Annotated in this window: 45 protein-coding genes and 1 riboswitch (1 of these 46 only partly in view); of the genes, 30 read left to right on the top strand and 15 right to left on the bottom strand. The window is 50.2% G+C overall.

Annotation, left to right across the window (positions count from 1 at the left end; all coding sequences use genetic code 11):
* The first annotated feature begins 297 nt into the window (after positions 1-297).
* A complete protein-coding gene (locus H1S01_RS09105) occupies positions 298-1,215 on the top strand; it encodes a MerR family transcriptional regulator (protein ID WP_188039859.1) in 918 nt (305 codons plus the stop codon).
* Positions 1,216-1,373: 158 nt separating this feature from the next.
* Here the strand turns inward: H1S01_RS09105 and H1S01_RS09100 are convergent, their stop codons facing one another.
* A complete protein-coding gene (locus H1S01_RS09100; RefSeq protein ID WP_188039857.1) occupies positions 1,374-2,018 on the bottom strand; it encodes a hypothetical protein in 645 nt (214 codons plus the stop codon).
* Between the two features lie 301 nt (positions 2,019-2,319).
* Here H1S01_RS09100 and H1S01_RS09095 point away from each other — a divergent pair, with 301 nt between their 5' ends.
* The 12 genes from H1S01_RS09095 (at position 2,320) to H1S01_RS09040 (ending at position 13,047) form a co-directional block, all read left to right on the top strand.
* Positions 2,320-3,435 (top strand): hydrogenase small subunit, encoded by a 1,116-nt coding sequence (locus H1S01_RS09095; protein ID WP_188039855.1) that lies wholly within the window; start codon positions 2,320-2,322, stop codon positions 3,433-3,435.
* A gap of 8 nt (positions 3,436-3,443) precedes the next feature.
* Positions 3,444-5,180, top strand: a complete 1,737-nt coding sequence (locus H1S01_RS09090) for a nickel-dependent hydrogenase large subunit (RefSeq protein WP_188039853.1) — start codon at positions 3,444-3,446, stop codon at positions 5,178-5,180.
* Between the two features lie 13 nt (positions 5,181-5,193).
* Positions 5,194-5,877, top strand: a complete 684-nt coding sequence (gene cybH, locus H1S01_RS09085) for a Ni/Fe-hydrogenase, b-type cytochrome subunit (RefSeq protein WP_188039851.1) — start codon at positions 5,194-5,196, stop codon at positions 5,875-5,877.
* 48 nt (positions 5,878-5,925) lie between these two features.
* The gene (locus H1S01_RS09080) at positions 5,926-6,411 is read left to right on the top strand and encodes a HyaD/HybD family hydrogenase maturation endopeptidase (protein ID WP_243237167.1); all 486 of its coding nucleotides are present in this window, start codon (positions 5,926-5,928) and stop codon (positions 6,409-6,411) included.
* Between the two features lie 108 nt (positions 6,412-6,519).
* Positions 6,520-6,867, top strand: a complete 348-nt coding sequence (gene hypA, locus H1S01_RS09075; protein ID WP_188039847.1) for a hydrogenase maturation nickel metallochaperone HypA — start codon at positions 6,520-6,522, stop codon at positions 6,865-6,867.
* Between the two features lie 2 nt (positions 6,868-6,869).
* Positions 6,870-7,529 carry a hydrogenase nickel incorporation protein HypB gene (gene hypB, locus H1S01_RS09070; protein WP_188039845.1) on the top strand — a complete coding sequence of 220 codons (660 nt, stop codon included), beginning with the start codon at positions 6,870-6,872 and terminating at the stop codon, positions 7,527-7,529.
* Between the two features lie 112 nt (positions 7,530-7,641).
* Positions 7,642-10,035 (top strand): carbamoyltransferase HypF, encoded by a 2,394-nt coding sequence (gene hypF, locus H1S01_RS09065; RefSeq protein WP_243237166.1) that lies wholly within the window; start codon positions 7,642-7,644, stop codon positions 10,033-10,035.
* 4 nt (positions 10,036-10,039) lie between these two features.
* On the top strand, positions 10,040-10,294 hold the full coding sequence (locus H1S01_RS09060; RefSeq protein ID WP_188039841.1) for a HypC/HybG/HupF family hydrogenase formation chaperone: 255 nt from the start codon (positions 10,040-10,042) through the stop codon (positions 10,292-10,294).
* On the top strand, positions 10,276-11,391 hold the full coding sequence (hypD, locus tag H1S01_RS09055) for a hydrogenase formation protein HypD (protein ID WP_188039839.1): 1,116 nt from the start codon (positions 10,276-10,278) through the stop codon (positions 11,389-11,391). The genes H1S01_RS09060 and hypD overlap by 19 nt, the downstream gene beginning before the upstream one ends.
* Before the next feature lie 13 nt (positions 11,392-11,404).
* Positions 11,405-12,424, top strand: coding sequence for a hydrogenase expression/formation protein HypE (gene hypE / locus H1S01_RS09050; RefSeq protein ID WP_279286974.1), 1,020 nt, complete (start codon positions 11,405-11,407; stop codon positions 12,422-12,424).
* A 74-nt stretch (positions 12,425-12,498) separates the two neighbouring features.
* The gene (locus H1S01_RS09045) at positions 12,499-12,777 is read left to right on the top strand and encodes a hypothetical protein (protein WP_188039837.1); all 279 of its coding nucleotides are present in this window, start codon (positions 12,499-12,501) and stop codon (positions 12,775-12,777) included.
* 54 nt (positions 12,778-12,831) lie between these two features.
* Positions 12,832-13,047: a hypothetical protein gene (locus H1S01_RS09040; protein ID WP_243237165.1), complete on the top strand. Its 216-nt coding sequence runs from the start codon at positions 12,832-12,834 to the stop codon at positions 13,045-13,047.
* A gap of 119 nt (positions 13,048-13,166) precedes the next feature.
* Here H1S01_RS09040 and H1S01_RS09035 read toward each other — a convergent pair whose 3' ends face one another.
* Positions 13,167-14,357: an acyltransferase gene (locus H1S01_RS09035; protein ID WP_188039835.1), complete on the bottom strand. Its 1,191-nt coding sequence runs from the start codon at positions 14,355-14,357 to the stop codon at positions 13,167-13,169.
* A 309-nt stretch (positions 14,358-14,666) separates the two neighbouring features.
* On the opposite strand from H1S01_RS09035, the gene H1S01_RS09030 reads away from it, so the two are divergent.
* Complete coding sequence (locus H1S01_RS09030; protein ID WP_188039833.1) at positions 14,667-16,532, top strand: hypothetical protein; 1,866 nt, start codon at positions 14,667-14,669, stop codon at positions 16,530-16,532.
* 136 nt (positions 16,533-16,668) lie between these two features.
* On the opposite strand, the gene H1S01_RS09025 is transcribed toward H1S01_RS09030, so the two are convergent.
* Complete coding sequence (locus tag H1S01_RS09025) at positions 16,669-18,156, bottom strand: copper amine oxidase N-terminal domain-containing protein (RefSeq protein ID WP_188039831.1); 1,488 nt, start codon at positions 18,154-18,156, stop codon at positions 16,669-16,671.
* A gap of 231 nt (positions 18,157-18,387) precedes the next feature.
* Here H1S01_RS09025 and H1S01_RS09020 point away from each other — a divergent pair, with 231 nt between their 5' ends.
* Positions 18,388-18,888 (top strand): nitroreductase family protein, encoded by a 501-nt coding sequence (locus H1S01_RS09020; protein WP_188039830.1) that lies wholly within the window; start codon positions 18,388-18,390, stop codon positions 18,886-18,888.
* Between the two features lie 147 nt (positions 18,889-19,035).
* Here H1S01_RS09020 and H1S01_RS09015 read toward each other — a convergent pair whose 3' ends face one another.
* Complete coding sequence (locus H1S01_RS09015) at positions 19,036-19,791, bottom strand: YdcF family protein (protein WP_188039829.1); 756 nt, start codon at positions 19,789-19,791, stop codon at positions 19,036-19,038.
* Positions 19,792-19,831: 40 nt separating this feature from the next.
* Between H1S01_RS09015 and H1S01_RS09010 the strand changes: the two genes are divergently transcribed.
* Both H1S01_RS09010 and H1S01_RS09005 read left to right on the top strand, forming a co-directional pair.
* Entirely contained in the window at positions 19,832-20,266 is a 435-nt protein-coding gene (locus H1S01_RS09010) for a hypothetical protein (protein WP_188039828.1), read from the top strand.
* A gap of 156 nt (positions 20,267-20,422) precedes the next feature.
* On the top strand, positions 20,423-20,794 hold the full coding sequence (locus tag H1S01_RS09005; protein ID WP_188039827.1) for a phage holin family protein: 372 nt from the start codon (positions 20,423-20,425) through the stop codon (positions 20,792-20,794).
* Between the two features lie 401 nt (positions 20,795-21,195).
* On the opposite strand, the gene H1S01_RS09000 is transcribed toward H1S01_RS09005, so the two are convergent.
* Entirely contained in the window at positions 21,196-21,603 is a 408-nt protein-coding gene (locus tag H1S01_RS09000; RefSeq protein WP_188039826.1) for a hypothetical protein, read from the bottom strand.
* Positions 21,604-21,872: 269 nt separating this feature from the next.
* Here H1S01_RS09000 and fliD point away from each other — a divergent pair, with 269 nt between their 5' ends.
* The 8 genes from fliD to H1S01_RS08960 all read left to right on the top strand — a co-directional run bounded on the left by fliD (position 21,873) and on the right by H1S01_RS08960 (position 31,165).
* A complete protein-coding gene (gene fliD / locus H1S01_RS08995) occupies positions 21,873-23,174 on the top strand; it encodes a flagellar filament capping protein FliD (RefSeq protein WP_188039825.1) in 1,302 nt (433 codons plus the stop codon).
* 240 nt (positions 23,175-23,414) lie between these two features.
* Positions 23,415-25,619: a Calx-beta domain-containing protein gene (locus H1S01_RS08990; RefSeq protein ID WP_188039822.1), complete on the top strand. Its 2,205-nt coding sequence runs from the start codon at positions 23,415-23,417 to the stop codon at positions 25,617-25,619.
* A gap of 168 nt (positions 25,620-25,787) precedes the next feature.
* Entirely contained in the window at positions 25,788-26,564 is a 777-nt protein-coding gene (locus H1S01_RS08985; protein ID WP_207732263.1) for an acyl-CoA dehydratase activase, read from the top strand.
* A gap of 71 nt (positions 26,565-26,635) precedes the next feature.
* Complete coding sequence (locus H1S01_RS08980; protein ID WP_188039820.1) at positions 26,636-27,805, top strand: double-cubane-cluster-containing anaerobic reductase; 1,170 nt, start codon at positions 26,636-26,638, stop codon at positions 27,803-27,805.
* A gap of 245 nt (positions 27,806-28,050) precedes the next feature.
* Positions 28,051-28,159, top strand: a riboswitch (SAM riboswitch).
* A gap of 108 nt (positions 28,160-28,267) precedes the next feature.
* Positions 28,268-29,296, top strand: a complete 1,029-nt coding sequence (locus tag H1S01_RS08975; protein WP_188039817.1) for a methionine ABC transporter ATP-binding protein — start codon at positions 28,268-28,270, stop codon at positions 29,294-29,296.
* Complete coding sequence (locus H1S01_RS08970) at positions 29,289-29,942, top strand: methionine ABC transporter permease (protein WP_188039815.1); 654 nt, start codon at positions 29,289-29,291, stop codon at positions 29,940-29,942. The genes H1S01_RS08975 and H1S01_RS08970 overlap by 8 nt, the downstream gene beginning before the upstream one ends.
* Positions 29,942-30,757: a MetQ/NlpA family ABC transporter substrate-binding protein gene (locus tag H1S01_RS08965; RefSeq protein WP_188039813.1), complete on the top strand. Its 816-nt coding sequence runs from the start codon at positions 29,942-29,944 to the stop codon at positions 30,755-30,757. Before H1S01_RS08970 ends, H1S01_RS08965 begins: the two co-directional genes overlap by 1 nt.
* Positions 30,758-31,006: 249 nt before the next feature.
* Positions 31,007-31,165: a hypothetical protein gene (locus H1S01_RS08960; RefSeq protein WP_188039810.1), complete on the top strand. Its 159-nt coding sequence runs from the start codon at positions 31,007-31,009 to the stop codon at positions 31,163-31,165.
* 72 nt (positions 31,166-31,237) lie between these two features.
* On the opposite strand, the gene H1S01_RS08955 is transcribed toward H1S01_RS08960, so the two are convergent.
* The 3 genes from H1S01_RS08955 to H1S01_RS08945 all read right to left on the bottom strand — a co-directional run bounded on the left by H1S01_RS08955 (position 31,238) and on the right by H1S01_RS08945 (position 34,233).
* The gene (locus H1S01_RS08955) at positions 31,238-31,867 is read right to left on the bottom strand and encodes a hypothetical protein (RefSeq protein ID WP_188039808.1); all 630 of its coding nucleotides are present in this window, start codon (positions 31,865-31,867) and stop codon (positions 31,238-31,240) included.
* A gap of 121 nt (positions 31,868-31,988) precedes the next feature.
* On the bottom strand, positions 31,989-33,383 hold the full coding sequence (locus H1S01_RS08950) for a sensor histidine kinase (RefSeq protein ID WP_188039806.1): 1,395 nt from the start codon (positions 33,381-33,383) through the stop codon (positions 31,989-31,991).
* A 16-nt stretch (positions 33,384-33,399) separates the two neighbouring features.
* The gene (locus H1S01_RS08945) at positions 33,400-34,233 is read right to left on the bottom strand and encodes a response regulator transcription factor (RefSeq protein ID WP_188039804.1); all 834 of its coding nucleotides are present in this window, start codon (positions 34,231-34,233) and stop codon (positions 33,400-33,402) included.
* A 477-nt stretch (positions 34,234-34,710) separates the two neighbouring features.
* Between H1S01_RS08945 and H1S01_RS08940 the strand changes: the two genes are divergently transcribed.
* The 3 genes from H1S01_RS08940 to yhbH all read left to right on the top strand — a co-directional run bounded on the left by H1S01_RS08940 (position 34,711) and on the right by yhbH (position 48,787).
* Positions 34,711-45,432, top strand: coding sequence for a tandem-95 repeat protein (locus tag H1S01_RS08940; RefSeq protein ID WP_188039803.1), 10,722 nt, complete (start codon positions 34,711-34,713; stop codon positions 45,430-45,432).
* A gap of 301 nt (positions 45,433-45,733) precedes the next feature.
* Positions 45,734-47,629 (top strand): PrkA family serine protein kinase, encoded by a 1,896-nt coding sequence (locus H1S01_RS08935; protein ID WP_188039802.1) that lies wholly within the window; start codon positions 45,734-45,736, stop codon positions 47,627-47,629.
* 12 nt (positions 47,630-47,641) lie between these two features.
* Positions 47,642-48,787 carry a sporulation protein YhbH gene (yhbH, locus tag H1S01_RS08930; protein ID WP_188039801.1) on the top strand — a complete coding sequence of 382 codons (1,146 nt, stop codon included), beginning with the start codon at positions 47,642-47,644 and terminating at the stop codon, positions 48,785-48,787.
* A gap of 97 nt (positions 48,788-48,884) precedes the next feature.
* On the opposite strand, the gene H1S01_RS08925 is transcribed toward yhbH, so the two are convergent.
* Positions 48,885-50,045 carry an ATP-grasp domain-containing protein gene (locus tag H1S01_RS08925; RefSeq protein WP_188039800.1) on the bottom strand — a complete coding sequence of 387 codons (1,161 nt, stop codon included), beginning with the start codon at positions 50,043-50,045 and terminating at the stop codon, positions 48,885-48,887.
* A 22-nt stretch (positions 50,046-50,067) separates the two neighbouring features.
* Positions 50,068-50,877: an MBL fold metallo-hydrolase gene (locus tag H1S01_RS08920; protein WP_243237164.1), complete on the bottom strand. Its 810-nt coding sequence runs from the start codon at positions 50,875-50,877 to the stop codon at positions 50,068-50,070.
* 382 nt (positions 50,878-51,259) lie between these two features.
* On the opposite strand from H1S01_RS08920, the gene H1S01_RS21925 reads away from it, so the two are divergent.
* On the top strand, positions 51,260-53,206 hold the full coding sequence (locus tag H1S01_RS21925) for a [Fe-Fe] hydrogenase large subunit C-terminal domain-containing protein (RefSeq protein WP_188039798.1): 1,947 nt from the start codon (positions 51,260-51,262) through the stop codon (positions 53,204-53,206).
* Positions 53,207-53,253: 47 nt separating this feature from the next.
* Here H1S01_RS21925 and H1S01_RS08910 read toward each other — a convergent pair whose 3' ends face one another.
* From H1S01_RS08910 to H1S01_RS08895, 4 genes are read right to left on the bottom strand one after another with little or no spacing between them, the layout of a single operon-like run.
* The gene (locus tag H1S01_RS08910; protein ID WP_188039797.1) at positions 53,254-54,114 is read right to left on the bottom strand and encodes an ABC transporter permease subunit; all 861 of its coding nucleotides are present in this window, start codon (positions 54,112-54,114) and stop codon (positions 53,254-53,256) included.
* 15 nt (positions 54,115-54,129) lie between these two features.
* Entirely contained in the window at positions 54,130-55,083 is a 954-nt protein-coding gene (locus H1S01_RS08905) for an ABC transporter ATP-binding protein (protein ID WP_423751919.1), read from the bottom strand.
* 13 nt (positions 55,084-55,096) lie between these two features.
* The gene (locus tag H1S01_RS08900) at positions 55,097-56,227 is read right to left on the bottom strand and encodes a DUF4367 domain-containing protein (RefSeq protein ID WP_188039793.1); all 1,131 of its coding nucleotides are present in this window, start codon (positions 56,225-56,227) and stop codon (positions 55,097-55,099) included.
* On the bottom strand, positions 56,224-56,766 hold the full coding sequence (locus tag H1S01_RS08895) for a sigma-70 family RNA polymerase sigma factor (RefSeq protein ID WP_188039791.1): 543 nt from the start codon (positions 56,764-56,766) through the stop codon (positions 56,224-56,226). The genes H1S01_RS08900 and H1S01_RS08895 overlap by 4 nt, the downstream gene beginning before the upstream one ends.
* Before the next feature lie 304 nt (positions 56,767-57,070).
* Between H1S01_RS08895 and H1S01_RS08890 the strand changes: the two genes are divergently transcribed.
* The gene (locus tag H1S01_RS08890) at positions 57,071-57,325 is read left to right on the top strand and encodes a MoaD-like domain-containing protein (RefSeq protein ID WP_188039789.1); all 255 of its coding nucleotides are present in this window, start codon (positions 57,071-57,073) and stop codon (positions 57,323-57,325) included.
* 76 nt (positions 57,326-57,401) lie between these two features.
* Here the strand turns inward: H1S01_RS08890 and H1S01_RS08885 are convergent, their stop codons facing one another.
* On the bottom strand, positions 57,402-57,671 hold the 3' end of the coding sequence (locus tag H1S01_RS08885; RefSeq protein ID WP_188039788.1) for a thioredoxin domain-containing protein. It continues 1,800 nt past the right edge of the window; only the last 270 of its 2,070 coding nucleotides appear in the window; the start codon falls outside the window, past its right edge — the gene reads right to left on this strand; its stop codon occupies positions 57,402-57,404.

The raw sequence follows: 57,671 nt of genomic DNA, 5'->3' as shown, positions 1-57,671 counted from the left end.
CACCTTTTCTATTATAAAAGAAGTGAAAATAAATAGAAAGGCAACAATGACAATATTCGCGGGCAGTTCGACTGATATGCGGGTAAGAGATCGGATTGGATTGAGACAAAATGTCACGCTAAACAGGGCATATTTCGAGACGTAATTATTGCCATCGCTATATTAGTGCTTGATACATTATTATCACCATAGTATGATCAAAGCATGGACTATGATCATTGTCATAGCAAATATGATGTTTCTACTTTACAATTTGGAATACAAGTCATAGAACGATTCGGTAAAGGAGTGCCGATTATGAGTACGAAGGATCACGGCTTCTATAACATTAAGGCTGTTGAAAAAATGACCGGTGTCGCTGCGGGCACGCTCAGAGTCTGGGAACACCGTTATCAAGTGATCAATCCGGATCGGAACAAAGCAGGCTACCGGGTTTATTCTCAGGAAGACGTACAGACGATTCAGTGGCTGGCGCAACAAGTGAAAAACGGTGTGACGATCGGTCAAGCCGTTAAAATGCTCCATCAGCGTGATGTACTTCGCCCGATCAGCCCCTTAGTCGATACAGGGAAAGATGCCTTGGGTGAATTACACCGCCGGATCGTATTAGCCCTGGATGATTATGATGAGCAAAAAGCCAGTGCCGCTATGGAAGAGGCCTTGAGTCTCTTCAGTATGGAACGGGTCGCTATCGAGCTGATCCTGCCCATCCTGCAGGAACTGGGTGAGCGATGGGCCCGCCGGGAAGTGTCCGTAGCACATGAACACTTTGCCTCGAACTTTTTCCGGGCTCGTCTGTCTGCGATGTTAAGCGCTCTGCCGGCAAACCGGGAGCTTCCTCTCGTCGTCGCCGCTTGCGTATCGGGAGAACACCACGACCTAGGGCTGCTCATCTTCTCCATCTACCTGCGCCGTCGCGGTTTCCGCGTCATCTATCTGGGGCAGGATCTGCCCACGGAAGACCTTTATGAAGTGGCCAAAGAGATGCGGCCTCGCCTAATCGCTCTATCCGTCGGTTCTCGACTGCTCGTACCGGAAGTATTGCTTATCCATGAGAACCTGACTGAACTCGCTAAAGCAGAAGGATTCCCGCTACGCACCTGTGTCGGTGGACGCGGCATCGACTATGACGGCGATGCCCAGAACCTGTTGGGGAATTCTTATATCAGTGGAACGATTGAGGCTTGGGATGAATGGTTGCGGAATTTGGATTAATCGGTAAGTTACTTTCCATTATTAGCGAAAGTTAATTCCGGTGAATAAGGAAGAAGGCTACCCTTTTTGAGGGTGGCCTTCATTTTTTGTACCGATTAATACAAGAATGCTTTCATTCGATGACAGCCCTTTAATTTTAATATGCCTACTTTTGTAGATTAATACTCAGCCCGCCAACCCTTGTCGGTCAAAACCAGGCGGAGTTGTACTTTTGCCTCGTCCCCAAAATAGTTGGGGACGATACCGGAGATGGTAATCGTCGTCGGGTTTGACTGAGAAGGATGATGTTCTGTCACTTGTACGTCCTTCGCTAGAAAAAGCATGGGTGGTCCTTCCGAGTAGAATCCCCAAGGTAAATTAGGCATCAACTCGGACCCTGATCTCCAGATATCCTCGATCATCCCCTCTGTCCAGTAAGGGGATAAAAGCTTTATCAAGTCATCTTTACTCTTGATCGTCACCGGCTTCAGCCCGTTCTCATGTAGCCATTGAGGGTTTTGAACAAAAAGGGCTATGGCCAGTTGTTTGTCGGCTTCCTTCGCTAAATGGACGAACTGATCGTCTGTTAAGATGTTGCTGACAGAAGGGTGGGGAGACTCTGCAGTGATGGTACTCCGATAAAGGGGAATTTCCGATGAAGTGATAGAGGAATTGATAGTTGAGGGAACAACCCTGTCCTGGGATATAGTGATTTCCGGTCTTGTCGCCCCATAAGCCTCCGTATTCGACAATGAGAGCGTCAGGAACGGAAGTAACGAGCAGAGCGGAAGATACCATAAGAGAACCTGCCGATGGTGTCTCATGCGTCTTCCTCCTTTTTCCATATCACTGGTATATATTCAACAAAATCAGTAAATATGCAGACCCCATACTATGAATAAAATGATTGCATTTATGACTGCAAACTTAGCAATGTGAATATATTTCTTTTCTTTAGTGGCAATAATTGCTTGCCAGCCGATTTTTTGCGAGGTAAGATAAACTCAATCGGAAAAGCGTATAAAGAGTACGGGTTTCCAGTGTGTAAAGCGGACAAGAGGTTTGAGACCTTTTGTTCGCTTTCCGCATTTTGTGAAGAATTAGAAAATTTAGGGGTGAGATTAGATGCCAACAGAGGATACCTTTTACGGACATCTGCAGCGCCGCGGTGTCAATCGGCGAGACTTTTTAAAATTTTGTACGGTGATGGCGGCATCCCTGGGACTAGGTGCTGGGGCGACGAGCCAGATTGCGGAAGCTTTGGAAACGAAGAAGCGCCTGCCTGTCATCTGGCGCCACTTACAAGAGTGCACCTGCTGCACCGAATCATTTATCCGTACGCAGCATCCGATCGCTGCAGACATCATTCTTAACATGATCTCACTCGACTACGATGAGACGCTCATGGCGGCAGCAGGCCATCATGCGGAAGCGGCCGCCCAAAAGGTCATGGAAGAGAACAAAGGCAACTACATACTGGCCATCGAAGGTTCCATCCCCACGAAGGACGACGGCATCTACTGCGTTTTGGCTGGACGGACAGCGGTGGACATTCTTAAAGAGGAAGCCAAAAACGCAAAAGCCATCATTGCCTGGGGATCTTGCGCTACCGTAGGCTGTGTCCAATCGGCCAACCCCAATCCGACGGGCGCGGTGGCCGTTCAAGACATCATTAAGGACAAACCGATCATCAATGTTCCCGGCTGCCCGCCCATTGCGGAAGTCATGGCCGGTGTGATCACTCACCTCCTCACCTTTGAACGCCTACCTGAACTGGATAGTCAAGGTCGGCCGAAAGCTTTCTACGGCCATCGCATTCATGACAAGTGTAACCGCCGAGCTTATTTCGATGCGGGCTTGTTTGTGGAATCCTTCGACGACCAAGGGGCGAAAGAAGGCTGGTGCCTCTACAAGGTCGGTTGTAAAGGGCCGAACACGTACAACTCTTGTTCCAATTTGGAATGGAACGGCGGACTGAGTTATCCCATCAAGTCCGGACACCCTTGTATCGGTTGTTCCGAAAAAGGCTTCTGGGACAATACGGGCGGTCAGTCTCTCTATACGCACCTGTCTGATGTGCCCGGCTTAAAAATCGGTATGAATGTGGACACCTTCGGTGCCGCTGCCGTGGGGGCCGCCGTCGCCGGTGCTGCCGTCCACGCCGGTTTTTCGGCGGTCACCAAGAAGGCCCATGATAAAGCCGAAGCAGAAAAACCCTGCAAAAACAGCATGGGAGGTTGAGATAATTAATGGCAGAACGAATTGTCGTTGATCCGGTTACCCGGATTGAAGGTCACCTACGGATTGAAGCGAAAGTAGAAGGCGGAAAAATCGTCGATGCCGCCAGCGCCGGTACCATGATTCGCGGCCTCGAAATCATCTTGCGCGATCGGGATCCTCGCGATGCTTGGGCTCTCGTTCAACGCATCTGTGGCGTATGTACCACGATCCATGCCCTCACCTCCGTACGATCCGTTGAAGATGCCCTGAAGATTACCATCCCCAAAAACGCAGAACTGATCCGCAACATCATGTTTACCGCCCTGTATGTTCACGACCATGTGGTTCACTTCTATCATCTCCATGCACCGGACTGGGTCGATATTCCCAATGCACTCAAAGCAGATCCGGCAGCGACGGCCCAACTGGCGCAGAGCCTTTCCCGCTGGCCCAAGTCAACGGCAGGCTATTTCCGAGACGTCCAGAACAAGCTGAAAACCTTTGTGGAAAGCGGTCAACTTGGCATCTTCGCTAACGCCTACTGGGGACACCCGGCCTACAAACTGCCGCCGGAAGCTAACCTGATGGCGGTGGCCCACTACCTGGAGGCGCTGAACTGGCAAAAAGAGATCGTTAAGATCCACACCATCTTTGGCGGTAAAAACCCTCACCCGAACTATCTTGTCGGTGGTATGGCCTCGGCGATCAACATCGACGGTGATAACGCTATCAATATCGAGAAGTTCAACCTGATTGGCAAGCTCATCGATGAAGCCATGGAGTTTGTCGAACAAGTCTACATCCCCGACCTCTTGGCTATCGCCTCCTTCTATAAGGATACGGCGGCCTACGGCGGCGGGCTCGGCAACTTCCTCTGTTTTGGCGATTTACCGACGACTCATATCAACGATCCCTCTGGGTTCCTCTTTCCCCGGGGCGCCATTCTCAACAAAAATCTATCAGAAGTGCTCGACGTGGATCCGCGCGATCCCCAACAAATCTTGGAGTATACAGATCACTCCTGGTACAATAACTCCAAGAGCGGACTCCATCCCTGGGAAGGGGAAACGCAAATCAAATACACCGGTCCTAAGCCTCCCTATGATACGCTCGATGAGTCCGGCGAATTCAACAAAGCTTATTCCTGGGTCAAGTCACCCCGCTGGAAAGACCACCCGATGGAAGTGGGTCCTCTGGCTCGGATGCTCGTGGCCTACGCCAAAAAAGACTGCCTGGCTCATGAGCTGGTCAAGGATGAAGTCGACAAGGTGCTCGCCGGCCTCGGTGTTGGTCCGGAAGCTCTCTTCTCCACGCTCGGTCGGACCGCTGCGCGGGGTATTGAGACGAAGCTCTCTGCCGTGTGGCTGAAGAAGTTCTTCCAAGAACTGGTCGCTAACGTCAAATCGGGTGATCAGAAGACCTTTAACAGTGAAAAATGGGAACCTTCGACCTGGGAAAAAGACTGCAAAGGCGTCGGCTTGACGGAAGCGCCTCGCGGCGCCTTGAGCCACTGGGTTCACATTAAAGACGGTAAAATTGCCAATTACCAATGTGTAGTACCGTCGACATGGAATGCTTCGCCGAAAGACCACAAAGGCCAAAAAGGCGCTTACGAATCGGCCTTGGTGGGAACACCGATGGCTAAGCAGGATCAGCCGTTGGAACTGCTCCGGACGATCCATTCCTTCGATCCCTGCCTCGCTTGTGCGGCCCACTTGGTCGATACGGAAACCCAGGAGACGACTAAAGTCGACATCCTGCGTTAAGGAGGGGATCGGCATGAAGGATATGAACAAGCTCACCTGTATGAAAACGGTCTATGTTTGGGAGCTTCCCGTCCGCGTCTATCACTGGATCAATGCCCTTTGCATCGTCCTGCTGATGGCGACCGGTTTGTATATCGGCAATCCCGTTCTGCGGCCGACCGTCGTCACCGGTGATGCGGCTACCGTCTTTTGGATGGGCCGGACTTTCATGTGGCATATGGCGGCAGGATACGTTTTCGTCGCCGTCTATCTGTTCCGGCTGTACTGGGCCTTCGTCGGCAACGAGTACGCCCGGAGCCACCATTGGCCCTGGCAAAGAGAGTTCTGGCTGGAGTTTTTCGATGTGCTGCTGAGCTACCTTTTCCTCAGGCACCATAAAGAGGAGCATCTCGGCCATAACCCCGTGGCGAACCTCGCCTATTTTGGCTTCATCATGGTCGGTTCTGTCTTTATGGCGATCAGCGGCTTTGCCATGTATGGTGAACTGCATCCAAACGGATTTTTCAACAGCTTCAGCTGGGTATTCAGCATCTTTGGGCCTAGTTTTACTGTTCACATGTTGCACCGGATGATGGCCTGGGGTATCGTGGCCTTTGTGGTGGTCCACCTGTACCTTTCTCTCCGGCACGATATGTTTGCCCGAAACGGTACCTTATCGTCCATGGTCAGCGGCTATAAATTCCACTGTGAAGAGTAATATGGCTAGGACCGGAAGCGAACAAACTACATGTTAGGACAGAAAAACATGAAGAAAATCATCGTCATGGGTCTAGGCAATCTCTTGTTCACTGACGAGGGCCTCGGGGTGCATACCATAGAGGCTCTCGAAAAAGCGTACAGCTTTCCGCCGGAGGTGGAATTGATCGACGGGGGAACATTGGGTCTGCTGCTCCTGGATACACTGGAATCGGCAGAGCGGTTCCTCTGCATTGACGCCGTCAACGTGGGTAAGGAACCGGGAACCCTTATTCGTCTAGAAGGCGACGAACTACCTCAGTATCTGGGTGTAAAGATGTCACAGCACCAGATGGGCTTTCAAGAAGTGTTGGCCCTAGCCAGTTTCCGGGGGCAACTGCCGCCGGAAATGGTCCTCATCGGTGTCCAACCGGACAACTTGGAGTGGGGTCTGCAACTATCTCCAACGGTACAGTCTGTTTTTCCGCAAGTCCTTGCGGCGGTGCGAGCGCAGCTTGAGCAGTGGGATATAGATGTAAAGCCCAAGATGGGGTAAAATATTCCTAACGAACACATAGAAATAGTATGTTAGGTCACGGAGTCATGCCGTGACCTTTCCTGCTCTTGTCCACCTTTGGTGGAAGATGTTACAGGAGGGAAACCCATGCATGAAATGGCTCTGATGGAGAGCCTTGTCGAGGTGCTCTCCGAGGAAGCGAAGAAGCACAATATTCGGCAGATCCATAAGGTAAAGCTCATCGTAGGGCAGCTTACCCATGCCTTGCCCGATGCCCTGCAATTTGCCTTTTCTGTGCTTCGCCAATATCCACCATTCTCTCCAGAGGCGGATTTGCAAATTGAGGAGCGGGAGACGCGAGGGCGCTGCCAAAGCTGCTCCGCAGAGTTTGCAGTGGAAGACAATTACCTGTTCATTTGTCCTCAATGCGGTGGCTTGGCTGTCGACATCATTCAAGGGCGGGAACTACAAATCGATTTTTTTGAAGGTGACTGACGATGCAAATCATCAAACTAGGTCACAACTTGCTCGGCACAAACCAAACCGTGGCTGAGGAAAACCGTGAAAAGCTCCGGCAGAAAGGTGTCTACTTCTTAAATTTGATGAGCTCGCCTGGTGCCGGGAAGACCACGTTGTTGGAAAAAACATTGGCCTTGGTGAAGGACCGCTTGAAGGTGGCTGTGATCGAAGGGGATGTGGCCACCACGAAAGATGCGGAACGAGTGGCCCGCCAGGGGATCCCTGTTGTTCAAATCAACACCCATGGCGCCTGTCACCTCGATGCCGCCATGGTTCGGGATGTGCTGGATAATTTTCCACTGGAGCAATTGGATCTGCTCATCGTCGAAAACGTGGGCAACCTCGTTTGCCCCGCCGAGTTTGACTTGGGGGAAACGGTAAAAGTCGTCGTTCTGTCGACGACGGAAGGCAACGATAAAGTACCGAAATATCCCCTCATGTTTCGAGAAGCAGGGGCAATGATCCTCAACAAGATCGACCTGCTGCCATTTACGGACTTCAATCTGGAAGAGTTAGCCGTGGATTTAGAACGGATCCATCCCGGGTTGCCTAGATTTGATCTATCGGCACGGACCGGCGAGGGGATGGAGCGTTGGATCGACTGGTTAGTGGCCCAGGTTCATTCAGAGAAGCAATAAAGGAATTGGTCTTTGAACAAGATCCTGTACGGATATAGATAGAGCACTTCGAAGTATGCGAAGTATATAGAGATGGTGGTAGAACGCTGTAAGGAGAATGGGGGGAAGTCTGTTGAAGGTTGCCAAGTTCATCAGGGTCACCGGAACAGTACAAGGCGTCGGCTTTCGTCCTTTCGTCTTTAAACTGGCCAAACAAGCAGGTTTATCGGGATGGGTCTTAAACGGGCCTGCCGGCGTCGAGATAACTGTGGAAGGGGAACCTGAACAGGTTGACAAACTTCTGCAGGCCCTTCCGGAGCAAGCTCCCCAGTTAAGCCGGGTCAGGGAGATTATCCTTTGTGATATCCCCGTGCAAGGGTTACAAGGCTTTACGATTGTTCAAAGTGAAGACAAAGCCCTTCGAACCGCCCGTATCCCGCCCGATGCTGCCCTTTGTGCGGCCTGCAGAGAGGAGATGGCCGATCCTCTTGATCGGCACTACCGCTATCCTTTCACCAACTGCACCCACTGTGGACCGCGCTTTACGATTGTGCGACAAGTGCCCTATGATCGTCCCTTGACGAGCATGCATGCCTTTCCCATGTGTCCCGACTGCGCCCGGGAATATGAGGACCCTCTAGACCGGCGTTTTCACGCCCAGCCGGTGGCCTGTCCGAACTGTGGGCCGCAGGTATGGATATGCGGCCAGGATGGAAAAAGAATGGAAGGACCCTGGGATGAGATCTTCCGCCGACTGATCCGCCAGGGAAGGATCATCGCTTTGAAAGGCCTCGGCGGCTTTCACCTCGTTTGTGATGGCCGGAACGCTGCGGCTGTAGCTGAACTGCGGCGTCGCAAGAACCGTCCGTACAAAGCACTGGCCCTCATGGCCCGGGATATGGATACGGTACGTTTGATCGCTTGGGCCAGTGCACAGGAGGAAAGGCTGCTTACCAGTTCTGCGGCGCCGATCGTCATCCTGGAACAAAGAAATGGCTGTAAGGATTTTCTCCTCGATGGTACCGATAAGGGTGTAATTCCTAGTAATATTGCACCGGGAACGAAAACAGTCGGCCTTATGCTTCCTTATACACCGATGCATCATATGCTTTTCGACGAACAGATCGATCTACTCGTGATGACGAGTGGTAACCCAAACGGGCTTCCGCTGGTGCGGGAGAATGAGGCGGCTTTAGACCAACTGGTGAGCATCGCCGATGCCTTTGTCCTCCATGACCGGAATATCATCAGCCGTTGTGACGACTCTGTCGTCCGAGTGATCGATGGGGAAGTGCAGTTTTACCGTCGATCTCGTGGATATGTTCCGGGAGGCATCGCGATACCTTGGCCAGAGAGAAAGCTAAAGCATACTCTTCTGGCCGCCGGACCGGAGACGAAAAATACCTTTGCCCTTTTGGGGCGAGGGGAAGCTTATTTTAGCCAATATATCGGAAACGTCGATACCCGGGAAGGCCGGCAGAACTATTTAGAAAGCCTACAAAACCTGCAGACGTTGCTCGATATTAGGCCAAAGCAAGTCCTGCGGGATCTCCATCCCCAATATCGTATTTCGGCCTTAGCTGCAGAACTGGCGCAAGAAATGGATTTGGCGATGAAGGATGTACAGCATCACCACGCCCATCTAGCGGCTGTACTTGCCGATAATGGTGTGACCGGTCGGGCCATCGGCGTAATTCTCGACGGAACTGGATTCGGTGAAGACGGAACCATCTGGGGATTCGAGATTCTGACAGGAGACTTACGAACATACGAGCGCTGGTTTCACCTTCGCCCCGTCCTTCTTCCCGGCGGAGAAGCCGCCGTCCGCCGACCCTGGCTGACAGCCTGTGCCTTTCTTGGCGAAGCGCTTGGTTCGCGAGGATGGGAACAGGGGAAAACACTTTTTCCAGAACAGCAACCAGTGATCGAACAAGCTCGAATGATGGTCGAAAAAAAACTGAATAGCCCTCAAGTCTCCAGCGCAGGCCGCTTTTTTGATGCCCTTTCAGCAATCATAGGGGTCTGTTTGGAAAATACCTATGACGGTCAGGCGCCTTTAGAGCTGGGGGAACAGGTTCGTTTTCGACTGGGCGTTACTGATCATTCACAGCAGTCGAAAGCCGGTTTAGATGAGAACAAATTATGTACGGAAGATTGGGTCGATAAGGCCCTTGCCTTTGGTCACTACCCTTTTGCGATTCAAAAGGATCTAATCGATTTTGCGTCGGTGTTTGAAGAGTTGCTTCAGGATAAAGCCCAGGGAGTGACGATCGAGACACTGGCAAGCCGCGTTCACAATACGGTTGCCCGGATGGTCGAAGTGTCCGTCCAGCGTACCCGTGATCAGACGGGCCTACAGCGTGTCGCTTTGGGCGGTGGTGTCTTTCAAAATCCCTATCTATTGACGATGGTTCGCCACCTTTTGTCTCGGCAAGGATTCCAAGTATTCATTCCCCGGCGGGTGCCGGCGAACGATGGCGGGTTAGCTTTAGGCCAAGGGGTTATCGGCTTGTGGAGGGAGGAATAAGGAAATGTGTCTTGCTGCACCGTCGCGGATTACGGTCATCTTCGAGGGCGGTTTTTTAGCTGAAGTAGAGAGTTTCGGTAACAAACGGAAGGTAGGGCTAGCCATGGTCCCTGAGGCCAAAGTGGGCGATTATGTGCTGGTTCACGCCGGGTATGCCATGGAAATTCTCGATGAAGAAGCCGCCCGGGAGAGCCTCAAAACGTGGGAGGAAATATTGGCTATCACAGGGGAGGCAAAGTCTTGCACGGACAAGTCCTAAAACAATTTCGTGATCCCGATTTAGGACGGCGGATGGCCGAATCGACACGTCAACGGTTACAGCGCCTGGCTGATAAATTGGGCCGCCGGCCCCGGTTCATGGAGTTTTGCGGCACCCATACGGCAGCCATCTCCCGGACAGGAGTGCGCGGGGTGCTCAAATCAGAGGTCGATCTCTTGAGCGGCCCCGGTTGTCCCGTTTGTGTCAGTGATTACAGCGATATTGATCGGGCTATCGCCTTCAGCACCGTGCCTGGTGCCATTGTGGCTACCTTCGGAGATATGATGAAGGTCCCCGGCAGCCGAACCACACTTCAGGAGGAAAAAGCCCGAGGCGCTGATGTGCGTGTCGTCTATTCTTCCCTTGATGCGCTGCAGTTAGCCCGGGAAAATCCCGATCGTCCCGTCATCTTCCTGGGCGTCGGCTTTGAAACGACAGCGCCCACTGCGGTGATGACGCTAGAACAGGCTGTCCGGGAAGATATCCGTAACTTTTATCTCTACTCCATGCACAAGACGACACCGCCACCGACCCGGACACTGCTGCCCGATCCGGAACTACTGATCGATGGTATTATCTTGCCCGGCCATGTGAGCATGATCTTAGGCCGCAAAGCCTGGGACTTTCTCCCGGAGAAACTGCAACGACCGGGCGTGGTGGCAGGGTTTGAGCCTGTCGAATTGCTCGCCGCGATCGATACTTTGACCGATATTCTTTTGACAGGAAATTTGTCTGTTGTCAACCAGTATGGCCGTGCCGTCCGGGAAGAGGGAAACCTGGTAGCTCAGCAGGCGATGGACAAGTACTACCGTTTGGTCGATGGCCCCTGGAGAGGGCTGGGAACGGTGGCCGGCAGTGTGCTAAAGCTTAAGCAGGGATATGCTCCGTGGGATGCGGAAGCTTGCTTTGACGTCAACGTACCGCCAACTCAGATCCCGAAAGGGTGTATTTGTGGCGAGATCGTGAAAGGGAAGCAAAGTCCCTTCGACTGTGCTCTCTTTGGCAAGGGCTGTGACCCCATCCGCCCCGTGGGTCCTTGTATGGTCTCTTCAGAGGGTACCTGTGCCACCTATTATAAATATGAACGAAAGCTGTGAAAGAGGGAGGATCATGGCCGATAAACGGATTATGCTGGCTCATGGCGATGGCGGCGCCTTAACCCATCGCTTAGTACAAGAACTTTTTTTACGCCATTTTCCTCATCCCACCTTGCATGGTCTCACCGATGGCGCTCTACTTCCTCAGCCGAATGGTCCGATGGTCATGTCGACAGATTCCTTTGTCGTCAATCCCATCTTCTTTCCCGGCGGCGATATCGGTAAACTGGCCGTGGCCGGCACAGTGAACGACTTAGCTGTATCGGGTGCTCGTCCTCTCTATCTGAGTGTCGGCTTTATATTGGAAGAGGGCCTGCCTATCAACGAATTAGAACAAGTCGTCCATTCCTTGGCGCAGGCGGCAGAAGCAGCTGGCGTAGCAGTTGTGGCTGGAGACACGAAAGTGGTGGAAAAAGGCCATGGTGACGGGATCTATATCAATAGCACCGGTATCGGTGTCCTGCCTGTGGGCCGGGACTTCGGTTATCATCGCATCGCTCCCGGCGATATCATTCTGATTAACGGTTTTGTAGGCGATCATGGCTTAGCCATCTTGTCTAAACGAGCAGGCCTGACATTTGATACCCCTGTACAGAGCGACTGTGCCCCACTAAACGGGCTTATTGAAACCCTGCTGGAGCGTGTTCCTAAAGTGCCCAGCGCCGTCAAATTCATGCGCGATCCGACTCGGGGCGGCGTGGCAACAACCCTTAAGGAGATTGCCCTGTCTACAGGTCGTGACATCTATCTCGATGAGTCGTCGCTACCGCTGCGCGAAGGGGTACAAGGAGCTGCAGAACTGCTTGGACTTGATCCGCTCTATCTGGCCAACGAAGGCAAAGTACTGGTTGTGGTGGCACCGGAAGCGGCAGAGGCCGTCCTGGCGATCATGGGCGAACACCCGCTTGGACGCGATGGAGCTATCATCGGACGTGTCAGCGAAGGGACTGGGCAGGTCTATTTACGGACTCCTCTAGGAGGACACCGGATCCTCGATATGCTGGCTGGTGATCCGTTGCCGCGAATCTGCTGATCTAACGTAGCCTGTGTCTAACGAGGATGTTCGATATCCGACCTTGAGAATCATAAATACAAGGAGGAAGGAACATGTGTACACCGGGAACCTTTTTGAACGAAATTCAACTCATCATTCGGCAGTTAAAAGGCCGGAATCATCGCCTTTTCCATGACAGTCAGGACGTGGCGAACTATCTGCGGGAGTATCGCCAGGATAAGAATGTGGCCGATCTGCTCGACGAGATGACCTTGATGTTGAAAGAAGCGGAAAAGTTAGCAGCTAAAGCGCTGGAAGCAGTGGAACAACAACGGGCCGAAGCGGAACAGCGAACAATGCCGACAGCCACCTTGTTTAATCCAGTCAAATAGAGGTTCACGAAGAAAGCCCTGTTCTATCACAGTGATCGATGGAACAGGGCCTTTGTGGGCAACCAGTACGCCCGCAGCCACTACTGGCCTTGGCAGAAAGCCTTCTGGGCCGAATTTTTTGATGTATCGCTCAGCTATCTCTTTCTCAAGCACCATAAAGATAAGTACTTAGGCCCCAGCTTCAAAGTGCACATGCTGCACCGGATGATGGCTTGGGGATCAGTGGATATAAATTTCACTGTGAAGAGTAATTGGATGTTCTTTTTTTAGGCCGGCGAAAAGAGGAATGCGGTTTTTGACGATGCAAGATAAAAAATGACCCTGTTCTACCGCCGATGGATAGAACAGGGTTTTTCTTTGTATAGAACGCTTTTGAACGATAACACAAACTACATCGATTGGGTCGAACGAGGAAGATCTGAACCGGAAACGAATTTTTTTCGTTTTGCTCCCGAACCGACGATGTAGGCAGCCAAAGGAGTCCGATTGATGATGACGGAGAAATAGTAGGCGCAGATCACGCATCCGGCGAGGATGATGACGATCTTTGGGGCGATAGCGAGGGGCTGCATGAACTTATAAACCACTCGAGCCGTATATTCCAAGGTGAGGGCATGGACTAAATAGGCGCCGAAGGAATGTTTCCCTAATCGATCCAGATACGCTGTAACTCTGTTACTCTCTCGGGTGAAGCGCAGCGTCAAGCCGTAGAGAAAGATGATCGCGCTGACGGAGAAAAGAGCCATAGACGGTTTTAATGATGTCGACACATTAAAATTGACCACATATCCAGCGGGGCTTGGATAGGATTGAATCCACATTTCATAGGTCACCAGTATGAAAAGCAACAGGCAGAGGAGGCTGTTCGCCAGAAAGGTTTTCTCCACCCAGGCTCGCCACTGGGTCACAGCAAGGCCGGCAAGGCCGCCGAGGATGAAATAGAAGAACCAGAAAATGAAGGTACGGTCGCGGTACTCGGAAAAGAACGACCAGAGCTTTGGCAACCCACTAAGGTTATCCAGGTGAGGGATGACGGAAGAGGAGAGCCAGGTCAGCCCCAAATATACCGCTCCGAGGGATGCCATAAGCAGGATGAGGGATTTTTCGCTACGCAGGCGCGGTTCTAACTGTTTGGCGGCACTTCGAAAAAAGGGATAGACTATGTAAAACTGATAGATCATGACGATAAACCATAAGTGATAGTAAGTGGAACCGGTCAGTATTTTTTGGGACACATCTCTGATAAAAAACAGGAAGTCTTGTGGAAAAGGAACTCCGTGGAATACATAGATGAGTGACCAGACAAGGTAAGGGATGATGACCTCTTTCGTTCGCCGCACGATAAAACTGGGATACTCTAACGTGTCATAGTAATTATAAAAAATAACCATCCCCGTCATAAAGACGAACAGGGGCACTGCAAATTTGGCGAGATTGAAAAGTATAGTGAGTAGGATAGCGTCCGATTGACCTAACCCCTGTTGATTCATAAAGGGCCCCAACGTATGCTGAAAGGCCACCCCGATAAAGGCGAGCCCCCGCAGGATTTGGACTTCCCCTAGATATGTTTTTGTTTTCAACGCGGCTCTCCCCTGAATACCTATTATCGTGCGGCAAATGTTCGATAAATAGGCTTTTGATTTTCAAGTATATCACATCAAGGGAACTGCTTTATACTTCCTTTTTGAGTTCTCCTTTCGATTCGTCGAAGGGAGATTTTTTTGGAACCGTTTTAAATACATAAACGTCTATATTTGGATAGATGTTTTCTGCTAAATGAGGAAACTCATCTAGTTCTTTTCTGTATGTAGGTAGTGATTTTGCTCATCCATTTGAACAGGAAGCCCATCGGACTCGAAATAAGTAAAAACAAGTAAGGAGAATGACCAATGAAGTTACCACTGTCTCTGTTGTCTGCCAAGTCTTTCCGTATGCTTACCGTTGGAGTGTTCATGGCGGGGTTACTGACTACTGCCGCCTACGGTAACACACCGGCAGGCGCTGAAGTCAAATCGGCTTTGGCCGTGCAAAGCCAAATGGGAGCGTCCACAGGCAGTGAATCCAGCACTGTAGTTTCCCAAAGGGAAGATCAGATACCGGAAAAGGAGACACCTCCGGAGCCAGTTCAAAAGAAAATGGATGATTTTATCGCGAAGATCTCTCAGTTCTATCCAGAACTTAAACAGATGAAATTACTATACCTACAACATGAAACGAACTATCAGGAAGAGAGCGGTCAACCGGCAAAAGTATGGTATGTTCACTACATAGATCCAAAAGCGACTGAAAAAGAACGCGCCGTCGCATACCAAGTATCTTTTAGCTTTGACGATGAAGACGGCAGCCCCCGATCTTTCCACCTGCAAAACCCGGCTTGGGCCAATTTAGAAGATCCAAGCCCTTCCCTGGCAAAGGAAAAAGCGACGGAGTTTTTTGAAAATGTGTTCGGAATCCAAATGAAAGACTACGAGGTGGGCGATTCTTTCGGCGGGGGCGCCTCTAGTGTCAGCTATGAAGGAAAACAGATCCTGTGGAGATATACTCGTGTTGCTGTTGAACGACGCGTCCATGGAATCCCCTTTCAAAACAGTGGATCTTGGAGCATCGACGTGGATGGAGCGGGACATATCGTCGGTATGAACCTTTCCAAAGAAACGGCCATTGATTCGGCGCGTTTCCCTGACCCTTCGTCTGCTGTTTCCCCGGAATTGGCGAAAAAAGCGTTCGCTGACCGGATGAAAATGGAACTTGTCTATATGCCGCAAGAGAATCTGAACAAGCCTGGAAATGGGTTCGAAGTGGTCTTTGGACGACAGCCAATGCGCTTAGTCTATCAACCGGATGGATTCATCTCTCCCATAGATGCCTTTACGGGAAAACCGGATTCTATGCTGTACAATTTTACGATAACTGACTTGCCGCAAAAAAAGGTCCAGGTCAAAGGAGAAGGAAAGGCCATTTATTGTGCCTCCGTCGATGAAGTGAGGAAAAAGGTCAAAGCAGAATTTGGTTTACCTTTGAACGAACTTGATTACATCACCGATGAGCTACATGAAAAACCGGGACCGGTGAACGTAAACATTCCTAAGATTCATACTTACAATTTTATTGAGAAGAGGGAGCCCTCCAGAAATAAAGAAGAAGTGTCAGAAATGCCTCGCTACGCTGCCGTCGAAGTAGAATCTGACACGGGACGCCTCATCGGTATCCGTTATCAAAAGGGGGGTAAAAATAATAAAACTCAGCCCATATCGATCGATAGGGCGCGAGAAGAGGCGGTTCAGCTTATCCAGACTTATTTGCCCAAGGAAACGGTAAGCTTACGCGTAACAGACCTTGCCCCATTAACGACTCCCGAATATCCTGAATGGGTCGATAAAACAAAAATTCCGAAGAATGATGTCACGGAAGATAGAATGTCATTCCTTATAAATCCTTTATATAACGGCATTCCTATTGAAGGGATGGTTGGATTTGTTTCCGTCGACAAGTATACAGGAAATATGGTTACTTACCGTGCGTTTCCGATCGACTTTAAAAAACTACCTTTCGATACACCAGGTATCACGTTAGAGAAAGCCAAAGAAACATATCTTCAGAAGTTAGCTTTTGAAAAGAAGTATATCTGGCCCGAAATGTTTGACCAAAAAGCACCTAAGCCGAGTCTCGTCTATGTTCCCGACTTTACTGCGGCCGGCGGTGTCATCGATGCCTACACAGGTGAATTAATCCCTTACATGCAGTACAAAAAATAAGGGGCAGTAGACGAAATATAGAATAAAAGGGAAAGCCGACCCCTACGACAAGAAGTCTAAGGGGTCGGCTTTTTTGATAGAGCCATCTTTAAGGTTGTGTTTTAGGAGCAGAGTATTCGGTATGTCTGTTTATAAGCTATTGGTTGGTTGATTCAGTGGATTCGTCGATGGTGACCACTTGACTTTCTGGGTCGAAACTAACGTCTTTCTTCAGTGTCTCGCTGATAAAGCGCAGTGGAACGAAGGTGCGGTTGTTGACGACTTTTCCAGGGACGTCAATCGTCACTTTTTCGCCGTTGATCAGCGCTTCGTTAGAACCCAGAGTGAGGATGATCTCTTTGTTGTCCTGGGTGATGGTCACTTTTTGTTCTCCGGCATTCCACTGGACCGTAGCTCCGAGGGCTTCTGTAATCGCTCGAACCGGTACCAATGTACGCCCATTTTCGATGACTGGCTGTACACCATCAAAATTCGGCTTTTGACCTTTTACGTATACTTTGATGCCTGCTTTGTTCGCCGATTTCCAGGCGGCCTTCAATTCGGCCATGGTGGCTTTATCTTTAGAATCAATTTTAACGGCTTGTTCCAGGGCATTGACGGCGGCCATAGGATCTCCTGATTTTTGCATGAATTTAGCCACGTTCTTCAACACTTTGGCTTGGTTGGCTGGTTTTATTGTGGGGACCGATTTCAACGTAGCTGAAGCTACTGCTTGCAGCTCTGTTTTCACTTCAGCGTCCTGGGATACGGCAGCGATTGCCACTGGGTCTTCGGCGATGGTGGAGAGCTGGTCTGCCACGGTTTCCGGATTCGTAACCGGAGTAGTGGTTTGGCTGGTTTCATCGCCGCTGGTAGAGCTGCCAGTGGAAGTATCTGTACCGCTGCCGGTCGTACCGCCGGTGGAGGAATCGGAACCGCTGTCAGTAGTAGTGCCTGAAGAAGTTTCTGTACCACTGCTGGTAGAGTCACTAGTGGAGGTGCCAGCACCGCTGTCCGTTGAGCCACCCGTGGAGGTGCCAGTACCGCTGTCCGTTGAGCCACCCGTAGAGTTTCCGGTACCACTATCCGTTGTACCGCCAGTAGAAGGTTCCGTACCTGTGCCAGAAGTACCACCGGTGGAAGTATCGGTGCCACTGCCGGTAGAGCCACCGGTAGAAGTATCGGTGCCACTGTCGGTAGTACCGCCAGTAGATGTATCGGTGCCGCTATCGGTAGTACCCCCGGTGGAGGTGTCAGTATTGCCGCCAGTAGTGTTGTCTGTATCGTCAGGAACCGGAACGGTGCCGCCACGGCTCTCGATCAACTGTTTCAGTACTTCGATCGCACGGGGGCTTGCTCCATTTTGAGAAGCGTTAAGGTAGGCACGGGTCAATCCTCTGAGACTGGGATGAGTGGTACCTTTGCCTGTCTTTGTCGCATTTTTGGTCTGTTTATTTATCGTGGACTTCGAATCTGTAGAAGAATTGGAACTTGGTTTTACGGGGTTCGATTGGCTTTGGCTTTTTCCAGAGGAACTGTTCCCTCCGCCGTGATTACCACCATTTTTGGCCATAGCCATGGTGGTTTGTACTGTGAGAAGGCTAAAAACAGTAAGGACGACGACGAAGCCTTTACGAATGTTCATCCCGATACCTCCTTGTATTTACTGGAGAGTTAGCACAGTAAAAATTCAATTTTTTCTTGCTTATGGGTAAAAGTATATCATTCATTGTTTTATCGAGAAATAGACCAGAGTCCTAGGAATCGATGGACGATTGCAGGATATTTCCCGTAGTGATGGAAACTATAGTTCATGGGATAGTTCCAAGAATCACTTAGCATGTCAAAAAATATCTAAACATAAGGAGATGGGTACATGGACGCCATTCTTTCTCGCCGAAGTGTCCGGAAGTACACGGACCAACCCGTATCTGATGAATTGGTCAAAGAACTGTTGGAAGCGGCGATGAGTGCGCCTTCCGCCGGCAATGAACAACCATGGCACTTCATTGTGATCAAAGACCGGCAACTTCTCGATGAAATCCCCAAGTTCCATCCCTATGCGGGGATGGTTAAGCAATCTCCAGTAGCTATTGTAGTCTGCGGAGACGAGACGTTAGAAAAGTATAAAGGCTTCTGGGTGCAAGACTGTTCCGCAGCCACACAAAACATCCTGGTCGCAGCCCAAGCCAAAGGGATTGGAGCGGTTTGGGTCGGCCTTTATCCGGAGAAAGGTCGGGTCAAGGCACTTCGAGATCTCCTCGGTATACCGGAACAGGTGATTCCCCTTGCACTCATCCCCGTAGGATATCCAGCGGAGCAATTACCTCCCGCGAACCGCTTTAACCCCGAGCGCATCCATAACAACCGCTGGTAAGCGTAGAAGGGCGTTTATCAGCCATTTTCAATGACCAATGGTGAACACATCGAACCAAAAATAGGATATACTAAATATGTACAAAAAATGAAGCAGTCCGATGGGTTCAGCCCGGGGAATGCTTCATTTTTTTGGGGTGAAAAGGTGCTAGAGTCCCAGGTTTAACGCGAATATCCCTAGGTATTCTTTGCTCGCGAGGCTCACATTTAACAAGGTATCTGCCGACGGAGCCAGCTTATTGAGGTAAAAGGTGCTTCCTGTATTTGTTTTATAGTCGGTCGGGTAAGGCTGTACAGATATGCCGACCTTTTCGAAGTTAAGCACAGACCGCTCCATGTGGAAAGCGGATGTGACGAGCAAGGGTCGAGAAAAGCCTTTTTCATCGAGCAGGCTCTTCGTAAAACGAGCATTTTCCTCAGTGTTTCGGCTGTTCCCCTCGACGATGAGCTTATCTTCCGGAATGCCTAAACTGATCAACTGTCGCCGGGCAATCAGTGATTCGTTGCCGGTATCATTGTAAACCTGACCAGCCGATAAAATGATAGGAAGACCCGTCTGCCGATGCAGTCGGGCAGCCGTTAGCATACGATTCGCGCTAGAACCTGTTAACTGGCCCGTCCCGTCGACATCAGGCGTATCAGACGTGGCGCCACCGCCGAGCAGCACAATCACATCCCCATTCACGGAAGTTGGCGGTGTAAAGCGACTTTCTAAGGAACGGATAAAGAGATCGCCTATGATGGGCACCGAGAGGGCGTAGATCAGAAAAGCCAGCCATATGGATATATAGGCCGAACTTTTTTTTCGGCGGTAAAAATCCCAGGCTGAAACAAACACTAGGATGACCACAAAAAGTCCTGGCGGCAGCAAAAAGCTATATAGAAATTTAATCAAGAACAGCATAGTAGGAGCTCCTTTACGATGATTGAAGGAAGGTGGTCTTTTGAAGTCTCTGCTGATGGAGTTTTCCGGCATCATCAATACTATTCATGACACGATTCTAGGGTACCACGGAGTCGGAAAACATCTAAGCGACAAAGAATTGCATTTTTGGATTATTGGCATAGCGGGAATCTGTATATTTTTGGTCGTCAATAGCCTCTTTAAATACCTCGCCCAATGGGGATTATCGACGGTTTCCTTCTTTTTTACCACCTTTTTCGTCATCGTCATGGCCGTCGCTATAGAGGTAGAGCAGAAGATCACCGGTCGTGGAAATATGGAAACGACAGACGTAATCGCCGGTATCGCCGGTTATCTCGTACTCTTTGCCGTATATATGGCGCTTGTGGTCGTTTTTCGAACGATCATCGGATTGATTCGAAAAAGAGATAAACGAGAAAAAGACAGAAAGAACGATCAAGGGAAATATGTATAAAAGTGTAATCGTACCCATGTTGATTAGGTGACGTGGGTACTGTTATTTTATACCACGATTATCACAAAAAGCAAAACATCTCTATATATATAATAGCCCGAATCGGATAAGGCGGGAGAGGGATGATCTCGAGAGGAAAAGAAAGGAGTTGAACGCTTGAACGTCGATTTGTTGCTGATCGGATTGTATGTGATCGTCTTCGGGGTGATCGTCGTCACCACCTATCTTACCCGGAATTTCGGTCCAGCCGCGATGGATTACATGAGAACGGTCACCACTGAACAGGAACGACAAACAGTGGGGAATTTGGCTCTGTCGGCGGTCGTTTATGCACGGAACCGCTATGGACACCTTTCCGGTGATGAGCAGTTCGAAATGGCACTGAAGCATCTGGGGAAGACCCTCGAGAATAAGGAAATTGTACGGACCATAGAAGAAATGAAAAGCGCCATCGAATTTGCCTACGAGGAAGCGAAAAAGAAGGGACTGATCGCTTCCTTGAAAGAGTCGGTGCAAAAAACATCCTAGACTTGTGCAGATGAAGTTCACTTCACCTTTTATTCTACATTTTCTGCACAACACACTTGCAAAGGTTCAACAAATCTGTTAAGGTTAAAAATAGGTAGACAAATAGATATTTAATGCTTTGCGTAAGCCTGTAGAGCAACAAAGCAACTGCCTGCTGTATCGGTGTCAGGGCGAAAGCCCCCGTTGAGGAAGAAAGAGGGATTCACCATGGATTCATTGTGGCTGTTGAACTTGTTGCTTTGCTTTTGGATGTTGTTCCTGAAGCTCGTCAGCGACCCCCATGCGATAGAGGACTTTGAGGACTAACTAAACTCACATGATGGGATCATGGATTGTCGCTTTTCACGAAATGAAATAATAAACCCCGGCCTTTTGTAACGTGCCGGGGTTTTTTGTTTTGCTCACTTGGAGGTTGTTTTATTTTGAAGTTGGTTATAGGCGTAAATCTTGGCTCTAGATTGCTCGTTGTTATTGAGTGAAGCAGTGGCATGGTGAAGTCCATGAATCAGCTCTCGTTGACAGGAAGAACAGTGAGACCCTCGCTCAATCGTTATACCACAACGACTGCACCTCAAAAGGGAGTTTTCGAAACAGATATACCCAATTTTTACGAGCTCCAAGATTTCTTTTTCATCAATGCCGGTCTCATCAATCACTTCCTGTACGGATGCACCTGGATGATCGTAAAGGTAATCGCGAACCTTTTCCAAGGCGGCGTCCTGTTTCTTGATACATTCTGGACAAAGCTTGCCGCTGATGCCGATAAAAACCCGCTCGCATCGGGAACAGTTGTGAAGTCGCAAGGCCATCCACTCCTCCATTAGATTCCCTTAGGATATTAATAACATAATCACACAGGAAATTAAAGGTTTTTATTCTTTTTGAATGATGATTCAAAAATTTATCGTAAGAATAAGATGTACGAAAAGGGAACGCGACGATTGACGAATTTACTCTTAAGGGAAAAGGTGAGATAATCGATATAGAAGATAGAAGGATATCCCATCCAACTGTTTCAGCCATCGGATACAAGCGCTAACGTCTCTTCGACTCTCCCGTCCTCAAGGAGGTGTCCCATATGATTCGAACAGTCGGTTATTTCGGTGGAATAAATTCAATCAGGAAACCCCCATCGATCTACGCCCCCACGGGTTCTACGGCGCGATTCAATCCGTACAATTATTACGATCCTTATTCCAGTCTAGACTCGTTGAAGAATAAAGTGACAAGTGCATTGAGGGATACACGTGATCGTTTTATTGAACTCGGAAGTAAGGCTGATCAGCTGACCTTCAATAAAGCCGGTAACGTCTTCGACAAGCGGGTGGTTGATACAGGAGGTTCAACGGCTTTCACGGGTACGGCTGTCGATAAGACGACGGCATCGACCTACAAAGTGGGTGTGACGCAAGTCGCCGTAGCCCAGCAAAACCAAGGTGCACAAATGCAGTCTTCGACGATGGCTGCAACTGCCGGCTTTGCTATCCAAAAGAATGTTTTTGCTTTGAATATCAACGGAAAGACCCATACGCTGACGGCCGATATAGGCAATAGTGATACCATTAAGACGGCCCTCCAAAAAATGGCTACGTCGATCAATGAAGCCAATACAGGAATCACCGCAAAAGTGGTCGACACCACTTCGGTTGGTGTGACTAAGAGCCAAATCGTATTGACTGCCAACAAAACCGGAACGGATAACACCTTCACCATAAACGACGTTCAAGGTAACCTTGTTGCCAACAGCGGAGCCCACATCAAAACGACCTCCGCCCAGGACGCAAAGTACACCGTAAACGGAACTCCCATAACGAGTCAAGGTAATACAGTCTCCCTTAACGGAGGCAAGATATCCCTGACGTTGAAAGCGGTCACCAATCAGGACGTCACTGTGAAGGTGGGACAGGATACAGCAGCTATCAAAAGCGCCATTAACGATCTAGTCACGGTATATAACAAAACGGTGAATACGTTGAAAGACAACCAAGATGTAGTCAAGGGCAGTTTTCTCCAAAATATGGCCAGTGCTGTCAAAGAGAACCGCTTAAACCTTGAAGATATAGGAATCGATGTGCGAACAGACGGTTCCCTGGCCGTGGATGCCGCTAAACTTTCTGATGCACTGACTGATCATCCTGATCGTGTGAAGCGTACCATCGGTGATTACGGTGGATTCGCCTATAAAGAAGGGCAACTGGCCAAAGGAATTTCCTCCATGCCATTGACGTCGTTCACAAATGCCGCAACGCTGCGCTCCGATTCGGGAACACAGAACTGGATGATTCAACAACAGTTGAACAGCTATCAGATGAATGCAAATCCCCTCTTGTATTACTCCCTAACGAACAGTTCCGGAATGTTTTATAACGGATATTTCTAAATCGCTGTTGGGAGTAGTAGTCTCGACGGTCTACCTGAGCTTCTGTTGAAACAAGACTCGATCTCTTCGTGAAGAGGTTGGGTCTTTTTTATTCTCAAAAACATACAAGACGTATCTTCGTTCGTTAATAACGAAAATCTTTGTAAAAAGATTTAGAATTTTACAGAAGGAATATTTTTAATTAAAGAGAATAAATACCAAAAAATAATAGATATATTGCGCAAAAGGTGGTTTGAAAGCGTGTTCAAAGGAGTCTTTTTTGGCATGGCGAGAACGGTGCTTTTGCTTCCCATCCTGCTTCTAGCCGGTCCCTTAAGTGCCTACGCTCTAACTCCGTCTACTCCGGTTGACGAGTTATATAGGGCAACTGTGACGATTGAAGATGATGACTTAGATCCGGCGACAAACCCGCCGGTGACGGTGACAGCTGTTGACCCCGACGCCTCGGAACAGGCGTTGGATAGAGGTAAATTTCAAGTAAGCCTAAACAAGGCAGTGGCTTCTGCAGATGTAAAGGTCAAGTACACCGTCGGAGGCACCGCGACCGCTGGCGGAGACTATAGTAAGCTTTCCGGGGTAGTTGTAATTCCGAAAGGAAAATCGTCTGCCGATATCGACGTAATTCCCGTCGACGATAAAGAGACGGAAGCACCGGAAACGGTAGTAATCACACTCGCTGAGGGAACCGGCTACAGCATCGGCAACTCGTCAAGTGCGAAGGTAATCATCAGCGATAACGAAGTCTCCACCAAAGCAACCTTGAAAATAGCTTCCGTCGATCCATACGCCTCTGAACAAGGTCTAGTTCATGGAAAAATGCAAATCTCCCTGACAAGTGGAGTTACCGACAAGGACCTACCGGTTACATATAAGGTCGGTGGGACGGCGACTGCCGAATCAGATTATAAAAAATTAACGGGAAAAGCGGTCATCCCGAAGGGTAAAGCTTGGGTGGACATTGATGTAACGCCTATGGATAACAAAGAAACAGAGGGTCCCGAAACGGTAGTCGTTACTTTAGCCCCCGAACAAAATTACTCCGTCAGCCAGGCATCCAGCGCAACAGTGACAATCTTAGACAATGACACTGCCAAAAGACCGGCCCTAGAAGTGACAGCTGTCGACTCGGGAGCATCGGAGCGTAAATTGGATAAAGGCAGGTTCCAAATATCCTTACTTAGCGGAGTCACTGCGGATAACCTAGCCATCGCTTATTCCGTCAATGGTTCAGCCACAGCTGGTTCCGATTACGAAAAACTCACCGGAACTGGCATGATCCCCAAAGGGAAATCATCTGTAAATATCGACATCGTTCCTATCGATGACAAGACCGTAGAGGGACCGGAGACGGTGGTGTTAAAGCTAGAAAACAGCAGCGCCTATTCGGTAAGTTTGTTGTCGAGTGCTACGGTAACGATCGATGATGACGAATCATCGTCTTTGCCCACAGTAAAGGTAACAACTGTTACACCGGAGATTTCGGAACGAGGAACCGATAAAGGTCTCTTTCGGATAGAATTAAGCAGCGGCACAGCCAGTTCCGATCTGGCAGTAAAATATACCGTTAGCGGCGATGGGACACCGGGAAAAGATTATGCAGCTTTACCGGGAAAGGCAGTAATCCCCAAAGGAAAATCGTCTGTCGACATCAATGTGGCAGCTGTCGATGATCAAGAAGTTGAAGCATCAGAAAAAGTAATCCTTACCTTGACGGACGGAGACAGCTATAGAGCCAGTTCCAACGCTACTGTGAACATCATGGATAACGATATTGCTTCCGATCCCTCGGTAAACATTGTTGCTATCGATCCCTATGCTGCTGAGCAAGGGAAAGACAAGGGTAAGTTTCGCATACTGCTGCGCAGCGGAGTGACTGCTGATGACCTGGTCGTCAACTATGCCGTCTCTGGAACGGCGACAGCAGACTTGGATTACAGTCCGTTATCTGGAACGGCAACGATTCCGAAAGGGACATCGTCCGTCGATATCGATGTAACCCCCTTAGAAGACTCAGAAGTAGAATCGCTAGAGACGGTCATCGTGACATTGACCCAGAGCGCCGCTTATAAAATAGGTTCCCAACCTAGCGCTACCGTCAACATCGCCGACAATGACTTCATCGAACGGCCATTGGTCAAAGTGACGGCAGTAGACCCCCGGGCGTCGGAAAAAGGCCTGGACAAGGGGAGATTTGAAATCTCTTTGGCCAACGGAGTGGTTCGAACGAACCTTGCCGTACACTATAAGGTAAGCGGTACAGCAACACCGGGCAAGGACTATACAGCCCTGACAAGTGTGGCGAATATTCCTGCCGGCAAATTTTCTACAAACGTTGATGTGCAGCCGATAAATGATAGAGAAGTGGAAGGACCGGAAACGGTGATCCTTACCCTCGTTGAAGGGATGGGCTATGGCGTAGCCGCGCCACCGAGTATAACAGAATAAAGAATCATAGCTTACATCCCCGATCTCCCCGATGAGGTCGGGGATTTTTGCGCACCGCGAAAGAAGATAATCTTTGCAAACGGTGAAAATGCACAAAAGGAATGCGCGTTTTTTGGTCGAACTATTTAAATCATCGGATGGAGTACGTTAAGGTGGTATCAGGTAGTTTTGCGAAATATTGTGGCTGGTATCGATGCGGGTTCCACGGCCGTAAAGCTGGTTTTCTTTGATGGTCAACAGATGGGCTTCTGGCAGCGACCCACCGGATGGAGTCCGGCAGAAGTGACCCTGCAAATGCTGGGGCAGGCTTTGAGGGAGTGGAACATCTCCCGGGAAGACCTGAGGCATATCTGCGGCACAGGCTATGGGCGAGTGAACCTGCCATTTTTGAATACGACGGTTACTGAGATTGCCTGCCATTGCCGTGGCGCAGCCTGCTTGCGGCCCGGTGTGGAACTGGTGATTGATATCGGCGGACAAGATGCCAAAGGAATTCAGGTTGGTCCCAAAGGAAGAGTCCTTGACTTTGTGATGAACGACAAGTGTGCTGCCGGGACCGGGAGGTTTTTAAGTGTCATGGCCCATGCGCTGGGGTTGGACGTGTCCGAACTCGGTACCTATGCCGGCGGGGATGCGGTGCCGCCCCAACCGATCAACGCCATGTGCACCGTTTTTGCTGAATCAGAGGTCATCGGCCTGATTCACCGGGGTGTTGACCGAAAAGCGATCGTATCCGGGTTGCACCATTCGGTAGCAAGGCGAGTGGCAGCGATGGTTGCCCGCTTTGATGGAGATGGTCCCCTGTTGTTTACAGGCGGCGTTTCCCGAAACGAAGCGATCCGGTTGGCCTTGGAGAAGGAGTTGAAACGCCCGGTAGAGGTGAATGAACATTCTCCCTATGCCGGTGCTATAGGGGCGGCTTTGATCGCCTGGGAAAAAGTATAGTCAAACTCCTTTACATAGCGATAATTGCCGCCGGGACTTATTTTCAATTTAATCATCAGGAGGGGTTATACATGTCTCGAATTGCCGAAGAACGTCCCTTTACCATGTCCTTTTTTGATGTAGCGATCCCTCGGGCTGCCGGAACCATCCAGGAAGCGAAAAACCAAGGGAAAAAGGTGGTTGGGCACTATTGTGTCTTTGCTCCTCAGGAACTGATCGTTGCCGCCGGCGGGGTGCCTGTGGCCCTCTGTGCGACGAAAGAGGAGCCTATCGCTGACGGGGAAAAAGTCCTTCCCCGGAACTTTTGTCCTTTGATCAAGTCGTCCTATGGCTTTGCGATCACCGATAAATGTCCTTTCTTCCTGCATTCAGACCTGGTTCTCGGTGAGACGACTTGTGATGGCAAGAAGAAGATGTTTGAACTGATGGGTAAATTTAAGCCCTTGATGGTGATGAATTTACCGCCCAGCAATAAGGATGAGGCCAGCCAGACTTACTGGCTATCTGAAGTGGCTCGGCTTAAAGCTTATCTGGAGGACTACTTCCAGGTGGCCATCACGGAAGAAGCCATGACCGCCGCCATCGAAGAATTGAATCAAGAGCGCCGTCTCATGCAGCGCTTGGCCGGTTATCTGACACATGATCCCGTTCCCTTCTCTGGGCAGGACCTGCTGAAAGTACTCTGGTCCCGAAACTTCGTCTTTGATCGGGCGGCCTTTGCCGAACAGGTGGAGGAACTGATGAAAGAATTGGATGAACGGATCGCCGAAGGCGTTGGTGCTACGGCCAAGGGGGCCAAGCGCATTATCGTGACTGGCGTGCCCACAGGTGTCGGTACGGAGAAAGTGATTCGCATCCTCGAAGAATCGGGCGCTGCCGTCGTCTTTTTGGAAAACTGCGCCGGCATGAAACAGTTCATCCGCCTGGTCGATGAGACCAAGGCGCCTCTCGAAGCCATCGCCGAAAAGTATCTCGCCACCCCATGCTCTTGCATGAGCCCCAATCCAGACCGGATGGAACTGCTCGCCCGGTTAGTCGACGAGTACAAAGCCGACGGCGTCGTCGATATCACCTGGCAAGGATGTCACACCTATAACGTGGAAGCCCGGGTACTCCGCGACTATTTGAAAGAACACCGGGGTACACCGGTGTTGCATATCGAGACGGATTACTCTGAAGGGGACAGCCAGCAGATCAAGACCCGGGTGCAGGCGTTTCTCGAGATGTTAGAGGCGATGTAATCAGTCATTGGTTTGCTGTATTAGCAAAATACTTGCAAAATAACTACCTTTCTTGTTAGAAATTCTGAGTGTAAATGGCCCCAGTGTTCAATAAGCATCGAATACTGGGGCTTTTTCATTCGAGTGTAAGTTTCCATTTCTGATTGATTCAATAATATGAATTGACGGAAAAGCAAGATTTTGTGCATGTGTTGACAATCATGAAGTTCACTTGGTATACTCTCTTTCGTAAACTGCATACGGAGCTCTTATCACGAGATGGCTGAGGGACTGGCCCTATGAAGCCCGGCAACCGGTTTTTCTAAACACGGTGCCAAATCCTGCGGGATGCGTACGTGTCCTGAGAGATAAGAGGAGGGTATTTTCCTGCGCGCAAACCTCTTCTTATTTTAGAAGGGGTTTTTTATTTTTTTGCGATGGTATACACAGAAATGGTTCATGCAAGGAGGTACTTAGTAACGAATGATCGAGATAAAGAGCTTGAGGAAAACCTACCAGGGACCGAGCGGACCGCTGCATGCCCTGGACGGCATCACATTGACGATTCCCAAAGGGAAGATCTACGGCATCATCGGCCCCAGCGGCGCCGGCAAAAGCACGCTCATCCGCACGATCAATATGCTGGAACGGCCGACAGAGGGGAACGTCATCATCGATGGGGAGGACATCACTCGATACAGTGAAAGCCGACTGCGTGCCCTTCGCCAGCAAGTCGGCATGATTTTTCAGCATTTTAACTTGCTCACTTCCCGAACAGTCGCTGAAAATATCGCCTTTCCCTTAGAAATCTGCGGCGTTCCGAAAGAACAAATCCGAGCCCGGGTCGCCGAACTGCTGCCGCTGGTGGGTTTAGAAGACAAAGCTGATACATACGTATCCAATCTGAGCGGCGGTCAGAAACAGCGGGTCGGGATCGCTCGGGCCCTGGCCAATCACCCGAAAATCCTCCTTTGCGATGAGGCCACCTCGGCCCTGGATCCGCAGACGACCCAATCGATTCTTCGGTTGATCAGCGACATCAACAAGAAATTGGACCTGACGGTCGTGCTCATCACCCATGAGATGAATGTCATCCGGGAGATTTGCGACTACGTCGCGTTCATTGAACAAGGTAAGATCATTGAGGCCGACTCGGTGCGCCAGATCTTCACCAATCCTCGCTCATCAGTCGTGAAAGAGTTTGTCCAGGGTGCTTTGGAAGGGGACAAGCTCCAGCACCTCTTAGAAGAGGGATTGTTTCATCAGTCTCCTCGGGGAGTGCTCATCCGGGTGAGCTTTGTCGGCGAAGGAGTTAATGAACCGCTCATTTCAACGGTGATTCGCCGCTTTGATGTAGATGCCAATATCCTCTTCGGCAACGTAGATAGTCTTGGCGACACAGCTTTTGGTACGTTGCTGATTGAACTGACTGGCGAAGAGACAAATATCGTGCAAGCCATCGAGTATATCCGGTTGACCCATGTCCGCTTGGAGGTGATCCGCCATGGTTGAAACATACCTGCAGTCCGCCTGGGAGACCTTCTACATGGTCCTCATCTCTTCGACCGTAGCGACCGTCCTTGGGATCCCGCTCGGCATCCTTCTGGTGGTAACGGAGAAGGGCAGTATCGGACCGAACCGTCTTTTGAATAACACACTCGGTTTCCTCATCAACGTCTTTCGCTCGATTCCTTTTATCATCTTGCTGGTGGCGATTCTACCGCTGACGAAGTTCCTCGTCGGAAGCCGCATCGGTACGACGGCGGCAATCGTTCCCTTAACGATCGCAGCCATCCCTTTCGTGGCTCGGTTGATCGAATCATCGCTGAAGGAGATCAATAAAGGCATTATCGAGGCCGCCCGGGCCATGGGGGCAACGCCGTGGCAGATTATCCGTATGGTCCTGCTGCCGGAAGCTCTGCCGGGAATTCTTTTGGGCATTATCATAACCTTTGTCACTCTGATCGGTTACTCGGCCATGGCCGGTGCTGTGGGAGGAGGTGGATTGGGCGACCTAGCGATTCGCGAAGGCTACATGCGCAACAATAATGAAGTGACCTGGGTGACCGTGGTCATCCTCGTCGTCATGGTTCAAGTGTTTCAAAGTATGGGAGATTTCCTGACAAGCAAAATTCGAAAAAACAGGGGGTTACTATAATGAAAAGATTCATCAAAGTTACCGGATTGCTGCTGGCACTCATCATCACCGCTTTCGGTCTCGCCGGCTGCGGAGCCAAAGACACCGGCAGCCAGGCCAAAACCATTAAACTTGGGGTATCCCCAGTGCCTCACGCCGAAATCGCGAAGATAGCCAAAGACATTCTCGCGAAAGACGGTATCGACTTGGAGATCGTAGAGTTCAACGACTATGTTCAGCCAAACCTGGCTGTCGCCGATGGTGAATTGACGGCCAACTTCTTTCAACATACACCGTACCTGAAGAGTTTCGCCAAAGAACACAACCTCAGTCTGACTTCTGTCGGCGGCGTTCATATCGAGCCCATGGGCATCTACTCCCAAAAAGTAAAAGCCTTAACTGAATTGAAAGAGGGAGCGAAAGTCGCTATCCCCAACGATCCGACCAACGGAGGCCGTGCCCTGTTACTGCTGCAAGCCCAAGGCCTGATCAAACTGGAACCGAATGCAGGAACAGAAGCGACGAAAAAGCAGATTATCAACAATCCCAAGAAACTGCAAATCACAGAACTGGAAGCGGCTATGCTGCCTAAGGTTCTCGATGATACGGACATTGCCGTCATCAACACCAACTTTGCTCTCGGTGCCGGTCTGAACCCGGTGAAGGATGCCATCGCCATGGAAGGGAAGGACTCTCCCTACGTGAATATCGTTGTCGTCAAGACCGGCAATGAGAATAATGAAGCCGTTCAGAAGCTGATGAAGGCGCTAACCAGCCCCGAAGTGAAGAAATTTATCGATGAAAAGTACAAAGGTGCTGTCGTATCGGCTTTTTGATCGAACATAGCTAGGCCCCGTAGCCAAAAGTCATCCCCGAAGCGTACCTGCTTCGGGGATAACTTTTTTGTTCGGGAATCGATCCGGCCATTTAGAATTACGGGAACGGAAAAAAGGACCGCCGAGTAGGAAAGCGTAGGGAAGGGCCACTTTTCTGTGGGGCATACTGATACCGTAACGAAGAGGTGGGGACTAACGTCAACAGATTTTTATAGGGAACTACATTTTTTTATGGGAGGTCGATAAATTTTGACGACAGGAAAAGAGACTCCCCAAGGTAACCAGTCGATTCGCAACATCGCAGCCCAGGATCCGGAAAATATCACTGCTGTCGCTGCAACGGAATTTTCTGATCGATCGGAAAAAGCGATCATTCGCAACGTGAAGGCAGGAAAAGGACGGATTTAAACAGCGAAGCAAAAATCCAGCCCGATGATGGGCTGGATTTTTGCTTCGCTGTTGTTCAATAAGGAACGTCTATTATTGTTGGTTTGCCGCAGCCGATTGAACTGGGGCTGGTTGCACTGCGCCAGTCAAGATATCGTGAATCGTTCCTTTTACGGTGAGAAGTTGGTTTCCTTTATCGAGGATTTGTTGTTCCAAATTGATGAGTTGGTCCAGTGCCGCTTGCGCTGCAGTCAGGTCGCGGGCGCTTCGGGCCGCTTTTAGTGCTTCTGCCGCTTGTTTCCGTTGGACCTGTAAATTTTTCAACTCTTCATGGAGGGCTTTCCGTTGTTCTACACTCGGTTGAAGTGATGTTTTCAGGGCCTGCTTTTGTTCTTTGGACAGAGAGCCTTTCAAGGATTGGCGGGTATCTTTGTTCAATTGGGTTTCCGCTTTGAGTTTAGCCCGAAGGTCTTTGACTTGTTGCCGCAGGGATTTCAATTCTTCCTGCTTCGGTGCCAGTGCCGTTTTCCAGGCTTGCCGTTCTGCCGCAGACATTTTGCCGGAATCGGCAGAGGTACTTACCGGATCGGTCTGGGAACTGTCGTCCGTCGTGATGACGGGAGTGAGAACCGGGTCGGTCGTAGTTGTGGCATCAGCGGCAAAAGCAGCAGGAGCCATGAGCAGGCTTGAGCCTAAGACGATCGTAGTCAGCCATCGTTTCATACGAGATTCCTCCTTTTTCGTGCGAAAGCGTTTAGGTAGTTCGAATGTCTTTCGACAGTTTTTATTTTACTTACCGCTTATGGCATAAAAATGAGGGATTTGTGTAATTTCTGTGTGATTTTCATGCTTGGGGACCAAAAGTCAGTGTAAATTCGGCGCCGACAGAGGGGCGATTCGAGAGGTCGATACGGCCGCCATGTTTTTCGACGATCGCCAGTGCAATGGACAATCCCAAGCCGGTGTCGCCGCGAGTTCCTTTATAGAACCGTTGAAACAGTTTCGGGATTTCCTCGGGTGCAATACCGTCCCCATCATCGCGGACCCGGATCAAATCATCGCCGGCGACGATCTCAACGTGAGACCTGGCATGGCGAAGGGCGTTGCTCAACAGATTGATCACCGCTTGAATCAGTTTGTCCCGGTCACCGGAGAAAGTCGGTGACGAATGGATCTTCCTTTCGTCGATAAATCGGATTTCTTTTTGCAGTTCCAAGGCGAATCCGCGCATTTTTTCAGCCGCTTCATAGGCAATTTGTCCAGCCGTGACCGGCTGGAACTGGTAGATGCCGTCGAGAGACTCTAGTTTCGATAAAAGGATCATTTCGTCTACGATGCCTTTTAAACGCCGGCTCTCACTGATGATGATGTCTAAGCTTTTATCGGCATCAGCCCCTTCGAAAACACCGTCTTTGATGCCCTCAGCATAACCTTGGATAGACATAAGCGGTGTTTTCAGTTCGTGAGAAGCCGTCTGCAAAAAAGAGCGCTGCGTTTCGTCGTAGGCTCTGATCTGGTCTCGCATGATACGAAAGGAGCGGGCCACTTCGCCGAGTTCATCGGTCCCTTCGACCGGTAGTTCCACATCATACTTGCGATCGGCTAGAGCCAGAGCAGCTGATTTTAGTTTGTTTGCAGGGTTGACGATGGAACGAGACATGAAAACTCCGATGAACAGCGCTATCACGCTCGAAATGAATAAGCCTTTAAGGATTTGCCGGTTGATCTGCCGGGACATACTATCGATATTTTCCAGCGCAGAAAAGAGAATCACCCCGCCAGCGATAGAGCCGTCTTTTTCGGATAGGGGTATCCCGACACCGACCATATCTTCGCTGCCATTACTCCACAGCTTGTCTGTCGTCTCTCCGGCCAGTACCTTAGGCAGATCGGGATAGACAAACTTTTCGCCTACCAGGTAGCGGCGGGGACGGTTTGAATTGATGATGATTCCGTTCGTATCGACGACAACCGTATTCGCTTCGAGAGTGTTGAGCAGGATCCGGTTCACCCGCAATTCCGCTAAGGGATTTAAGGTGGCTTTTTTATTCATGGAGACGATAATGTTTCCCTGCTCCAGCAGACCGGCTTTTGTCTCCTTAATAAGGTATTGCCGGGTGAGCGTGGTAAAAGATATATCGGCGATGATAAAAGCGATGACCAGAAGGATTAAATAGCTGACGATGATCCGTCTCCCGAAAGAGAGTGTGGGAGTTGCGCGAAAATAGGTTTTCGCCATCATTTCCATCTCATTTCTAGTCTTCGATTATATATCCGTAGCCCCAAACGGTCTTAATCTCCAAGCATGAGCCACTTTGGACTAGTTTTTTTCGAAGTCGTTTGATCAGGTCATCGATGGTACGGGGGCTGCCGGTATAGGTATATCCCCAGACCTGGTTCAACAACTGGTCGCGAGTGTAAGCCTTTTTTCGGTTGGTGATGAGGAAAAAAAGCAGTTCATACTCTTTAGCCGTCAGATCTAAGTCCCCCTTAGGGCTGGAAACTTTCCGAGCTTCCGGCCAGACCTGAAGGTCATGACAAAGGACGTGGGGGAGTGGATCTGCGTCAGAGGAGCGGGAAGAAGTCTTTTGACTTACCTCTTGCTGGCCATAAGCATCAGCGGTAGCGCTAGATTGAATATGTAGAGGTTGTTCAAATGTTGGCTGTACAGACCTTGTTTGTACAGCTATGGGTGTTGTCACACTTGCCGAGGCGTGTTCTGAGTTCGAGGTGACGCGACGGAGGATGTTTTTTACTCGAACCACCAGTTCTCGAGGACTGAAAGGCTTAGAGAGATAATCGTCGCTGCCGAGTTCCAGCCCGACGATACGGTCAATTTCGTCATCTTTCGCCGATACGATGATAATGGGGATATCACTTTCCCGGCGTATGATTTTACAGATCTCCAGCCCATCGACGCCAGGCATCATGATGTCAAGGATGATCAGGTCAGGCTTTCGTTGCCGGTAAGCATCTAAGATATCCCTTCCGTTCGTATAGGCTTGAACATGGAAACCGTCTTTTAACAGGTAGCGGCTGATTAGATCCAAGATAGGCGGTTCATCATCAGCAACATAGATAAGAGCCATGAGAGAAAACCTCCTTCGTGGCTAGAGGTGAATTTATCTTATTGTTTGTTTGCCACGTCGCAGAAGTCAACCCCAATTTGTTTTTTGAAAAATCTGAATCGGTAACTTTATCATGAAGTTGAAGTAGGAGTTCCCATGGACAGATTATCTACAAAAATAACTGAGAATCGATGTCGACTTTTTTCACCTTATTTCGACAAAATGACGGGTTTGATTGCGAAATAGTTAAAAAATGCGTGAAATACAGAGATAACTTAATCAGAAGGCGATTTCTCAACTTTTCATAAAGGCAGTTGTAAGAGTATTGTCAGAGGAGAATGATAGGATTTTTAAAAAGTGTCGGAATCTCATTTCTATTGTTCATGAGTAATCCCTTTTGGCGGTTGTACAAAAATTAGGGTCTTTGGAATCTGTCTCTAACATTGAACTTAATGGTAAAAGTATACGAAAAGATAATGAACGGAAGTGGTTGTAAACATGGTAGTAAACGTGGGAAGGCGAGGTAAGGGGAGCAAGAAGTATTTTTCGTTCTTGCTTGTGATCTTCCTTATTGTGCAAATCACTTTGGGTCCCTGCAAGACGATTACGGGAGCAAACGCCAGCGAACCTGTCAGCGTCGATGAGGTTGTACAGACGAATCCTGTCGTGAGTCCTACTACCAGTGAAAGTGGACAAACTAGCAGCGGTACCCCTGAAGAAAGTCCGCCAAAGGAAACTGTAACCGAGGCGGTCTACCAATCTGAGGGAAGCGGGACGGTACAAGCCTCCCCTTCAGTTCAGCCGACACAACCAGCGACAAGTGGAACAGGTAATTCGGTACCCGAGATCAATGATGGTGATCAGAAGAACATCACCATAGATGAGGATCATTCAATCAACTTCACAGTAACAGCGAACTATACGGGGACGGACGACCTAACTTGGACGACCACGAAAGCCAGTCATGGAAACGCCGCGATCACTGGCAGCGGAAACAGTGCGACCGTAACGTACAGCCCGAATGGGAATTACAACGGAACCGATAGTTTTACCGTTCAGGTCAGCAATACCTCTGGAGAAACCGATACCTTATCGGTGAACCTAACTATCAATCCCATCAACGATCCACCCGTAAATACAGCCGAGCCAACCATCTCGGGTGAGCCGAAGGTTGGACAGACACTCTCGGTAAATAACGGAACATGGAACGACGATTTGGACATAAATCCGGGCCAAATCAGTTACACCTATCAATGGCAACGAGCGGCTAATGCCGATGGAAGCGACGCGATAGATATCGCAGGCGCTACAGGCGCAAGCTACAGTCCGGATACCGCTGACTCGAATAGATACATACGGGTCAAGGTAACTGCTGAGGATAATGGAGAAGGTACTCCGGCAACTGAGAAAACTACGGTGTGCTCCGAGTGGTTGGGGATAAAGGGAAACCATCCCCCGGTGATCCAAGAAAAATCAGCTTCGATGAACCTAGTCGAAGACGGAAATGCAGCAGAGTTAGTCATACATGCAGCTGATGCCGATGAGGACACCCTGCTATGGAGCATCAGCAAGCAAGCCAAACTCGGCACAGCCGCAGTGACAAATGGCGCCGTGAGCTTCAGCCCAAAGAAGGATGAAAACGGAGCCGATAGCTTTGATGTTCAAGTTAGCGATGGAAACGGCGGCTTGGACACGATCACCGTCAATGTGACCATTCAATCGGTTAATGATCCTCCTTCCTTTTTAAAAGGATCGGACCAATCGATTCTTGAGGACGATGGACCCCAAACGATCGCTGGTTGGGCGACGGCTATATCGAGTGGTCCGGCTAACGAATCCGATCAAACTCTTTCCTTTACGGTTACAAACAATAACAACGCCCTCTTCAGTGCCCCACCAGCCATCTCTCCGAACGGAACTCTCTCCTATACACCGGCTCCGAATGCGAACGGTACCGCGACGGTAACGGTCATCTTGAATGACAACGGGGGGGCCGGTAACGGCGGGGTGGATACGTCGGCGTCCCAGTCCTTTACGATTACGGTGAACGCCGTTAACGACGGGCCTTCCTTTATCAAGGGATCCGATGAAAACGTCTTGGAAGACTCGGGAGCACACACCGTAAACAACTGGGCGACGGGTATATCGAAAGGACCCGCCGATGAAAACGGGCAGACGCTGTCCTTCGACGTTACCAACGATAACAAGGCATTATTTACGGTGCAACCAGCTATCGCCTTGAACGGAATCCTTACATACACCCTCGCACCCGACCAAAATGGTCTTGCTCATGTAACCGTTAAATTAACCGATAACGGCGGTACGGCGAACGGCGGAGTAGACTCTACCGAACAAACTTTCATGATTACCGTAAATGCTGTCAATGACGCCCCTTCCTTTATCAAGGGGACAAATCAAGAAGTGGTCGAAGATGCAGGAGCGCAGACCATCCCCGGCTGGGCCACAGGCATCTCAGCCGGACCGGCTGATGAAGCGGCACAAAAGATGTCCTTTCTGGTAACCAACGATAGCAATGACTTGTTCAGTGTGCAGCCTCAGATTTCTCCAGAGGGAACCCTTACCTACACACCGAAGGCCGACGCAAACGGCATAGCCCTTGTGAAAGTACAGATCACCGATGATGGCGGGTTAGATAACGGTGGGGTAAACAGCTCGGAGGAACAATCTTTCCTGATTTCCATTACACCGGTAAACGATCCGCCCACCCTTAGCGAGATCGGCGACCAAAGGGTCAATGAAGACACGGAAGAAATCCAAGTGACTTTTACCGTCGATGATGTCGACAATAATACATCCCTGCTCAGTATCACCGCCCAATCGACCAATCAGGATTTACTTCCCAATACAGGGCTTGTCATCGGCGGAGCCGGAAAAACGAGAACATTGTTGATGCATCCCGTTGCCGATAAATACGGCACCGCCCAAATAACCGTCACTGTAAGTGATGAACAGAAAACGGTATCTAAGACGTTTACGGTGACAGTGGATTCCGTGAACGACGAGCCGACCATCACCTCCATATTGAATCAGACTGTCGACGAAGATGGAGCAACAGGAACCATTCCCTTTGCCGTATATGACAAGGAGACGGCCCTCGACAAGTTAAAAGTTACGGCAGTTGTCGACAACGCGACTCTTTTTCCCGAGAGTAATATCAGCCTCGGCGGCAGTGAAGGGAACAGAACCATCTCCCTGCGTCCGGCCGCGGATCAATCGGGCAGCGCTAATGTCACCGTCACTGTCGAAGATGAAGACGGCGGCAAAAAAACGACTGCTTTTACAGTTACCGTCCGTGCCGTAAACGATCCACCAGTGCTGATTATACCGGGTAGTCTGAGTATCGCCGAAGACACGATCATCGGACCGCTTCCCATAAGCATCGACGATACGGAGACGTCACCTAGTGAACTCGTTGTTACCGCCGAATCGAGCAATCCTTATTTGGTACCGAAGGAAAACATCGAACTGGGTGGCAGCGAAAAAGCCAGGACTATCAAAATCACTCCGCTGGCCGACCAAAACGGCAGCACCCAGATTACCGTCGCTGTGGACGATGGAACAACGAAGACCGTAAAAGCCTTTACCGTTACCGTCAACCCCGTCAACGATGCTCCGCAAATCGGGAGCCTAGAGACGAAACATGTCGCTGAAGACAGCACGTCCGATCTTTTCACCTTCACCATCGGCGATATCGATAACAACCCGGCAGAACTTCAGGTTACAGCCCTATCGGATAATCCCGGGCTTATCCCCAATGAAAATATTATCTTAGGCGGTTCTGGGGGAAACAGGACGATCCAAGTGACTCCTTTACCCAACCAGAACGGTATGGCTCACATCACATTGACCGTCAGTGATCGAGCTTTAACGAACCAAACCGTGTTTGATGTCGTCGTTGATAACGTGAACGATGCTCCAGAGATCGGCGTAATCGGCAACCAGGAAATCGGACAAGGCACATCGACAGCGGAGATACCCTTCAATGTTTGGGATATCGACAACGATGCTAACAGCCTCGAATTATCCTCTACGATTTCAGGTGTGGATGGTGTAACCGTCGTCTTTGGCGGAGCCGGAAAAGATAGAACGGTAAAAGTAACAGCGCCTGCGGACCAGATGGGTATAGCAGTTATCACAGTGAAAGTCAGCGACGGCTCCCTTTCGGACGAAGAAACTTTTACTGTAACAGTAGATCCGAACGGTGTAGGAACTTCACCCATCAGCCACATCATGGACCAAGAGATATTTGAAGATACAGATACGGGTCTGATTTATTTCACTGTCAACAGCGCCTATGCGGATAACGTATCTGTTACATCGGATAATCAGGATATCGTGCCTGATAGGATGATCCAACAGGATGTGGTCGGAGGCGACAAAACGAAGCGAGCCGTAAAGGTAGTCCCTGCTCCAGACAAAAACGGCCCAGTAAACATCACGGTGACGGCAACAACGGAACCGAACGGGACGGAAACTGCAAGTAGATCTTTCCGTGTTACCGTGTTGCCTGTCAACGATGAACCAGTGATCAACGGACCAAAAGCCATTCACATTGCCGAGGACCCAGACAAAGCATCTGACGAAACGATCACCGTGACCGATGCCGATACGAAAGATACCACCAACCCCGATAGGCTTACTGTATCCGCCTATTCCAGCAACCAGGTGCTGATTCCCGACGAGAACATCACAGTGAATAAAGATGAAAACGATCCGACTATTATCGCCTTGGCGCTCACCCCTGTCCCTGATAGAAACGGAGTCGCTGTGATCACCGTATCCGCCAATGACGGACATGTGACGGTGACCAAAAACTTCACGATCACCGTCGATCCCGTCAATGACCCACCGACCATCGGGCCGATTGAAGATCAGGTGATCGATGAAGATCATTCCACAGGACCTATAGCGGTGAATGTGGACGATGTAGAACTTGATGCGGGCAGCCTGACCGTAATGGCAACATCTAGTAACCAAGCGATCGTGCCCGATGCAAACCTACTGGTGAGCGGAAAAGGAAAAGCTAGGACCCTTACCATAACACCAGCAGCAAATCAAAGCGGGACAGTTACGATAACCGTTGGGGTCAACGACGGCGTTGAAACTACCGAAAAAAGCTTCACCCTCACCATAAATCCCGTCAATGACGCTCCCTACATCAGCTACATTCCGAACCAGTCGACAGAGGAAGACAAGCCCACCTCCGCGATTCCCTTCACCATTGGCGATATCGATAGTTCTGTAGATAGTTTGGTCGTCAATGCCACTTCTGACAACCCGGATTTGATACCGAACAGTGCAGCAGGAATTCAGGTAAATACAAATGGGACCAACGGAAAGATCACTCTGACGCCTGCAACCAATCAAAGCGGTACAGCTAAAATCACCGTTACCGTGTCCGATGGTTTTTTGACGGCTACCCGTAGCTTTACCGTCGTAGTAACCCCCGTCAACGACCCGCCGACGATCACCGATATCCCTGTGACGACGATCGACGAAGACAGTGCCACCGGTCCTATTCTCTTTATGATAGGTGACGAGGAAACACCGGTGGAAAATCTAACCTTATCGATTACATCAGGCAATCAGATGTTACTGCCCAACAGCAACATTGTGAGAACAGACAACGGTGCCGAGAAAAGCATCACACTGACACCGGCAGCCAACCAAAACGGAAGTACACTAGTGACGATCAAGGTCAGTGACGGAGAAAAGACGACAGTCAAGACGTTTTCCTTCATCGTACGCCCCGTCAACGACCCACCGACGATCAGCCCCGTCGACGACCAAACGATTTTAGAGGACAAGGCGACACCGACGATCGTCGGCTTTACCGTGGGAGATCTGGAAAAAGACGCAGGCAGCCTGGTGATCACAGCTACATCGAGCAATCCTGCCGTAATCCCGGCATCGCGACTGCTTTTTGGCGGAACCGGTGCTTTTCGAACGGTTAGATTCACACCGTTGCCCGATCAGAACGGTGAAACCCTGATCACCTTATCGGTAAATGACGGTATCGATACCACGACCGAAACGTTCAAAGTGTACGTAACACCTGTCAATGATAAGCCTTCTTTCGTCAAAGGTCCGAATCAGACCGTGAACGAAGATGCCGGAACGCAGGAGATTCAGAACTGGGCGACGGCTATCTCTCAAGGGCCGGCGAATGAATCAGACCAGACGGTCGAATTTACCCTAACCAACAATAACAACAGCCTTTTTTCTGAACAGCCTGCCGTTACTGCAATTGGAACGCTTACCTATAGGCCGGCTGACAATGCCAATGGAACCGCTACCGTCACCGTTACCATGAAAGACAGTGGAGGAACGGCCAATGGAGGCATCGATACGGCTGCAGTACAAACCTTTACGATCACTGTCAACTCGGTCAATGATGCACCTTCCTTTACAAAGGGACCGGACCCGACAGTGAACGAAGACTGCGGTCCCCAGAGCATCGCGAACTGGGCAGGCAATCTATCGAAAGGACCTGTCGATGAAGTCAATCAAACGCTTACCTTCGCTGTAGTCTCCAATACCAATCCGAGCCTGTTTAGTACGGCACCGTCTATTTCGTCGAACGGGACCCTCTCGTTTACACCTGCTGCCAACGCCTCGGGAACGGCAACGATAGAGATTAAGCTCACTGATAACGGTGGCACCGCTAACGGAGGAATCAACCAGTCCCCCATTCAGACCTTCACGATCACCGTCATTGGGGTAAACGATCGCCCGTCCTTCACCAAAGGCGGAAATCAGTCAGTGAAAGAAGATGCCGGACTCCAGACCCTGTTGGGCTGGGCAACGGCTATATCTCCAGGTCCTTCGAACGAATCAGCGCAAAGTGTCACCTTCTCTGTCACAAACGATAACCATAGCCTCTTTTCCCTTCAACCGGCCATTACTCCAACGGGGACATTGACCTATACCCCGGCGGAAAACAAATCGGGAACAGCGACGGTTACGGTAAAGCTAGTTGATGACGGAGGCACCGCCAACGGGGGAACGGACACCTCGGTGGGACAAACCTTTACCATTACCATCACCCCAATAAATGATCCGCCTTCTTTTACGCTAGGAGTTAGTCCATCGGTCAACGAAGACGGGGGAATGCAGACGATAACCGGCTGGGTGACCGGTATCACGAAAGGTCCGGCAGACGAGGATAGCCAGTCCCTCACTTTTAAAGTCGATAATGACAGTACTCTTTTATTCACCAGCCAGCCGGCGATTGCGCCCGATGGAACTCTATCTTTTACCACGGCGCCCGATGCCTTTGGATATGCGACTGTGTCGGTACGCGCAAAAGATGATGGTGGAACGAGTAACGGGGGAATTGATACGTCCGCCACGCGGACCTTCACCATTACGGTCAACGCCGTGAACGATGCGCCTTCCTTTACGAAGGGAGCCGACCAGGTCGTCCAGGAAGACGCCGCTCCTCAGACTATCCCGAACTGGGCCACTGCCATATCAACAGGTCCCAGCAATGAAGCGACGCAAAAGGCCTCCTTCGTAATCAGCAGCAATAGCAACAGTGCCCTCTTCCGTGAACCACCGGCCATTTCCGATCAGGGTACCTTAACATACACCCCTGCTGATAACGCTGCCGGAACCGCCACGATAAACGTCAAGCTTATCGATGACGGCGGAACCGATTATGGCGGCATAAATGAAACGACGGAACAATCGTTCACTATCACCGTAAATCCGGTAAACGATGGACCGACGATCAGCCCAATCGCCGATCAGACGATTGACGAAGATACGTCGACCGGCCAACTCCCCTTTATCATCGGAGACGTCGATAACGACATCAATACACTGACTCTCTCCGTGGTATCGAGCAATCAGGACCTTATTCCAGACGGAAACATCCAGTTAAGCGGTTCAGGTGCCAACCGGACATTTTATGCCGCGCCCGCAGCCAACCAATATGGAAACTCGAACATCACCATCACGGTGAGCGACGGAAGTCTAAAGGCTTCCAAATCGTTTACGGTGACAGTGGTTTCGAAAAATGACAACCCGACGGTCGAGAATCAAAGCTTCCTCACCTATTCGGGATTGACTGTCGAGGGCTCGTTGAGTGCCACCGATGTGGATGGTGACCGTCTCACCTATGAACTCAGTTCACCGGAACCCATCAAGGGTTCATTTACCATCGATAAAGACAGCGGTGCCTGGACATTTACGTCCGAAAAAGGATATACGGTCACCCAAGAAGTCATAGTCAAAGTACTCGTCTCGGACGGCAATGGCGGCCAAGGTGAAGGAACGATTAATTTTACGATTCTGCCCTTGCCGGCTGGCAAAGACTATCAACTCTTAACCCGCAAAAATACATCCGTAAGCGGAAAAGTGGCAACGGGGAATGAAGACAACAGCACGGTTACCTGTTCACTTTTCACAGAACCGGCTCATGGCACGGTGACAGTGAACAAAGACGGCAGTTGGAGTTATACCCCGGCTGATGATTTCATCGGAAACGATCGGTTTACAGTGTTGATTTCCAACGACAAACATCAATATGCACAGTCCAATGTGACGATCATCGTCCACGACGGCACACTTACCTTGACGGGACAGGTTAACGATCGGGATACCCAAAAAGCGATCAGCAACGCAGAAGTGAGGTTGCTCGATGTAGCCGGTAAAGTCATCGCCCAAACAACATCCGATGGGGAGGGACGTTACCGGATAGATAAACTCGTCGAGCACGACTACCTCATCGAAGTTGTCCACCCCGATTACAGCGAGAATCGGCGAGCGAGCACGATCACCTTTGCGAACAGCACCGGCGGTACGGTAACGGAGGACTTCGAACTGGTTCAGTTTACCTTACAATTGTCGGCCAACCCGACATCCATCAAAGCCGACGGTGTTGATGAAACCCAGTTGACGGCAACCCTCAAAGATAAGTTCGGCAAGCCTATACCGGGAATTGAAGTCACCTTTAGTGCGGAGGCAGGCTTTTTTGACCACGGACGGACCGCTGTGACCAACGAAGCGGGAATCGCTCAACAGACGTACCGTTCCGAGAAATTGGAGGGAGTCAACCGGAAAGTCATCCCGGTCATCGTCACTGTCGATAACACTGAAAAGGGCCTCTATGGAACAGAACGCATCTTTGTCACCTTTGAACCGGGCTTTATCACAGGGATCGTCCTGGACAACAACAGCGGAGAGCCTGTAAAGGGCGCCGTCGTCAAGGTATCCAAAGACTTTGAAGGCGACGGCATCAACGATTTCTCCTTTACCCAGGTCACTGAGGCCGACGGGAAATATCGAATTGCCATCCCCAGGGGTGGCGTAGATTACGATATCTCGATAACAAAACCTGTTTTGATTGGAGACACGACGCAGAACGTCACCTTCACCCAAAAAGCTCAAGTCAACGGGGAAGTCGGCGAAAGTGAAGTCTATACGTCCAACAAAACAGCCACAGGCCTCCTCATCACCAAGGAACCCGATGGCACGGCTACGACACAAATGTCGGCAGAACTACGCCAAAAAATGAAGGTCTACTTACGCGATTCGAATGGGAATTACCTGTTGAACGGAAAAGGTGAAAAGAGGAACCTGCTGGCGGCGAAGGGAGACGGAAATAACGTCGATATCTTCTATGCCGATGCCTTAGCCGAAGGAACTTATCAGTTGGAAGTGGTCATGGAGATCGCCGATGAAAAAGGGCAGACGCAGGAACTTATCCTTAACCAAAAAGCGGATGCCCCTGCCGGGGAAGAACTGACCAAAGTGGTCGTCGATAAGGCCGGCCAGATTTCCATTATCGAGGAACTGATTGACCCTTATGGAACGATCACCGACGCTAAGACTGGCGCTAAAATTGCCGGCGCCCATGTCGTCCTCTATTATGCAGACACTCCTCGTAACCGAGCAAACAGCAGGACCCCAGGTACGACGGTGCCTCTGCCGGAAATCACCGGCTTTGCTCCAAGCGACAACGCGAACCCACAGAATAGCGATGCCAATGGTGCCTATGCATTCATGGTATTTCCCAGGACGGATTATTACCTCGTCGCGACCAAGAACGGCTATCAGACCTTTACCAGTCCGACGATTTCCGTTGAAACGGCCCTTGTCAAATATGACTTTGCGATGGAGCCGGCATCATCAAGCCACGGCGGTGCCACCGAGCCTGCCGAGGTCCTTCCTCCCAAGCCGCCTGTCCATCAAGGGTTGGTCATTTGGTACTCCTCTGATCGCCCGAGCTACGGTGAAGGGGATACCATCACTTACACCATCTCCTACAAGAACGGCTCGACTGAAAGCATCCATAAGGCGGCGATCACCGCTTCGGTTTCGGGATATACGAGCGTAGATAACCCTGCCGGCGGCACCACGAAAGACGGTAAAATTACTTGGCAGGTCGGTGACATCCAGCCTGGACAAGTGGGGATCATCATCTACAGGGTCAAGGTAAAAGAGGGTGCCTTGACTGCGCCGGAGACGTTTATCACTGAAGAGGCAGCCATCTCGGTAGACGGGCAAAAGCTCGATTCTGCCGACAGCCGGGCCTCCCTGAGAATCTTGCTGTTTACAAACCGCTTCGGAGAAGGCCACCACGAACCCTATGTCATCGGCTATCCCGATAAATCCTTTGGCCCCTATCGCAATATCACCCGGGCAGAAGTAGCCACGATGCTCATCAGAATTTCAGGCACAGGAGATCAACCTTGGAAAAGCGACTACCTCGATGTAGACCATTCGCACTGGGCGTATAAATACATCATGGCCGCGACGGCGAAAAACCTATTCCAAGGATACGAAAACGGCACGTTCCATCCTGATGAAGCCATAACCCGGGCAGAATTATCGGCGGCCATCGCCAACTTCATGAAGTTAGAAAAACGAAATCCCTTGGAACTGCACTTCAAAGATATTGAAGGCCACTGGGCAGCCAAGGATATCGAAGAAATCTATCGCAACCATATCATCAATGGCTATCCGGGCAACCTGTTCAAACCGAATGACAAGATATCCCGAGAAGAGACGGTGACTATGGTGAACCACCTTCTCGGCCGGGGACCATTAAAAGGAGTCGAAGCCTTATTCCCTGACGTTTCACCGGATCACTGGTCGTTTGGGCAGGTAGAGGAAGCGGCCCACACCCATCACTTTGCCCGCAATAACGATGGTTCGGAGACGATGTCCTCAAAAGGTACCGAAACTAGATAGAAGATAACGGAAAGAAGAGTTTATTGAGAGGTTGTACAAGCGATTTGTACAACCTCTTTTTTTGCGAAAGAATTTCATCATATCTTGTGACCCAATGGGGCATAAACGTTTTATTTAAGTAAAAATGCAACTGAATACATAATGTCTTGAGAGAGAAAAGCTTCTTTGCTTAAAAATAAGCAAATTCTAGCAAAGGACAGCCTCAGTGTTTCTTCCTCACCTCCCTGCATAAGGTAGAAGTAACCACTTCGACAAGCCTATGTTCACCATACCCTCAGACTACTCGCAAGGGGGAATGATTTTGGATTTCTTTCATAAGCTTGAAAACTACCGTCAGCGGGAAAGAGAGTTAGCCTGGGAAGGAACTTTCCGGGAGTATCTGCTTTTGGTCAAAGAGCGTCCCTTTATCAGTCAACTGGCCCATTCCCGAATATATAACATGATCGTTTCTGAGGGAGTGGAGGAGATCAACGGGATTCGCCGATACAAATTCTTTGATGATGAGATCTATGGTTTGGATAAAACCTTGGAAACCCTCGTCGAAGAATACTTCCATTCTTCAGCCCGCCGGACCGAAGTGCGCAAACGGATCCTGTTGCTCATGGGGCCCGTCTCCGGGGGGAAATCGACCATCGTAACGATGTTAAAACGGGGGATGGAACAGTACAGCCGAACAGCACTAGGGGCTGTCTATGCCATTAAGGGATGTCCGATGCATGAAGAACCACTTCACCTCATCCCCAAGGAACTGCGGGAAGACTTTATGAACGAGAACAAACTTTACATTGAAGGCAACCTCTGCCCCCACTGCCAGATGCGTCTCGAGACGGAGTGGGCCGGTCGCATCGAAGAAGTACCGGTGGAGCGAATCTTCTTTTCCGAAGAAAAACGGATCGGTATCGGAACCTTCAGCCCTTCCGATCCGAAGAGCCAAGATATCGCGGACTTGACAGGTTCTATCGACTTCTCCACCATATCGGAATACGGTTCCGAATCAGATCCGCGAGCATACCGTTTTGATGGCGAACTGAATAAGTCGAACCGGGGGATTATGGAGTTTCAGGAGATGCTCAAAGCCGATGAGAAATTCCTCTGGAACCTCCTGTCTCTCTCCCAAGAAGGCAATTTCAAGGCTGGCCGTTTCGCTCTCATCAGTGCTGACGAACTGATCTGTGCCCATACGAACGAAAGCGAATATAAAACTTTCGTTTCCAATAAGAAAAATGAAGCGCTCATCTCTCGGATGATCGTGGTCCGAGTCCCTTATAACCTGCGAGTCAGTGATGAAGTTCGGATTTACGAAAAGCTCATCAAGCAGTCTGATCTTCAACACATCCACATCGCTCCCCATGCCCTGCGGGCAGCAGCGATCTTCTCCGTTCTGTCGCGATTGAAGGAATCGAAAAAACAAGGCATGGACCTTGTCAAAAAGATGCGGCTCTATGATGGGGAGGATGTGGAGGGCTTTAAGCAAAAGGACCTGGTGGAACTGCAGAATGAGGTGACCGACGAAGGAATGAGCGGCGTTGACCCCCGGTATGTGATCAACCGCCTATCTTCGGCCTTCATCCGCAAGGATACAGTTTGCATCAATGCACTCGACGTGCTTCGCGCCCTCAAAGACGGACTCGATCAGCATCCCTCCATCACCAAGGAGGAGCGGGACCGGCTGATGAACTTTATCGCCATCTCCCGAAAAGAATTTGACGACATCGCGAAAAAAGAAGTTCAAAAAGCGTTTGTTTACGCCTACGAAGAATCGGCCCGGACACTGCTCAACAACTACCTTGACAATGTGGAAGCCTACTGCAACGGTGTCAAGCTTCGCGATCCCATCACGGACGAGGAGATGGATCCTGATGAGAAACTGATGCGGTCCATTGAAGAGCAGATCGGGATCAGTGAAAACGCCAAAAAAGCTTTCCGCGAGGAAATCCTCATCCGCCTGTCCACCTATGCCCGCAAAGGTAAAAACTTCGACTACACCTCCCATGAACGGCTGAAAGAGGCCATCGAGAAAAAACTTTTCGCCGATCTAAAGGACGTCGTCAAAATCACCACATCGGCCCGTACGCCAAACGCGGAACAATTGAAGCGGATGAACGAAGTCACCGCGCGCCTCATCGAAGATCACGGCTACTGCCCTGTCTGTGCGAACGAGCTACTGCGGTATACGGGTTCCCTCCTCAACCGCTAGGAGGTGGAGCGATTGTCGGGCGACTTTATCCTCAATCGGGAAGACTGGTCCCTCCACCGGAAAGGCCATATTGATCAGGCCCGGCACCAGGAAAAAGTGCGGGAGTCGATTCGGAAAAACCTTCCCTCGATCATCAGTGAAGAAGCGCTGATCCTCAATGACGGCCAAAAGACCGTAAAAGTCCCTATCCGTTCCTTGGAAGAGTACCGGATCCGTTACGACTTCAACAAACAAAAGCATATCGGGCAAGGCGACGGCGACAGTAAAGTCGGAGACGTTCTCGGGCGCGAACTGCAACCGACTCCCGGAAAAGGTCAAGGCGGTGCCGGCAATGAACCTGGGGTCGATTACTTCGAGGCGGAAGTCGATATCGATGAAATCGAAACTATCCTCTTCTCCGATCTCAGCCTGCCGAACATGGAGCAGAAAGCCGCACCGGAACTGGAGACCGAATCGTATCGGTTTACAGACATCCGCAAAAAGGGACTGCAAAGCAATATCGACCGCAAGCGGACTCTGATAGAAGCCTATAAGCGCAATGCCATGCGTGGCAATCCCGGCTTTTTCCCCGTCCTTCCCGATGATTTACGGTTCAAAACATGGGAGATTCATCACGAACGGCATGCCAACGCCGTCGTGCTCGCCATGATGGATACGTCTGGTTCTATGGGTAACTTTGAAAAGTATATTGCCCGCACCTTTTTCTTCTGGATGACCCGATTTTTACGCACGAAGTATCATGCCGTAAAAATCGTCTTTATCGCCCACCACACGGAAGCCAAGGAAGTGACGGAAGAAGAGTTCTTTACCAAAGGCGAATCAGGCGGAACACGCTGCTCATCGGCTTACCAGTTGGCCAACGATATTATCGACCAGCGCTTTCCGCCCCAGGATTATAATATCTATGCGTTTCACTTCTCCGATGGCGATAACCTATCGACAGACAATGAACCGTGTGTACGTCTCGTCAACGACCTTTTAAATAAAACGAACCAGTTTGGTTATGGGGAAATCGTACGGTCTCATTTTTCCAGTACCTTGATGAACGCCTTCCGAAAGATTCAAAACGAAAAGTTTTCTACGGTAACCATCCGGGATAAAACAGAAGTCTATTCTGCGCTGAAGACTTTTTTTAGAGAGACAGGGGAGTCAAAATAAAAACGACCTGACTGTAAATCGTATAAAGCATAAGTAAGGGCCGAACAGGCGTTTTTTTCGACGCTGTTTCGGCCTTCGCTTTTTAAAGGTATGTGCCCTAACGTACCGCGAGGATAACATCGATAGCCTCCCGGAGTTCGGCCAATTCAGAGGAACGGACAAGATAGCTGTAATCGCCCATCGCCAGTTGAAAGATGGGGCTAAGCCTCTCATGATGGCAAAGGAGATCTCCTAGACGCGTAAGCACTTCCTTATGAGAGTACACATAAGTGTTGCTTAACCTGCGGCCTACATAAGCACAATAGTATTTACGCTCATAGGTAAAGGTTACATAAGGATCCAGGAGCAACTGAGCCCAGAGGCGATAAATGTCGATATCGTTGGCAAAGTTGAACATATCTAAGGTGAGCCCGCCGGGCGGGCGCATGTTTACCTCTAACGCGACCAGGGAACCATCGCCAGTGCGGAAGAATTCAAAATGAAAAAAACGCTCTCGCACATCGAAAGCCTGCAGTGTCCGTAGGCCCAACTCCATCAGGTCATCAGGGATCTGCCGCACCGAGTAGAAGGATACATGCCGGTTTTCATTGACCGTTTCCATGACGCCCTGGCTGTACACATGAGAAGCGACGAAAAGCAACCGGCCGTCCTTAGCGGTAATCCCGTCAAAGGAATGAATCGTTCCCCCGATGTATTCTTCCAGGACATAGTCGACGGGTGGTTTCTCGGAGAAAAACCGTACCAGGTCCCGGTCTGACTCCAACCGGTAAGTCTTCGCGGAGCCTACCCCAATGTCCGGTTTTACCACCACCGGATAGCCCAACTTTGCAATCCATTGCCGCGCTTCCTCTATCGTGGGAATAATCCCCCCTCGAGCGACAGGAATGCCGGCGGAACGAAAGACTTTTTTCATCTCCGACTTTCGCTTGATCTTTGCGATATCCTCATTTTTGATCCCGGGAACATTAAAGTCTGTGCGTAAGCGTGCCTCCGCGGCAAGCCAATGTTCGTTCAAAGATTCAATCCGGTCCATTTTCCCATAGCGATAGGTAAAATAGCCGCAAGCTCGCATGAGCTGATCATAATCTTCCATATTTTCGACCTGGCGATACTCCGTTAGGGCCTGTCGCAACTCTGGGCGCAGACGGTCAAAAGGCTCGTCAGCAATAGCGAGAACGGTCGCCCCTAGCTCTTTTAGGCGAAGGCAAAAGCGATAATAGTTGGGGGGGAAGTGGGGAGACAGAAATAGGATGTTCAAGCGCGATACCCTCCCGAAGGACTTACCGTTTCCATTGATCGGGAACATATTGCCCTTGCGGTGGAACGGCGAGATGGGCAAAATCGTCGGCAAGTGCATCGAGCTGTTTTCGCAAAGATTCTCCTTGCAGCGGTTGGCCGTGCCCAGAGATAACCACGCTAGGCTGGAGCGCCTCTAATTTCTTGACCGATTCTCGAGCGGACTTCCAGTCGGTGGTAAAGTAAGAGGGCGGTCCGTGAACCTCTTTGTCCTGCGTCAGCACGGCCCAAGCCGATTCTTGCTTGACTGTCGTAAACGCATCACCGGCGACGAGAACGCGATCTTGCTCGCGAAACAAGGAGACATGCCCGGGCGTGTGACCAGGAGTGTGAATCCATCGCCATCCTGACAAAAAGGGTACGCTTCCATCCACAGGTAGAGCCTGTACTCGTTCGCCTAAATTGATGCCCTGATGAGGATAGACGGAAGATACACTAGCCAACAGACCGCCGCCCACAGAGGGATCGGGCGGTGGGTAATCCGATTTGCCTGTCAGGTAAGGCAGTTCCGCCTCATGGGCATAGACCGGAACGTGCCAATCCTTCAGCAACTCTGGGAGGGCGCCCACATGGTCAAAGTGCCCGTGCGTCAACACGATCGCTTTAGGAGCGATTTCTTTCCCAAAGTGAGCTTTGGAAAACTGACGAATCGAATCAACGGCATTTTGCAGACCCGCATCGACCAGAACCCAGTCGGTTTGCTTGGCAGAATCTTTAAGGAAACAAATATTCACCATCATATTGGTCAAGTAAAAAACGTCCTGTACCACTTGAACGCTGGAGCTATCACTCATCCCAAAGGGCCTCCCCATGTGGTTTTAATGCTTAGCATATACAAATGAAAGAAACCTATTCGAGCTAAAAGCAGCGGAAATCTAGGGAACCGGGCCAACCGCTGGTGGTTTCAAAAAATAATGGCTACTCCGGACAAGCCTGGAAATGTGCATCAATTTACCGTTGAAGCATAGAAACTTCCGGTAACCTTGTACACCTTCAGGACCACCAAGGTAAGGCTGCTGACTGAAGGTGTATTTCAATTGTGAAGAAGTTCTTTTTCGTCAAGGCAATTATGTAACAGGAAATTAATACATTAGAGAAGAATAGATTGACAAAGAAACGTTTGGAAGCAGGAGGATATATCAATACGGGTGGAGGAAAAGGGAAGGAAGGATTATCTTGGGCTTGCTTAAAGTGGTAGAGGTTGATGTAGAGAAGTGCCAGAATTGTTTAGCTTGTCTGGATGCGTGCCCGGTAAAACAGTGCAATATCGTCGAAGAGAATTCCGTCTCTGTCAACGACGACTTGTGTATAGGCTGTGGAGAATGTATTCGTATATGCCGGGAAAAAGGTCATCATGCTCGTACAGGAGTCGATGACTTTACCGAATTTTTGCAAGATATAAAAAAAGGCGAGGCTGTAGGCGTGTTGCTTGCACCGGCTGCAGCCGTCAATTATCCGAACTTGTTACCCCAGTTGATCTCAGCCATCCGGCAGGTAGGGGCTAAAGCGGTTTTTGATGTCAGCTTCGGAGCCGAGATTACCACCTATATGTACCTGAAAGCCTTACAACAAGGCGGTCCCTGCCCCATGATCGCCCAGCCTTGCCCAGCCATCGTTACCTTTATAGAGACCTATCATCCGGATCTAATTCCCTATCTGGCTCCGACCCATTCACCCGCCTTAGATGCGGCCATATGGATCAAGAATCAGTCCGATTATCGCCATTTGAAGCTTGCTTTTGTCGGTCCTTGTTTCGCCAAACGGCGCGAATTTCATGACCCGAACACCAAAGGGGCTATCTCATATAACATAACCTTTGCGTCCTTAGACAAATACTTTGCCGAAAAGGGCATCGACCTTCGAAAGTTAGGAACATCCACCTTTGATACACCAGAGGCGGAACGGGCGGTTGTCTATTCCCAACCGGGGGGATTGACAGAGACTTTTAACCGGTTTGGGGTACCGGTTCGTAAAGCGGACGTACCTCGTGTAGAAGGAGCCGACGAGGTGTATACGGAATACATTCCCCAATTGAAAGCAGATATTCGGCGCGGTAAGGCACCTGTTCTAGTGGATATTCTCAATTGTCTTCACGGGTGTAACGTCGGTCCCGGCACCACTCACGACTTGAGCCGGTACCAAGTGGACTGCATCATGGAAGAACGCAAAGCGGCGCAGATAGAAAAATATAAACAGAACAAAAGCTTATTCAGTAAGGGAAAAGATCCTTTGCAAAAGGTCTATGACGAGTTGTCTCAAAAAGGACTGGATTTTTCCCGCAAGTACAGCGATAAATCTTCATTTAATTCATCGAGAACCATGTCGAGAGTGGACGAGGAACAGATTTGGTTGGAACTTCATAAGGTATCCGAGGCGGAGCGAAACATCAACTGCCAAAGCTGTGGCTATGGCAATTGCCGGTCGATGGTTCAAGCGATCTTTGACGGAAAAAATCGCATCCAAAGTTGTAAGTATTACCTTTTAAAAGAGTCGGAAAGACACTTGGATCAGATGACCGAACAGGCAGAAAAAGCGGAAAATCTGGCCAAGCTTAACCAGGAAGAGCGGAACCGTGTACAACAAACCTACGATCGTCTCATTGAGTTGAATCGGCAAGTGGCCGAAACGGTAGCCCAAATCGGTACGACCAACGAAGATTTGTCTCACAGTTTTCAGACGATCATATCCGGTGCCGAGGAAATGGTGGGCGAGATGTCCCGGTTGACCTCTGATTCCGGCAGGATACGAGATCTGACGAAGAACTCCGAAGCTATCGTCGACGAAATCCAAAACATCGCCTCTCAAACGAACTTGTTGGCGCTCAATGCCGCTATCGAAGCAGCCCGTGCCGGTGAGAGTGGGCGGGGATTCGCTGTCGTAGCTGAGGAAGTCAAAAAATTAGCGGGTCAGTCTTCGTCGGGAACGGAGCGTATCCGTGAATTTATCATGGCTATTGCCAATCAGTCAGAAACATTAGATGAAAAAACGGGACACGTATTGGACGTATCGCAAAAAATCAGCCATTCCATCGAATCGACAGCGGAGATTCTTAAACGGCAATCGGCCGAGTTGGTGAACGAAGCGAAAAAGTTGAAAAATGAAGAAGCTAATCTAACACATTAAAACACAAACCGAAAGGCCGCTTACTAGCAATAGTAAGCGGCCTTTTTTCATAAGTCTTTCTTGTTAAAATGGTATATAGAAATAGCCAAACAGGCGAGTATGTATAAGATCGTATAGAACAGCATTACGTTGCTCGGCGGTGCGGCTGTTCCAAAGGGACCGGCCGCCAAAGAGGCTAGGGGATTCGTTTCCGTCGTGGCGATGACCGACATGAGTTTTCGAAAGAGCGCATCTGCAGGCATGATTAAACTGATACCGATGCCGATGTTCATTAGATCTGTGCGAGACACCATGCTGCCGATCTGCTCCAGAAAGCCGCCTATGACGCCAAGACCGAAGAGCATGACCGAGGCGATGCCAGCCGGCAGAGTCTTGACGAGGGTGCTAAAGACCATAGCCACACTAAGCAGCACGAGAGGCTGCATGATGAAGATGAGCGTTCCGAAGATCATTCGTCCCGGCGTCATAGATATCAGGGCCGCTTGATTATAGATCCAATTGATGCTGATCACTCCGGCAAACAGTATGATCCCATAAGCGACCAGCAAGCTGCCGTAGCCTAAAAACTTTCCGAGAACGATCTCCCGCCGCTGAATCGGCTTAGACACAATGGCCTGCAACAGGCCGTTTTCAATCTCTGAGGCGATGGAACCAACGCTGGCCAACAGAGCCAAGAGGGCCAGTAGAAAGGAAGCGAAGTAGAGGCCGGCGCCTAAGACCTGTTGCCCTAGGATCTGCTTCACGATCAACTGAGCTGAATTCGGTCCGATGATCGTTACCATTTGCTGGGCCAGCATGCGCAGGGCGAGGCCATAGAGGCTGAGAAAAGCGGCGGAGAGAAGGAAAGTGATGAAAAAGACGCGTTTTTTCGATGCTTCCCAAAAGGTTAGACGAGCGATTGCAAACAAAGCCTTCTCCCCCTATCATTCCGAGACATATTGCAAGAATAGTTCTTCCAAGGAATTGGAGATCGGTGTCACCTCATAGACGGATAAACCGTTGTCGACCAGTCCTTTGACGAGAGCCGGCACATCAGCGTCTCCATTCCAAGTCAGGATCCATTCCTTGCGCAGGGGATAACCGCTGTTGTCCCAAGTGAGCACCTGCTGGGAGTGAAGCCGGATAGCGGGGTGGGAAGGGGATGGCGTGGAAATCATGTCAACGGGTGCGTCGCCATTGACCACTACCTTGACCTGTTGGCCAGAAGCAGCGAGTTCCCTCCAATCGCCTTGAAAGAGCAGTTGACCTTTTTTGATGATGGCGATCTGATCACAGACCGTTTCCAGTTCGCTGAGCAGATGACTGTTCAAGAAAATGGTCTTTCCACGATCCCGCAGCGATGCTAAGAGATCGCGAACTTCTTTTCGGCCGATGGGATCGAGGGCGGACGTAGGCTCGTCCAGAAAGAGCAAGTCCGGATCGGGGAGGAGGGCACAGGCGAGTCCGATTCGCTGCTGCATCCCTTTGCTGTAACCGCCCACTCGTTTGCTCCCTTGATCGGCGAGACCGACTGCATGTAATACCTCTGGAATTCGTGCCTTCGTCTCCCGAGAGGACATGCCGAAGAGAGATCCGTGAAAGCGGAGTAGGTCTTCACCGGAGAGCCAATCATGATAGCGGAAAGTTTCCGGTAAAAAGCCCACCTTTTTTCGTACCGATACGTCTTCGATGGGACGTCCCAACAACTTGGCCTCTCCTGAGGTCGGTGAGAGCAGGCCCACCAGCATTTTGACCAAGGTGCTTTTCCCGGCACCGTTGGGCCCTAGAAGTCCGAAAATACATCCCGAGGGGACTGCCAGGGAAATATCCCGGCAGCCCCCTTGGCCTTGATAGGTTTTGGTCAATTGGCATGTTTCGATAGCCAGCAAAAAGGTCACCCCAATCAGATTTTTAGTGGAGAGATTGGGCTACCTGAAGGATCGTCTCTTTGTCCATGAACCCGTTGATCTGGTAGACGACGCCCTGATCAACCCAGAGAAGATGGCTAAATCCCCGGGGAGTCTTTCCGTAGACCCCTTCGACCCCGTTGACCGTTACTTTTTCGGTATTTTCACCGGTGTCGGGGATGACTAGAGTGTTTTGCCAGTCTTCAATCGCTGCTAACTGGGTGCGCAAGTCCTCTGGCAGTAGGGGGAAGTCGAGCAGCGCCGACCGCAGGCGATGGGGGTCAACCCCTTCCGGCACGGTCAATTCGGGGCTGCTGAACAGGCTCACCGTCATACCGCGGCGGCCTTCCCGGTCATTATAGACCGCACGCATTCCAGCGGGGATGCGGATGTCAAAGGACTTTCCACTCAGGTTCTCGGGTAGCAGGGTGGTGGCCCCGAAGCCCTTGAGCAGGTTGTTCACTTGTTCTACATCGAGGCTGAATTGGGCTTCGCCTTCTGACAAGACAGAGACTTGTTCCGGTGCATGGTAGCCATCGGGAACGAAAGCTGGCTTTTTTACGGAAAAGGGCAGTTTGTTTTGGGCTTCCGCCATTTTTACTTGTATTTCTTCTGATTTTTTTACGATTTCCGCTTTCCCGAACTGTTGTAGGTTGACTTCTCCCACTTGGGTTTTGACGGCTTTGGCCATCTGTTCCATATCATCAGGAGACACTTTGATCATTTGAATCTTTTGCACGCGGAACAGGGAGAGAAAATCAGCCATCGCCTGCTGAACTGGCGCAATCGTCAAAGAACTAGCCAGCAGTACGCCGGCAGCGACAGCGCCAGCCCATTTCTTCCAGTGCTGCATTATTCTGCGACCTCCTAGTGATTTATCCGTAGAGTAAGCTTTTGTATCCACAACTCGGCGATCCCACTTCACTGTACCATCGGGTGTGACCTCAGTGCTTTTCGCGTGCGATTCGTAGATCTCCAGCCGGAGGGACGTCCACGATTCCAGTTGGCTGAGTTCTTCTACGACAGTGAGGCAGGGGGGGCATTGAGTAAGGTGAGCCTGTAGTTGTTTTTTTTCATCGGCAGTTACTTCAGCATCCACGTAAGCCTGCCAGGTTCCACGATCGGGGCATTTCATGGGATTCCCCCCTTTTTTCCTAAAACAACCTGTTGGGATGCGAACGTCTCATATTCCCGTTTGAAACGTTCCCGGGCCCGGATAAGCACCGTACCCACGGAACTTCGATTGATCTCTGTGGCAGCGGCGATCTCATCGTAGCTGAAACCGGAAAACTTGAGCAGAAGTACCATACGGTCTCGGGCTTGCAACCGGCCCAGGGACTGACTGACCATACGAACTTCTTCCCGGTCCATGACCACCTGTTCTGCCGAAAGAGTTTCGGTGGCGCTGGTCTCAGCGGTGGAATGAAGAAAGACCTTTTCCTCCCGCTGCCGTCGGCTCCCTTCACTGCGTAGGTAGCTGTAGCACAAGTTGCTGAGAACTCGGCTCAGCCAAGCGGACCGGTGGTCGACGGTGGACAATCCAACCCGGTGCAGCCGGACAAAGGTCTCTTGAACCAGATCTTCGGCGACCGAAGGGTCCCCCAAAAGGAAAGTGGCTTGACGAACCAGCTTGGGAAACATCTCCATATATAATTGTTGAAATTCTTCTTTCATACTCTCACCACATATCGGAGATGAGATGGCGATGGGATACCCGTTGATACTACCACCCCCTTGAACCCCGTTGCGCAACGGCTCCCTTTTGGGTTTCCGTTATATAGACCTCACGGGTGGGGGAAAAGTGACAGGGGAAAAGAATCATTATAAAATTCGCCATGGCTAGAGGGGGATACCTTTCGATAAAGACAGAACTCGTCTAATCTTTCGTCGCTATAAATCTTACATGAGTAAGCAATTGGAAGATGGAACGCTACTCATCCGATAAGAACGATAGAAAGGCATGTAGGAGAAGGAAATCATGGAAGAAAATATTGAGATGCGTGGGATTCCTCAAGCCGAATTGCAATCTGCCTTGCTGGAACTGGGCGCTACCAAAATACTCCCCAGGATGTTTCAAGGCGATCGGTGGGAGGTATCTTTGTCCGAGGAAACCTTTGTTACGCTCGGTGTGATTCGGTTGCCTGTGACTCAATTGAAGTTTCGAGGAGAGGCCGAAACACTGAAAGCGGTGCTTAAAACGTTTCGGCTGAAAACTCTTCGGGGAGGAGGATAAAAAAGCCGCGACGATGATGCGATCAATATCGTCGCTTCATCGTCGCGGCTGTCTTTATGAGGGCATTCGCTTAATGCTAGAGCAATTCCCGGACTTTTGCCATATCTGTCGTCGGCGGCTGACAGGCGAAATTTTCACAGACGTAGAAGGTCGGCTCGCCTCCGCTGGCCGTCATCTCCCGCACAAAAGGAGCAACCGAAGCGAGCTCCTCATATTCTTTGCCGGCCAGACGGTAAAGAAAGACTGTTTCCGGGGTAAAGACACGGTATAGCGGTTCTAATTCGTGACGGAAGTGCTCCCGGGGACGTTCGGCTACGACGACCACTTCTTTGCCCGGTTGACGGGC

Source organism: Heliobacterium chlorum (assembly GCF_014502795.1).
GTDB classification, from domain to species: domain Bacteria; phylum Bacillota; class Desulfitobacteriia; order Heliobacteriales; family Heliobacteriaceae; genus Heliobacterium; species Heliobacterium chlorum.
This window is presented reverse-complemented; position numbering and strand designations above follow the sequence as displayed.

Excerpts from the sequence above, each read along its gene's own strand:
- hypE (WP_279286974.1), top strand. The coding sequence starts at position 11,405 with ATGGCCGATAAACGGATTATGCTGGCTCATGGCGATGGCGGCGCCTTA.
- fliD (WP_188039825.1), top strand. The coding sequence starts at position 21,873 with ATGATTCGAACAGTCGGTTATTTCGGTGGAATAAATTCAATCAGGAAA.
- H1S01_RS08920 (WP_243237164.1), bottom strand. The coding sequence starts at position 50,877 with ATGAGTGATAGCTCCAGCGTTCAAGTGGTACAGGACGTTTTTTACTTG.
- H1S01_RS08940 (WP_188039803.1), top strand. The coding sequence starts at position 34,711 with ATGGTAGTAAACGTGGGAAGGCGAGGTAAGGGGAGCAAGAAGTATTTT.
- H1S01_RS08980 (WP_188039820.1), top strand. The coding sequence starts at position 26,636 with ATGTCTCGAATTGCCGAAGAACGTCCCTTTACCATGTCCTTTTTTGAT.
- H1S01_RS09045 (WP_188039837.1), top strand. The coding sequence starts at position 12,499 with ATGTGTACACCGGGAACCTTTTTGAACGAAATTCAACTCATCATTCGG.
- H1S01_RS09030 (WP_188039833.1), top strand. The coding sequence starts at position 14,667 with ATGAAGTTACCACTGTCTCTGTTGTCTGCCAAGTCTTTCCGTATGCTT.
- H1S01_RS08890 (WP_188039789.1), top strand. The coding sequence starts at position 57,071 with ATGGAAGAAAATATTGAGATGCGTGGGATTCCTCAAGCCGAATTGCAA.
- H1S01_RS09105 (WP_188039859.1), top strand. The coding sequence starts at position 298 with ATGAGTACGAAGGATCACGGCTTCTATAACATTAAGGCTGTTGAAAAA.
- H1S01_RS09095 (WP_188039855.1), top strand. The coding sequence starts at position 2,320 with ATGCCAACAGAGGATACCTTTTACGGACATCTGCAGCGCCGCGGTGTC.
- H1S01_RS09025 (WP_188039831.1), bottom strand. The coding sequence starts at position 18,156 with ATGAACATTCGTAAAGGCTTCGTCGTCGTCCTTACTGTTTTTAGCCTT.
- H1S01_RS09100 (WP_188039857.1), bottom strand. The coding sequence starts at position 2,018 with ATGAGACACCATCGGCAGGTTCTCTTATGGTATCTTCCGCTCTGCTCG.
- H1S01_RS09090 (WP_188039853.1), top strand. The coding sequence starts at position 3,444 with ATGGCAGAACGAATTGTCGTTGATCCGGTTACCCGGATTGAAGGTCAC.
- H1S01_RS09060 (WP_188039841.1), top strand. The coding sequence starts at position 10,040 with ATGTGTCTTGCTGCACCGTCGCGGATTACGGTCATCTTCGAGGGCGGT.
- H1S01_RS09015 (WP_188039829.1), bottom strand. The coding sequence starts at position 19,791 with ATGCTGTTCTTGATTAAATTTCTATATAGCTTTTTGCTGCCGCCAGGA.
- H1S01_RS08895 (WP_188039791.1), bottom strand. The coding sequence starts at position 56,766 with ATGAAAGAAGAATTTCAACAATTATATATGGAGATGTTTCCCAAGCTG.
- cybH (WP_188039851.1), top strand. The coding sequence starts at position 5,194 with ATGAAGGATATGAACAAGCTCACCTGTATGAAAACGGTCTATGTTTGG.
- hypA (WP_188039847.1), top strand. The coding sequence starts at position 6,520 with ATGCATGAAATGGCTCTGATGGAGAGCCTTGTCGAGGTGCTCTCCGAG.
- H1S01_RS09080 (WP_243237167.1), top strand. The coding sequence starts at position 5,926 with ATGAAGAAAATCATCGTCATGGGTCTAGGCAATCTCTTGTTCACTGAC.
- hypB (WP_188039845.1), top strand. The coding sequence starts at position 6,870 with ATGCAAATCATCAAACTAGGTCACAACTTGCTCGGCACAAACCAAACC.
- H1S01_RS08950 (WP_188039806.1), bottom strand. The coding sequence starts at position 33,383 with ATGGCGAAAACCTATTTTCGCGCAACTCCCACACTCTCTTTCGGGAGA.
- H1S01_RS08970 (WP_188039815.1), top strand. The coding sequence starts at position 29,289 with ATGGTTGAAACATACCTGCAGTCCGCCTGGGAGACCTTCTACATGGTC.
- H1S01_RS08900 (WP_188039793.1), bottom strand. The coding sequence starts at position 56,227 with ATGAAATGCCCCGATCGTGGAACCTGGCAGGCTTACGTGGATGCTGAA.
- H1S01_RS08965 (WP_188039813.1), top strand. The coding sequence starts at position 29,942 with ATGAAAAGATTCATCAAAGTTACCGGATTGCTGCTGGCACTCATCATC.
- H1S01_RS08945 (WP_188039804.1), bottom strand. The coding sequence starts at position 34,233 with ATGGCTCTTATCTATGTTGCTGATGATGAACCGCCTATCTTGGATCTA.
- H1S01_RS09000 (WP_188039826.1), bottom strand. The coding sequence starts at position 21,603 with ATGGCCTTGCGACTTCACAACTGTTCCCGATGCGAGCGGGTTTTTATC.
- H1S01_RS09020 (WP_188039830.1), top strand. The coding sequence starts at position 18,388 with ATGGACGCCATTCTTTCTCGCCGAAGTGTCCGGAAGTACACGGACCAA.
- H1S01_RS08955 (WP_188039808.1), bottom strand. The coding sequence starts at position 31,867 with ATGAAACGATGGCTGACTACGATCGTCTTAGGCTCAAGCCTGCTCATG.
- H1S01_RS08975 (WP_188039817.1), top strand. The coding sequence starts at position 28,268 with ATGATCGAGATAAAGAGCTTGAGGAAAACCTACCAGGGACCGAGCGGA.